The 55,800-nt window shown below is 53.8% G+C and carries 56 protein-coding genes, 1 tRNA gene and 1 pseudogene (2 of these 58 cut by a window edge); 32 read left to right on the top strand and 26 right to left on the bottom strand.

From position 1 onward, the window contains the following. The 3 genes from ACOI6Z_RS07910 to qseB form a co-directional block, all read right to left on the bottom strand. Positions 1–186 carry the start of an NAD(P)H-dependent oxidoreductase gene (locus ACOI6Z_RS07910; RefSeq protein ID WP_023291028.1) on the bottom strand. Its footprint begins 396 nt before the window's first position, so 186 of the gene's 582 nt are visible here — the first part of the coding sequence; the start codon lies at positions 184–186; its stop codon lies beyond the left edge, outside the window. A 106-nt stretch (positions 187–292) separates the two neighbouring features. After that, on the bottom strand, positions 293–1,642 hold the full coding sequence (qseC, locus tag ACOI6Z_RS07905; RefSeq protein ID WP_023291027.1) for a quorum sensing histidine kinase QseC: 1,350 nt from the start codon (positions 1,640–1,642) through the stop codon (positions 293–295). After that, a complete protein-coding gene (qseB, locus tag ACOI6Z_RS07900; protein ID WP_032454072.1) occupies positions 1,639–2,298 on the bottom strand; it encodes a quorum sensing response regulator transcription factor QseB in 660 nt (219 codons plus the stop codon). The genes qseC and qseB overlap by 4 nt, the downstream gene beginning before the upstream one ends. A 149-nt stretch (positions 2,299–2,447) precedes the next feature. Here qseB and ACOI6Z_RS07895 point away from each other — a divergent pair, with 149 nt between their 5' ends. The 6 genes and pseudogenes from ACOI6Z_RS07895 to ACOI6Z_RS07870 form a co-directional block, all read left to right on the top strand. Then, positions 2,448–2,855, top strand: coding sequence for a YgiW/YdeI family stress tolerance OB fold protein (locus tag ACOI6Z_RS07895; RefSeq protein WP_032454071.1), 408 nt, complete (start codon positions 2,448–2,450; stop codon positions 2,853–2,855). A gap of 77 nt (positions 2,856–2,932) precedes the next feature. After that, complete coding sequence (locus ACOI6Z_RS07890) at positions 2,933–3,802, top strand: AraC family transcriptional regulator (protein ID WP_065812816.1); 870 nt, start codon at positions 2,933–2,935, stop codon at positions 3,800–3,802. A gap of 120 nt (positions 3,803–3,922) precedes the next feature. Continuing rightward, a complete protein-coding gene (gene parC / locus ACOI6Z_RS07885) occupies positions 3,923–6,181 on the top strand; it encodes a DNA topoisomerase IV subunit A (protein ID WP_064157992.1) in 2,259 nt (752 codons plus the stop codon). Positions 6,182–6,372: 191 nt separating this feature from the next. Next, positions 6,373–7,110 carry a 1-acylglycerol-3-phosphate O-acyltransferase gene (gene plsC / locus ACOI6Z_RS07880; protein WP_004205223.1) on the top strand — a complete coding sequence of 246 codons (738 nt, stop codon included), beginning with the start codon at positions 6,373–6,375 and terminating at the stop codon, positions 7,108–7,110. 83 nt (positions 7,111–7,193) lie between these two features. Next, complete coding sequence (ftsP, locus tag ACOI6Z_RS07875) at positions 7,194–8,606, top strand: cell division protein FtsP (protein ID WP_023291023.1); 1,413 nt, start codon at positions 7,194–7,196, stop codon at positions 8,604–8,606. A gap of 33 nt (positions 8,607–8,639) precedes the next feature. Then, positions 8,640–10,879 (top strand): annotated as a pseudogene (locus tag ACOI6Z_RS07870) (YgiQ family radical SAM protein); the annotation flags it as partial. A 119-nt stretch (positions 10,880–10,998) separates the two neighbouring features. Here ACOI6Z_RS07870 and dkgA read toward each other — a convergent pair. After that, complete coding sequence (dkgA, locus tag ACOI6Z_RS07865) at positions 10,999–11,826, bottom strand: 2,5-didehydrogluconate reductase DkgA (RefSeq protein WP_032454068.1); 828 nt, start codon at positions 11,824–11,826, stop codon at positions 10,999–11,001. Positions 11,827–11,970: 144 nt separating this feature from the next. Then, on the bottom strand, positions 11,971–13,134 hold the full coding sequence (gene yqhD / locus ACOI6Z_RS07860) for an alcohol dehydrogenase (protein WP_065812818.1): 1,164 nt from the start codon (positions 13,132–13,134) through the stop codon (positions 11,971–11,973). A 196-nt stretch (positions 13,135–13,330) separates the two neighbouring features. Between yqhD and ACOI6Z_RS07855 the strand changes: the two genes are divergently transcribed. Next, positions 13,331–14,230 carry an AraC family transcriptional regulator gene (locus ACOI6Z_RS07855; protein WP_032454066.1) on the top strand — a complete coding sequence of 300 codons (900 nt, stop codon included), beginning with the start codon at positions 13,331–13,333 and terminating at the stop codon, positions 14,228–14,230. 49 nt (positions 14,231–14,279) lie between these two features. Here the strand turns inward: ACOI6Z_RS07855 and yghB are convergent, their stop codons facing one another. Then, entirely contained in the window at positions 14,280–14,939 is a 660-nt protein-coding gene (yghB, locus tag ACOI6Z_RS07850) for a DedA family general envelope maintenance protein YghB (RefSeq protein ID WP_004205217.1), read from the bottom strand. 131 nt (positions 14,940–15,070) lie between these two features. Continuing rightward, positions 15,071–16,258 (bottom strand): cystathionine beta-lyase, encoded by a 1,188-nt coding sequence (gene metC, locus ACOI6Z_RS07845; protein ID WP_065812819.1) that lies wholly within the window; start codon positions 16,256–16,258, stop codon positions 15,071–15,073. Positions 16,259–16,508: 250 nt separating this feature from the next. Here metC and exbB point away from each other — a divergent pair, with 250 nt between their 5' ends. From exbB to ACOI6Z_RS07820, 5 genes are all read left to right on the top strand, one after another. Further along, positions 16,509–17,240: a tol-pal system-associated acyl-CoA thioesterase gene (gene exbB, locus ACOI6Z_RS07840; RefSeq protein ID WP_004174395.1), complete on the top strand. Its 732-nt coding sequence runs from the start codon at positions 16,509–16,511 to the stop codon at positions 17,238–17,240. A gap of 6 nt (positions 17,241–17,246) precedes the next feature. Then, a complete protein-coding gene (gene exbD / locus ACOI6Z_RS07835; protein ID WP_065812820.1) occupies positions 17,247–17,672 on the top strand; it encodes a TonB system transport protein ExbD in 426 nt (141 codons plus the stop codon). Between the two features lie 140 nt (positions 17,673–17,812). Then, positions 17,813–18,307: a TIGR00645 family protein gene (locus tag ACOI6Z_RS07830; RefSeq protein ID WP_004105804.1), complete on the top strand. Its 495-nt coding sequence runs from the start codon at positions 17,813–17,815 to the stop codon at positions 18,305–18,307. Positions 18,308–18,427: 120 nt separating this feature from the next. Continuing rightward, positions 18,428–19,315: a YghX family hydrolase gene (gene yghX / locus ACOI6Z_RS07825; RefSeq protein WP_065812821.1), complete on the top strand. Its 888-nt coding sequence runs from the start codon at positions 18,428–18,430 to the stop codon at positions 19,313–19,315. Positions 19,316–19,393: 78 nt separating this feature from the next. Beyond that, positions 19,394–19,681: a DUF2623 domain-containing protein gene (locus ACOI6Z_RS07820; RefSeq protein ID WP_002916743.1), complete on the top strand. Its 288-nt coding sequence runs from the start codon at positions 19,394–19,396 to the stop codon at positions 19,679–19,681. Positions 19,682–19,753: 72 nt separating this feature from the next. On the opposite strand, the gene yghU is transcribed toward ACOI6Z_RS07820, so the two are convergent. Together yghU and ACOI6Z_RS07810 are read right to left on the bottom strand one after the other, a co-directional pair. Beyond that, entirely contained in the window at positions 19,754–20,620 is an 867-nt protein-coding gene (yghU, locus tag ACOI6Z_RS07815; protein ID WP_032454062.1) for a glutathione-dependent disulfide-bond oxidoreductase, read from the bottom strand. 47 nt (positions 20,621–20,667) lie between these two features. Continuing rightward, on the bottom strand, positions 20,668–21,228 hold the full coding sequence (locus tag ACOI6Z_RS07810; protein ID WP_004150918.1) for a DsbA family protein: 561 nt from the start codon (positions 21,226–21,228) through the stop codon (positions 20,668–20,670). Positions 21,229–21,248: 20 nt separating this feature from the next. Between ACOI6Z_RS07810 and ACOI6Z_RS07805 the strand changes: the two genes are divergently transcribed. From ACOI6Z_RS07805 to ACOI6Z_RS07795, 3 genes are all read left to right on the top strand, one after another. Next, complete coding sequence (locus tag ACOI6Z_RS07805; protein ID WP_032454061.1) at positions 21,249–21,371, top strand: hypothetical protein; 123 nt, start codon at positions 21,249–21,251, stop codon at positions 21,369–21,371. 76 nt (positions 21,372–21,447) lie between these two features. Next, on the top strand, positions 21,448–23,313 hold the full coding sequence (gss, locus tag ACOI6Z_RS07800; RefSeq protein WP_044524715.1) for a bifunctional glutathionylspermidine amidase/synthase: 1,866 nt from the start codon (positions 21,448–21,450) through the stop codon (positions 23,311–23,313). Between the two features lie 150 nt (positions 23,314–23,463). Next, a complete protein-coding gene (locus ACOI6Z_RS07795) occupies positions 23,464–24,645 on the top strand; it encodes a PLP-dependent aminotransferase family protein (protein WP_023291014.1) in 1,182 nt (393 codons plus the stop codon). Positions 24,646–24,840: 195 nt separating this feature from the next. On the opposite strand, the gene ACOI6Z_RS07790 is transcribed toward ACOI6Z_RS07795, so the two are convergent. The 3 genes from ACOI6Z_RS07790 to ACOI6Z_RS07780 all read right to left on the bottom strand — a co-directional run bounded on the left by ACOI6Z_RS07790 (position 24,841) and on the right by ACOI6Z_RS07780 (position 26,262). Then, positions 24,841–25,029, bottom strand: a complete 189-nt coding sequence (locus tag ACOI6Z_RS07790; RefSeq protein WP_064155323.1) for a hypothetical protein — start codon at positions 25,027–25,029, stop codon at positions 24,841–24,843. Between the two features lie 205 nt (positions 25,030–25,234). Continuing rightward, positions 25,235–25,573, bottom strand: coding sequence for a hypothetical protein (locus tag ACOI6Z_RS07785; RefSeq protein WP_023291012.1), 339 nt, complete (start codon positions 25,571–25,573; stop codon positions 25,235–25,237). Positions 25,574–25,659: 86 nt separating this feature from the next. After that, positions 25,660–26,262, bottom strand: coding sequence for a short chain dehydrogenase (locus tag ACOI6Z_RS07780; protein WP_064155322.1), 603 nt, complete (start codon positions 26,260–26,262; stop codon positions 25,660–25,662). A 97-nt stretch (positions 26,263–26,359) separates the two neighbouring features. On the opposite strand from ACOI6Z_RS07780, the gene ACOI6Z_RS07775 reads away from it, so the two are divergent. Beyond that, the gene (locus tag ACOI6Z_RS07775; RefSeq protein WP_064155321.1) at positions 26,360–27,271 is read left to right on the top strand and encodes a LysR family transcriptional regulator; all 912 of its coding nucleotides are present in this window, start codon (positions 26,360–26,362) and stop codon (positions 27,269–27,271) included. On the opposite strand, the gene ACOI6Z_RS07770 is transcribed toward ACOI6Z_RS07775, so the two are convergent. From ACOI6Z_RS07770 to ACOI6Z_RS07755, 4 genes are all read right to left on the bottom strand, one after another. Then, a complete protein-coding gene (locus tag ACOI6Z_RS07770; protein ID WP_064155320.1) occupies positions 27,272–28,420 on the bottom strand; it encodes a trans-sulfuration enzyme family protein in 1,149 nt (382 codons plus the stop codon). A 10-nt stretch (positions 28,421–28,430) separates the two neighbouring features. Continuing rightward, the gene (locus ACOI6Z_RS07765) at positions 28,431–29,807 is read right to left on the bottom strand and encodes a pyridoxal-phosphate dependent enzyme (RefSeq protein WP_072421878.1); all 1,377 of its coding nucleotides are present in this window, start codon (positions 29,805–29,807) and stop codon (positions 28,431–28,433) included. Between the two features lie 558 nt (positions 29,808–30,365). Beyond that, positions 30,366–30,441: transfer RNA gene (locus ACOI6Z_RS07760), tRNA-Phe, on the bottom strand. Positions 30,442–30,546: 105 nt separating this feature from the next. Then, entirely contained in the window at positions 30,547–31,260 is a 714-nt protein-coding gene (locus ACOI6Z_RS07755) for a DUF554 domain-containing protein (protein ID WP_064155583.1), read from the bottom strand. Positions 31,261–31,679: 419 nt separating this feature from the next. On the opposite strand from ACOI6Z_RS07755, the gene ACOI6Z_RS07750 reads away from it, so the two are divergent. Continuing rightward, the gene (locus ACOI6Z_RS07750) at positions 31,680–33,818 is read left to right on the top strand and encodes an ornithine decarboxylase (RefSeq protein ID WP_065812822.1); all 2,139 of its coding nucleotides are present in this window, start codon (positions 31,680–31,682) and stop codon (positions 33,816–33,818) included. Between the two features lie 43 nt (positions 33,819–33,861). Here the strand turns inward: ACOI6Z_RS07750 and ACOI6Z_RS07745 are convergent, their stop codons facing one another. The 4 genes from ACOI6Z_RS07745 to mutY form a co-directional block, all read right to left on the bottom strand. Next, a complete protein-coding gene (locus ACOI6Z_RS07745; protein ID WP_023291005.1) occupies positions 33,862–35,115 on the bottom strand; it encodes a nucleoside permease in 1,254 nt (417 codons plus the stop codon). Between the two features lie 190 nt (positions 35,116–35,305). Continuing rightward, entirely contained in the window at positions 35,306–36,388 is a 1,083-nt protein-coding gene (mltC, locus tag ACOI6Z_RS07740) for a membrane-bound lytic murein transglycosylase MltC (protein ID WP_002916629.1), read from the bottom strand. A 48-nt stretch (positions 36,389–36,436) separates the two neighbouring features. Beyond that, entirely contained in the window at positions 36,437–36,712 is a 276-nt protein-coding gene (locus ACOI6Z_RS07735; RefSeq protein WP_004105744.1) for an oxidative damage protection protein, read from the bottom strand. A gap of 27 nt (positions 36,713–36,739) precedes the next feature. Then, positions 36,740–37,798, bottom strand: a complete 1,059-nt coding sequence (gene mutY / locus ACOI6Z_RS07730) for an A/G-specific adenine glycosylase (protein ID WP_023291004.1) — start codon at positions 37,796–37,798, stop codon at positions 36,740–36,742. A 136-nt stretch (positions 37,799–37,934) separates the two neighbouring features. On the opposite strand from mutY, the gene trmB reads away from it, so the two are divergent. The 4 genes from trmB (at position 37,935) to ACOI6Z_RS07710 (ending at position 40,868) form a co-directional block, all read left to right on the top strand. Continuing rightward, a complete protein-coding gene (trmB, locus tag ACOI6Z_RS07725) occupies positions 37,935–38,654 on the top strand; it encodes a tRNA (guanosine(46)-N7)-methyltransferase TrmB (protein WP_004205192.1) in 720 nt (239 codons plus the stop codon). Next, positions 38,654–38,980: a YggL family protein gene (locus ACOI6Z_RS07720; RefSeq protein ID WP_023291003.1), complete on the top strand. Its 327-nt coding sequence runs from the start codon at positions 38,654–38,656 to the stop codon at positions 38,978–38,980. Before trmB ends, ACOI6Z_RS07720 begins: the two co-directional genes overlap by 1 nt. Positions 38,981–39,030: 50 nt before the next feature. Next, on the top strand, positions 39,031–39,750 hold the full coding sequence (locus tag ACOI6Z_RS07715) for a DUF2884 domain-containing protein (protein ID WP_032428990.1): 720 nt from the start codon (positions 39,031–39,033) through the stop codon (positions 39,748–39,750). Between the two features lie 110 nt (positions 39,751–39,860). Next, positions 39,861–40,868 (top strand): DUF1202 family protein, encoded by a 1,008-nt coding sequence (locus tag ACOI6Z_RS07710; RefSeq protein ID WP_060590322.1) that lies wholly within the window; start codon positions 39,861–39,863, stop codon positions 40,866–40,868. 188 nt (positions 40,869–41,056) lie between these two features. Here ACOI6Z_RS07710 and ACOI6Z_RS07705 read toward each other — a convergent pair whose 3' ends face one another. The 6 genes from ACOI6Z_RS07705 to ACOI6Z_RS07680 all read right to left on the bottom strand — a co-directional run bounded on the left by ACOI6Z_RS07705 (position 41,057) and on the right by ACOI6Z_RS07680 (position 45,703). Beyond that, entirely contained in the window at positions 41,057–42,088 is a 1,032-nt protein-coding gene (locus ACOI6Z_RS07705) for a TRAP transporter substrate-binding protein (RefSeq protein WP_420687163.1), read from the bottom strand. A gap of 304 nt (positions 42,089–42,392) precedes the next feature. Beyond that, a complete protein-coding gene (gene hemW / locus ACOI6Z_RS07700; protein ID WP_023319135.1) occupies positions 42,393–43,529 on the bottom strand; it encodes a radical SAM family heme chaperone HemW in 1,137 nt (378 codons plus the stop codon). After that, positions 43,522–44,115 carry an XTP/dITP diphosphatase gene (locus ACOI6Z_RS07695; RefSeq protein ID WP_023290995.1) on the bottom strand — a complete coding sequence of 198 codons (594 nt, stop codon included), beginning with the start codon at positions 44,113–44,115 and terminating at the stop codon, positions 43,522–43,524. Before ACOI6Z_RS07695 ends, hemW begins: the two co-directional genes overlap by 8 nt. 12 nt (positions 44,116–44,127) lie before the next feature. Then, complete coding sequence (gene yggU / locus ACOI6Z_RS07690; protein ID WP_004205183.1) at positions 44,128–44,418, bottom strand: DUF167 family protein YggU; 291 nt, start codon at positions 44,416–44,418, stop codon at positions 44,128–44,130. Continuing rightward, on the bottom strand, positions 44,415–44,981 hold the full coding sequence (locus ACOI6Z_RS07685; protein WP_002916613.1) for a YggT family protein: 567 nt from the start codon (positions 44,979–44,981) through the stop codon (positions 44,415–44,417). Before ACOI6Z_RS07685 ends, yggU begins: the two co-directional genes overlap by 4 nt. 20 nt (positions 44,982–45,001) lie before the next feature. Next, positions 45,002–45,703, bottom strand: coding sequence for a YggS family pyridoxal phosphate-dependent enzyme (locus ACOI6Z_RS07680; protein ID WP_004205181.1), 702 nt, complete (start codon positions 45,701–45,703; stop codon positions 45,002–45,004). Between the two features lie 89 nt (positions 45,704–45,792). On the opposite strand from ACOI6Z_RS07680, the gene ACOI6Z_RS07675 reads away from it, so the two are divergent. The 11 genes from ACOI6Z_RS07675 to ACOI6Z_RS07625 form a co-directional block, all read left to right on the top strand. Then, the gene (locus ACOI6Z_RS07675; RefSeq protein ID WP_420687161.1) at positions 45,793–47,598 is read left to right on the top strand and encodes a recombinase family protein; all 1,806 of its coding nucleotides are present in this window, start codon (positions 45,793–45,795) and stop codon (positions 47,596–47,598) included. Between the two features lie 65 nt (positions 47,599–47,663). Then, entirely contained in the window at positions 47,664–47,852 is a 189-nt protein-coding gene (locus ACOI6Z_RS07670; RefSeq protein ID WP_065762096.1) for a hypothetical protein, read from the top strand. A gap of 489 nt (positions 47,853–48,341) precedes the next feature. Then, on the top strand, positions 48,342–49,274 hold the full coding sequence (locus ACOI6Z_RS07665) for a hypothetical protein (protein ID WP_100663140.1): 933 nt from the start codon (positions 48,342–48,344) through the stop codon (positions 49,272–49,274). Between the two features lie 28 nt (positions 49,275–49,302). Next, on the top strand, positions 49,303–49,551 hold the full coding sequence (locus ACOI6Z_RS07660; RefSeq protein ID WP_065762098.1) for a hypothetical protein: 249 nt from the start codon (positions 49,303–49,305) through the stop codon (positions 49,549–49,551). Between the two features lie 107 nt (positions 49,552–49,658). After that, the gene (locus ACOI6Z_RS07655; RefSeq protein ID WP_065762099.1) at positions 49,659–51,548 is read left to right on the top strand and encodes a hypothetical protein; all 1,890 of its coding nucleotides are present in this window, start codon (positions 49,659–49,661) and stop codon (positions 51,546–51,548) included. A gap of 54 nt (positions 51,549–51,602) precedes the next feature. Then, positions 51,603–51,977, top strand: a complete 375-nt coding sequence (locus ACOI6Z_RS07650) for a hypothetical protein (RefSeq protein WP_065762100.1) — start codon at positions 51,603–51,605, stop codon at positions 51,975–51,977. A gap of 13 nt (positions 51,978–51,990) precedes the next feature. After that, positions 51,991–54,612: a DNA-directed RNA polymerase gene (locus tag ACOI6Z_RS07645; protein WP_074424935.1), complete on the top strand. Its 2,622-nt coding sequence runs from the start codon at positions 51,991–51,993 to the stop codon at positions 54,610–54,612. An 85-nt stretch (positions 54,613–54,697) separates the two neighbouring features. After that, positions 54,698–55,021, top strand: coding sequence for a hypothetical protein (locus ACOI6Z_RS07640; protein ID WP_065762101.1), 324 nt, complete (start codon positions 54,698–54,700; stop codon positions 55,019–55,021). A gap of 4 nt (positions 55,022–55,025) precedes the next feature. Continuing rightward, a complete protein-coding gene (locus ACOI6Z_RS07635) occupies positions 55,026–55,244 on the top strand; it encodes a hypothetical protein (RefSeq protein ID WP_139102935.1) in 219 nt (72 codons plus the stop codon). Positions 55,245–55,335: 91 nt separating this feature from the next. Further along, a complete protein-coding gene (locus tag ACOI6Z_RS07630) occupies positions 55,336–55,638 on the top strand; it encodes a hypothetical protein (protein ID WP_065762102.1) in 303 nt (100 codons plus the stop codon). Then, on the top strand, positions 55,638–55,800 hold the start of the coding sequence (locus ACOI6Z_RS07625) for a hypothetical protein (protein WP_074424936.1). Its footprint extends 191 nt past the window's final position; 163 of the gene's 354 nt are visible here — the first part of the coding sequence; the start codon lies at positions 55,638–55,640; its stop codon lies beyond the right edge, outside the window. Before ACOI6Z_RS07630 ends, ACOI6Z_RS07625 begins: the two co-directional genes overlap by 1 nt.

Here is a 55,800-nt window from a genome sequence, read left to right as displayed (position 1 = left end):
CACATCGGCCCAGAGGAAATTCTGCACTTCGGCTTTTACGTCGTACTCGCTGTCGGCGCGAACGCTTTTAACATCGTGTCCGGCGTCGCGCAGATAACTCTCCGCGACCTCGGTCAGGGTGTCGTTCAGCTGGCCATTCGAGTGCGCGAATTTTTTTGCGCCATTGATAATCAGGATGTTGCTCATCATTTGTCCTCAATCTTGAAAATTTGCCGACGATCTTACCCCGCGAAGCGGGGCAGTAAAATGAGCAAAATGTGCAAAGTCTTTTGCTAAATGAGCAATAATATCGCTACCAGTCAACGCGGGCTTCGAAGCCGCCGTCGCGGGCATTGGCAAACTCGACGCGCATGCCGTGCAGCGAGGCGATGCGCCGGACGATCGACAAGCCCAGGCCGCTGCCCGTAGCATCCTGACCCGGCGGGCGGTAGAAACGCTCGCCGATGCGCGCCAGCGCCTGCGGGCTGATGCCGGGGCCGTTATCGCGTACCCGAAACTCGCGGGCGTTGAGGGTGATATCGACCTGGCTGCCGCGCGGGCTGTAGCGCACCGCGTTATCCAGCAGATTGCGCACCAGCAGGCTGAGGAGCAGCGGCTGGCCGGTGCGGGAGATGCCAGAGACATTAAGATGCAGGCGCAGCTCAATCCCGGCCTGCTGCGCCGGGTGGTACATCTCCATTACCGCCGACTGCAGCAGATCGTCGATGGCGACCGGCTGCACGTCGTCCAGCTGGGCGAGCGAGTCCAGCCGCGACAGCGTCAGCAGCTGATCCACCAGACGGGTGGCGCGATCGATCCCCTGATGGAGCTGAGCCAGGGCTTTCTCACGCCCTTGTGGATCGTCCAGAGAGAGCTGGGCGACTTCAGTCTGCACCTTCAGCGCCGCCAGCGGGCTGCGCAGCTCGTGGGCGGCATCAGAGGTAAACCGACGCTCGCGCAGCATGACGTCGTGGGTGCGCTGGAACAGCTGATTCAGCGCCTCGACCAGCGGGCGGACTTCAGTGGGGATCTTCTCCACGCTGAGCGATTCCGCCGAGTCCGGCGCGCGCAGGCGCAGCGTGCGCGCCAGATGTTTCAACGGCGCCAGTTCGCGGCTTAACAGCACGATGAGCAGCACGAACATCAGCGGCAGGGCGATCATCCACGGCGTTAGCTGCGAGGTAACAATGTCCATCGCCATTTCGCGGCGATAATCCCACTCCTGGCCGACGGCGATACGGTGGCGGCCATCGGCGGTGGTTAACCACAGGAAGCGCCACTCGTCATCATCGCCGCGCAGGTAGCCATCGCTGAAGCCCTCGCGCTGCGAGTGCCATTGAATATCCTCCCCGTTTTCGCCGTCGTTAAGCACCATTTTGCCGTCGCGGGTGAAGATGGCGAACGCCAGCGCATCGTCGTCGATATGCCCGTGGCGCACCTTTTTCTTTTCCCCGAGCGATGTCGGCGGGGCGCGGAGCTCTTCGAAATTCATGACGCTCAGGCGTCGGGCGAACAGCAGCTGCTGGGTATCAAACAGCTTATCCAGCTTTTTACTGGTCTGCTGCCAGGCGATCACGCTGGCCACCCCCCAGGCGGCGGCGGTCAGCACGGCAAACAGCAGCGTCAGACGCAGGCGCAGGCTCAGGCGGGCAAGTCGTTTCATGCGTCACCCAGGGTATAGCCGATGCCGTGGACGGTGCGGATAAATTCACTGCCGAGTTTGCGGCGCAGATGATGGACGTGAACTTCCACGGCGTTGCTGGAGACCTCGTCGTCCCAGGTGTAGAGCTTTTCTTCAATAAGCTTACGCGGCAGTACGCGCCCGGCGTTACGCAGCAGCAGTTCCAGCAGGGCGAACTCCTTCGGCTTCAGCGTCAGGCTTTCGCCGTCGAGGCTGGCGGTTAAGCGGTTCGGGTCAAGGCTCACCTTGCCGTGGCGCAGCTCACTGCTGCTCTGGCCGTGGGCGCGGCGGATCAATGCTTCGAGGCGGGCCGCTACCTCAATCAGGGCGAAAGGTTTGCACAGATAATCATCGGCGCCCAGGCGCAGCCCCTCCACCCGCTGGCTGAGCGCATCGCGGGCGGTGAGGATCAGCACCGGCTCATGGCGGCCTTTGTCGCGCCACTCGCGCAGAATATCGAGGCCATCGATGCCGGGAAGGGTGAGATCAAGAATTGCCGCGTCGTAGGGGGCGCTGTATAAGGCGTTTTTGCCCTCCAGCCCGGCGGTAAACCAGTCGATGCTGAAGCCCATTTTGCTCAGCCCGGCCTTGACGCCATCGCCGATTAACTTGTCATCTTCCACCAATAATATGCGCATTTTCCCTCCTGCCAACCCGGCTGCTCTGCGCAGTAAACCGCGTTGCGACCGGGGTTGTACAGCATTAAAATTTCTTTTTTCCCCTTAAGAAGTCGTTAAGTTTTGTCGGGCGTAATAGGAGCCATATCAACACGAAGGGAGAACACATCATGAAGAAAATTGCTGCGATGACCGCGATCGTTGCCCTGGTTTCCATGCCGGTGCTGGCTGCCGGACAGGGCGGGTATACCGGTCCTTCTGCGACCTCGCCGGCAAGTTCGACCACCCAGGGCGGCGGATTTACCGGCCCGAGCGGCGCGGTCACCACCGTCACCAATGTCAAATCGCTGCGGGACGATACCTGGGTGACCCTGCGGGGCAAAATTACCGAGCGCGTGTCCGACGATCTGTATAAGTTCCAGGATGCTACCGGGGTGATCAATGTCGATATCGACCACAAACGCTGGAACGGCGTCACCGTCGGCCCGCAGGACACGGTAGAAATTCAGGGGGAAGTCGATAAGGACTGGAACTCAGTGGAGATCGACGTTAAACAGATCCGTAAAATCACGCCATAAGTCTCCGGCGGATAAGCGCAAGATCGGTCAGGAATCGCTATCCTCGCTCTGTCAGAGTATGTCGCGAGGAGGAGACGATGAACGATATTAAGGCCAGCCCGGCGTATGTCGGGCGCTTCCAGCGCGTCTGTAGATACATTGCGCGTCATCTTGATGAGCCGCTGTCGCTGGAAGCGCTGAGCGCGATAGCGCACAGTTCGCCTTACCATTTTCACCGGCAATTTAGCGCGTATACCGGCATTCCCTTGTACCGGTATATTCAGTGGTTACGTCTGCGACGCGCCTGTTGGCGCCTGGCGTTCAACCCCCGCGATAAAATCATCGACATTGCCCTTGATGCCGGATTTCAGAATGCGGAGTCGTTCAGCCGTGCCTTCCGTACCGCGTTTGACCAAAGCCCGACCCAGTTCCGTCAGCAACCGGACTGGGCCGAGTGGCATCGACGCGTACCGAAACATACGCTACAGGAGCAAACGTCGATGGACGTCAATATCATTTCGTTCCCCACCACCCGGGTAGCCGTCCTGCAACATCGTGGCAGCCCGGACCTTGTCAACGCCACCGCCGCGCGTTTTATCACCTGGCGTAAGACGAGCGGATTATCGCCCGTTGCCACCAGCGAAACCTGGGGGATCGCCTGGGACGATCCGCAGACTACCCCGCAGGAGGCATTTCGTTTTGATCTCTGCGGTACGGTCGAACGGCCGGTTGGTGAAAACGCCTTTGGCGTGATTAACGGCGAAATCCCCGGCGGACGCTGCGCCGTCGTGCGCCATCACGGCTCGCTGGACACCCTGGCGAACAGCGTTTGGTATCTCTATCGCGACTGGTTACCCGCTTCAGGCGAGACGTTACGGGATTTTCCGGTCTACTTCCGTTACCACAATTTTGTCCACCAGGTGGCTGAGCATGAGCTGCAAACCGATATTTATCTGCCGCTGGCCTGATTAAGGTGACGGAATCCTCAACCGATCTCACGGCCTGTGACTCAGGGCGTGAGATCGGGTATTATCGCGGGTAGTTTTGCCGTCCGAACGGTCGGTACCCAGATTGAGGATCCACGATTAATGAGCGATATGGCAGAGCGCCTTGCGCTGCATGAATTTACGGAAAATGCTTACCTGAACTACTCCATGTACGTGATCATGGACAGGGCATTACCGTTTATTGGCGATGGCTTAAAACCGGTCCAGCGTCGCATCGTCTATGCGATGTCCGAACTGGGGCTGAACGCCAGCGCCAAATTCAAAAAGTCCGCCCGCACCGTCGGCGACGTGCTGGGTAAATATCACCCACACGGCGACAGCGCCTGCTATGAAGCGATGGTGCTGATGGCGCAACCCTTCTCCTATCGCTATCCGCTGGTGGATGGCCAGGGGAACTGGGGGGCGCCGGACGATCCGAAATCCTTCGCCGCCATGCGTTACACCGAATCCCGCCTGTCGAAGTATGCCGAGCTGCTGCTCAGCGAGCTGGGGCAGGGGACGGTCGACTGGGTGCCAAACTTTGACGGCACGCTGCAGGAGCCGAAAATGCTGCCGGCGCGCCTGCCAAACATCCTGCTCAACGGCACCACCGGCATCGCGGTGGGCATGGCGACCGATATTCCGCCTCACAACCTGCGTGAAGTGGCGAAAGCGGCGATTACGCTGATTGAGCAGCCGAAAACGACCCTCGACGAACTGCTGGATATCGTGCAGGGACCGGATTTCCCGACCGAGGCGGAGATCATCACTTCGCGGGCGGAAATTCGCAAAATCTACCAGAACGGACGCGGCTCGGTGCGCATGCGCGCGGTATGGAGCAAAGAGGACGGCGCGGTAGTGATCAGCGCGCTGCCGCACCAGGTCTCCGGCGCCAAAGTACTGGAGCAGATTGCCGCGCAGATGCGCAATAAAAAGCTGCCGATGGTGGACGACCTGCGCGACGAATCGGACCACGAAAATCCGACCCGCCTGGTGATCGTCCCGCGCTCCAACCGGGTGGATATGGAGCAGGTGATGAACCACCTGTTCGCCACCACCGATCTGGAGAAGAGCTACCGCATCAACCTCAATATGATCGGTCTCGACGGCCGCCCGGCGGTAAAAAACCTGCTGGAGATCCTCAGCGAATGGCTGGTGTTCCGTCGCGATACCGTACGTCGCCGTCTGAACCACCGGTTAGAGAAGGTCCTTAAGCGCCTGCATATCCTTGAAGGTTTGCTGGTGGCGTTCCTCAATATTGATGAAGTCATCGAGATCATCCGCACGGAAGATGAGCCGAAGCCAGCCCTGATGTCGCGCTTTGCCATCAGCGAAACCCAGGCGGAAGCGATTCTGGAACTGAAACTGCGCCATCTCGCCAAACTGGAAGAGATGAAGATCCGCGGCGAACAGAACGAGCTGGAAAAAGAGCGCGATCAGCTGCAGGCGATTCTGGCCTCTGAACGTAAGATGAACAACCTGCTGAAGAAAGAGCTGCAGGCTGATGCCGATGCTTTCGGCGACGATCGCCGCTCGCCGCTTCACGAGCGTGAAGAAGCGAAAGCGATGAGCGAGCATGATATGCTGCCGTCTGAGCCGGTCACCATCGTTCTGTCGCAGATGGGCTGGGTGCGCAGCGCCAAAGGGCACGACATCGACGCCCAGGGGCTGAGCTATAAAGCGGGCGACAGCTGGAAAGCCTCGGCGAAGGGCAAGAGCAACCAGCCGGTGGTGTTTATCGATACCACCGGGCGCAGCTATGCCATCGATCCGATTACCCTGCCCTCGGCGCGTGGCCAGGGTGAGCCGCTGACCGGCAAGCTGACGCTGCCGCCGGGCGCGACCGTGGAACATATGCTGATGGAAGGCGACGATCAGAAACTGCTGATGGCCTCCGACGCCGGCTACGGTTTTGTCTGCACCTTCAACGATCTGGTGGCGCGCAACCGCGCCGGCAAAGCGTTGATCACCCTGCCTGACAACGCGCATGTGATGCCGCCGCTGGTCATTGAGGACGAGTCCGATATGCTGCTGGCCATCACCACCGCCGGGCGAATGCTGATGTTCCCGGTCAGCGATCTGCCGCAGCTGTCGAAAGGCAAGGGCAACAAAATCATCAACATTCCTGCGGCGGAAGCCGCCGCCGGCCAGGACGGTCTCGCACATCTGTTTGTCCTGCCGCCGCAGAGTACGCTGACCATTCATGTCGGCAAACGGAAGATCAAACTGCGTCCGGAAGAGCTGCAAAAAGTCACCGGCGAGCGCGGCCGCCGCGGTTCGCTGATGCGCGGTCTGCAGAAGATTGACCGTGTTGAAATTGACTCGCCGCGCCGCGCCGCGGCAGGCGATAGCGAAGAGTAAGCGCTTCTCCTCCCGTCTTTGACGGGAGGAGGCGAAAAAAAGCCGCAAAATCGTTGTTTATTCAGGCGTTGCGATTAACAATGTCCATCATCAGGGGCCCAGGAAGAACGGTCCCGGCCTGCGCAGAACTTGTGAGCCTGCCTTCTGCCAGCAGCGAATAATTCTAAGCGGTTTGGGTTTTAGAGGTAGCTATGCTATTCATTTTTCGAGTAATTTTTGTGGTCATTTATTGCATCGTAGTGTGCATACTTGGCTGTCTGTACTGCTTGTTCAGCCCGCGTAATCCAAAACACGTTGCCACTTTCGGCCATCTGTTTGGCCGCTTATCCCCGGTGTTTGGTCTGAAGGTGGAGCTGCGCAAACCTGCCGATGCGGAAAGCTATGGCAACGCGATCTACATCGCTAACCACCAAAACAACTATGATATGGTGACGGCATCTAACATCGTGCAGGCCCCGACGGTCACCGTGGGGAAAAAGAGCCTGTTGTGGATCCCGTTCTTTGGCCAGCTGTACTGGCTGACCGGTAATCTGCTGATTGACCGCAATAACCGAACCAAAGCGCACGGCACCATTGCCGAGGTCGTCAACGCCTTTAAAAAGCGTAAAATTTCGTTCTGGATGTTCCCGGAAGGGACCCGCAGCCGCGGTCGCGGTCTGCTGCCGTTTAAAACCGGCGCCTTCCACGCGGCTATTGCCGCCGGCGTGCCGATTATTCCGGTGTGTGTCTCGAATACATCGAATAAAATAAAGCTCAATCGATGGAACAACGGTCTGGTGATAGTGGAAATGCTGCCGCCGGTGGATACCAGCCAGTTCGGTAAAGACAACGTGCGCGCGCTGGCGACGCATTGCCGCGAGCTGATGGCCGCCAAAATCGCTGAGCTGGACAACGAAGTGGCCGAGCGCGAAGCGGCCGGTAAGCAATAAGACAGGAAACGCCGCCAACGCGCGCGTATTGCTGGCGGGAAACGAATTCCCTTTTTCATTTGTCAGTATGTCATGGAGTTAATATGTCACTCAGTCGGCGTCAGTTTATTAAGGCTTCCGGCGTAGCGCTGTGCGCTGGCGCCGCGCCGCTGAAGGCCCATGCCGCCGGCCAGCAGCCTGCGCTGCCGGTTCCGCCGCTGCTGGAGTCCCGTCGCGGTCAGCCGCTGTTTCTGACGCTGCAGCGTTCACACTGGTCGTTTACGCCAGGCACCCGCGCCCCCGTCTGGGGGATCAATGGCCGCTATATGGGGCCGACGATCCGCGTCTGGAGCGGGGACGACGTCAAGCTTATCTACAGCAACCGTCTGACGGAGAACGTCGCGATGACCATCCGCGGCCTGCAGGTGCCTGGCCCGCTGATCGGCGGCGCGGCGCGCATGATGTCGCCGAACGCTGACTGGGCGCCGGTGCTGCCGATCCGTCAGAGTGCGGCGACGCTGTGGTACCAGGCCAATACGCCGAACCGGATGGCGAAGCAGGTCTATAACGGTCTGGCCGGCATGTGGCTGGTGGAGGATGAGGTGAGCAAGAACCTGCCGATCCCTAACCACTATGGCGTCGATGACTTCCCGGTGATAATTCAGGACAAACGGCTGGATAACTTCGGCACGCCGGAATATAGCGAACCGGGCAGCGGTGGCTTCGTCGGCGATACGCTGCTGGTCAATGGCGTGCAGAGCCCCTATGTCGAAGTGTCCCGCGGCTGGGTGCGTCTGCGCCTGCTGAACGCTTCCAACTCCCGGCGCTATCAGCTACAGATGAGCGATGGCCGACTGCTGCATGTCATTTCCGGCGACCAGGGGTTCCTGCCGGCGCCGGTTTCGCTCAAGCAGCTGTCGCTGGCGCCGGGGGAACGGCGTGAAATTCTGGTCGATATGACCAACGGCGATGAAGTGTCCATTACCTGCGGCGAAGCGGCGAGCATCGTCGACCGTATCCGCGGCTTTTTTGAACCGTCCAGCATTCTGGTCTCCACGCTGGTGCTGACCCTGCGCCCGACCGGGCTGCTGCCGCTGGTCACCGACAGCCTGCCGGCGCGTCTGCTGCCGACGGAGCTGCTCTCCGGCACGCCGATCCGCAGCCGGGATATCACGCTCGGCGACGATCCGGGGATTAACGGCCAGCTGTGGGATCCGCAGCGTATCGATATCACGGCGCAGCAGGGGACCTGGGAGCGCTGGACGGTGCGCGCCGACCGCCCGCAGTCGTTCCATATTGAAGGGGTAATGTTCCAGATCCGTAACGTCAACGGCTCGACCCCTTTCCCGGAAGACCGCGGCTGGAAGGACACCGTGTGGGTCGACGGGCAGGTCGAACTGCTGGTCTACTACGCCCAGCCGTCGTGGCCGCACTTCCCGTTCCAGTATCTGAGCCAGACGCTGGAGCTGGCCGACCGCGGTTCGATTGGCCAGATGCTGGTGAATCCCGCACCGTAAACTCTTCGACCCTGGCCGGCATACGGTCAGGGTTTGAGAAAATCCTCCTTCATTTCCACTATCATTCCGGCTTATAATCCACGCCCTTTTGGTTATTTTTTTATCATTTCCCCGGAAGCAATATGAGCGCAATATCCCTGATCCAACCGGATCGTGACCTTTTTTCCTGGCCGCAATACTGGGCTGCCTGTTTTGGCCCTGCGCCATTTTTACCGATGTCGCGTGAAGAGATGGATCAACTTGGCTGGGATAGCTGCGACATTATTCTGGTAACCGGCGACGCCTACGTCGACCACCCGAGCTTCGGGATGGCTATCTGCGGCCGCATGCTGGAAGCGCAGGGGTTCCGCGTGGGGATCATCTCCCAACCGGACTGGAACACCAAAGACGACTTCATGCGTCTGGGCAAACCGAACCTGTTCTTCGGGGTCACCGCCGGCAACATGGACTCGATGATCAACCGCTACACCGCCGACCGTAAGCTGCGCCATGACGACGCTTACACCGCCGGCAACGTGGCGGGCAAGCGCCCGGACCGCGCCACCCTGGTGTATACCCAGCGCTGTAAAGAGGCGTGGAAAGATGTGCCCGTGATCCTCGGCGGCATCGAAGCCAGCCTGCGCCGTACCGCGCATTATGATTATTGGTCCGATACCGTGCGCCGCTCGGTGCTGGTGGACTCCAAGGCCGATATGCTGATGTTCGGCAACGGCGAGCGTCCGCTGGTGGAAGTGGCTCATCGCCTGGCGATGGGCGAAACCATCGACCAGATCCGCGATGTGCGTAATACCGCCATCATGGTGAAAGAGGCTCTCCCGGGCTGGAGCGGCGTAGACTCCACCCGTCTGGATACCCCGGGCAAAATCGACCCCATCCCGCACCCGTATGGTGAAGATCTGCCGTGCGCCGATAACAAACCGGTCGCGCAGAAGAAACAGGAAGCGAAAAGCATCACTGTGCAGCCGCCGCGGCCAAAACCGTGGGAAAAAACCTATGTGCTGCTGCCTTCTTTCGAGAAGGTGAAAGGCGATAAGGTCCTGTACGCTCACGCCTCGCGCATTCTGCACCATGAAACCAACCCCGGCTGCGCCCGGGCGCTGATGCAAAAGCACGGCGAGCGCTACATCTGGATCAACCCGCCGGCAATCCCGCTCTCCACTGAAGAGATGGACAGCGTCTTCGCCCTGCCTTACAAGCGCGTGCCGCATCCTTCCTATGGCGATGCGCGCATCCCGGCGTATGAGATGATCCGTTTCTCGATCAACATCATGCGCGGCTGCTTCGGCGGGTGTTCGTTCTGCTCGATCACCGAGCACGAAGGACGCATTATCCAGAGCCGTTCAGAGGATTCGATCATCAATGAGATCGAAGCCATTCGCGACACGGTGCCGGGCTTTACCGGCGTGATCTCCGATCTCGGCGGACCCACCGCCAACATGTATATGCTGCGCTGCAAATCGCCACGCGCCGAGCAGACCTGCCGCCGACTCTCCTGCGTCTACCCGGATATCTGCCCGCACATGGATACCAACCATGAGCCGACGATCAACCTTTACCGTCGCGCCCGCGAGCTGAAGGGCATCAAGAAGATCCTTATCGCTTCCGGGGTACGCTATGACATCGCGGTCGAAGATCCGCGCTATATCAAAGAGTTGGCGACCCACCACGTCGGCGGCTATCTGAAGATCGCGCCGGAGCATACCGAAGAGGGCCCGCTGTCGAAGATGATGAAGCCGGGAATGGGCAGCTACGACCGCTTTAAAGAGCTGTTCGACACCTATTCGAAGCAGGCGGGTAAAGAGCAGTATTTGATCCCGTACTTTATCTCCGCCCACCCGGGGACCCGTGATGAAGACATGGTGAACCTGGCGCTGTGGCTGAAGAAGCACCGCTTCCGTCTCGACCAGGTGCAGAACTTCTATCCGTCGCCGCTGGCGAACTCGACCACCATGTATTACACCGGCAAAAACCCGCTGGGCAAGATCGGCTATAAGAGTGAAGAGGTGGTGGTGCCGAAGGGCGATAAACAGCGCCGTCTGCACAAAGCGCTGCTGCGCTATCACGATCCGGCCAACTGGCCGTTGATCCGTCAGGCGCTGGAGGCGATGGGCAAGAAACACCTGATTGGCTCACGTCGCGACTGCCTGGTGCCGGCGCCGACTCTGGATGAGATGCGCGAAGCGCGTCGCCAGAACCGTCATACCCGCCCGGCGCTGACCAAGCACACGCCGATTGTGCATCAGCGTTCTAACGGTGGCGCAACGGCGAAAAAGCCCGTTAAACGGGGTAAAGTCGCCGGGCGTTAAGCCTGACTTTGCGCCCGGCAGCGTTTCGCTGGCCGGGCGGTTTCTCAAGCCGGACACGCGTCAGCGCTGCCCGGCTTTTTTACCTGTTATCCGCCGAACTGATCCGGGTCGGGCCCCAGACGCTTGCCCTGATCCAGCCTGGCAATCTCCCCCAATTCTTCTTTATCCAGGCGGAAATCCCAGACGTTAAAGTTTTCGGCGATGCGCGACGGCGTGACGGATTTGGGGATCACTACCAGACCGCTGTCGAGATGCCAGCGGATGACAATCTGCGCCGGCGTTTTGCCATATTTATCAGCCAGCTGATGGATAACTTTCTGATCGAAGACGCCCTTACCGCCCTGGGCCAGCGGGCTCCAGGATTCGGTCTGGATCTTGTGGGTGGCGTTCCAGGCGTGCAGCTGCCGCTGCTGCAGCAGCGGATGCAGCTCTATCTGGTTGATCACCGGCGCGACGCCGGTTTCATCAATCAGCTTCTGCAGATGCGGCACCTGGAAATTACACACGCCGATGCTCTTCGCCAGCCCCTGCTGCTGCAGCTCAATCAGCGCCTGCCAGGCCTCGACGTAATGGCCGATAGCCGGCACCGGCCAGTGGATTAAATAGAGATCCACATAGTCCAGCTTCAGCTTGCTGAGACTCTCTTTCAGCGCCTCGTGCGGCCGTTTTTGATCGTCGTTCCACAGCTTGGTGGTGATGAATAGCTCATCGCGATTGACGCCAGCGCTTTGCAGGGCGTTGCCGACGCCAGCCTCATTTTGGTACGCGGCGGCGGTGTCAAAAGAGCGATAACCGACTTCCAGCGCCTTATGAATGGCGGAGACGACTTCCTCGTTGCCAGCTTTCCACACGCCGAGACCCAGCTGCGGCATCAGGTTGCCGTCGTGTAGTTTTATAACGGTTGGATGTGTCATGCCTTCCTCCTGTTAATGAACTCGGCGAAGCAGGATCCGCCGAGGGGTAGCATTAAGTCTGGACGAAATAGCTAAAAACGGTAGTAAAAACACCTCTCCCCGACGTTTGTTTAACGTAAGGGGAGGTGAATCAGGCGGGGTAACTTAGCGGGCAGCCTCGTAGATACGACGGCTGACGTCCAGGGTGATATCCTGGCGCTCGCCCAGCTTGGTCATGCCGTGCTCTTCCAGTTTCGCCAGCAGCGCCGGGATGGAGCTACCGTCGAGACCGTAATCGGAGAGGCGGGTCGGCACGCCCATCTGCTCGAAGAACTGGCGCGTCGCGGCGATGGCGGCATCGATGCGCTGGTCGTCTGAGCCCTCGGTGATATGCCACACGCGCTCCGCATATTGCAGCAGCTTCTCGCGCTTGGTATCACGCTTCTCATTCCACAGCGCCGGCAGAACGATAGCCAGCGTCTGGGCGTGATCGAGACCATGCATCGCCGTCAGTTCGTGACCAAGCATATGCGTTGCCCAGTCCTGCGGCACGCCAGCGCCGATCAGGCCGTTCAGCGCCTGGGTCGCGGCCCACATAATGTTGGCGCGCACGTTATAGTTTTCCGGCTCCTGCAGCGCTTTCGGGCCATCCTCGATCAGGGTCAGCAGAATGCCTTCGGCGAAGCGGTCCTGAATTTTGCCGTCAACCGGGTAGGTGACGTACTGTTCGACGGTATGGACGAAGGCGTCAACCACGCCGTTGGCGACCTGGCGCGGCGGCAGGGTATAGGTGTAGACCGGATCGAGGATCGCGAACTGCGGCTGAACGTGGGAAGACATAAACGCGCGTTTGTCGCCGGTGGTTTTCCGCGAAATCACCGCCCCTTTGTTTGATTCAGAACCGGTCGCCGGCAGGGTGAGAACCGAGCCCATTGGAATGGCGCTGGCGATCTTACTGCCATAGGTTTCCAGAATTTCCCACGGATCGATGTTGGCGTCATAGTGGGCTGCTGCCGCGATAAATTTGGTGCCATCCAGCACCGAACCGCCGCCGACCGCCATCAGGAAGGTGACCTTCTCTTCGCGGGCGAGCTTCACCGCGTTCATCAGGGTTTCGTAAGACGGGTTCGGCTCGATGCCGCCAAATTCAAGGACGTCCAGGCCATTCAGGGCGGTCAGTACCTGATCCAGGACGCCCGTTTTTTTCACGCTGCCGCCGCCGTAGGTGATCAGTACGCGAGCTTCCGCCGGGATCTGTTCACGCAGTTTTTCAATCGCGCCTTTGCCAAACAGAATGCGGGTTGGGGTATGCAGGTCAAAATTATTCATTGCTTGAGTCCTCAAAAGAGTAAAACCGCCGACAGGGACGATACCGCTGCCCGATGACGGTTATTGTGGTCCTGGCGCCGTTGCCCCTCAATGCACATTTCTGCCTATGTCTTGCCTATTTCTCCATATGGCTGGAGAATTCGCGGCGGCCTGCGCACAATGTACGGGTGAAGAAACATCGGGAGAGACGGTGGTAATGCAACACGCAGAGATATGTCAGACACTGACAGAGAAGGTTAACCAGCTGAAAGATAAGCACGAAATGTTAAGTTCGCTGCTACCCGACGTCCGCCTGCTGTACGGGACGCAGCCGGGACCGCGGATGCCGGTGATGTACCAGCCGGGGATCGTTTTTCTCTTTTCTGGCCATAAAATTGGTTATATCAATGAGCGGACGTTTCGCTACGATACAAACGAATATCTGCTGCTGACCGTACCGCTGCCTTTCGAATGCGAAACCTTTGCCACCCCGGAGGTGCCCCTGGCCGGCATGCGCCTGAACGTCGATATCCTGCAGCTGCAGGAGCTGCTGATGGATATTGGCGAGGATCCGCTGTTTCAGCCCGCCGTCGCCTCCAGCGGGATAAACTCCGCAGTGCTCTCGGAGGATATCTTGTGCGCTGCTGAACGGCTGCTCGACGTGATGGAGCGGCCGCTGGACGCGCGGATCCTTGGCAAGCAGATCGTCCGCGAAATTCTCTACTATGTGCTGACGGGACCCTGCGGCGGCGCGCTGCTGGCGCTGGTCAGCCGGCAGACCCACTTCAGCCTGATTAGCCGCGTACTCAAGCATATCGAGAGTCAATACACCGAAAACCTCAGCGTCGATCGGCTGGCGGCGGAAGCGAATATGAGCGTGTCGGCGTTTCACCATAATTTTAAATCGGTGACCAGTACTTCGCCGCTGCAGTATCTGAAAACCTACCGTCTGCACAAGGCGCGCATGCTGATGATCCATGACGGGATGAAGGCCAGCGCGGCGGCGATACAGGTGGGCTATGAAAGCCCTTCCCAGTTCAGTCGCGAGTTTAAGCGCTACTTCGGGATGACGCCCGGGGAAGACGCCGCGCGTATTCGTACGATGCAGGGAATGTAATACCGGGGAGGAAGCAGGCCGGGCGGGCGCAGCCCCCCGGCAGTCGACATCAGGCGCTGCAGTATTTCTTTTTGATCACCACGAACAGCGTGCCGAGCAGGCCAGCCAGCAGCAGGGCAATCGGCAGGATCATCAGGCAGGTCATCACCTGATCTTCATGACGCTTCACGAATGGGATCATGCTCAGCGCATAGCCGAGGCCCGTGACCACGCCGACCCACAGCAGGGCGCTCAGCCAGTTGAAGAACTGGAAGCGGCGGTTCGGCAGACCGGAAATCCCCGCCATGGTTGGCAGCAGGGTACGGACAAATGCCAGAAAGCGGCCCGCGAGCAGCGCCAGCAGACCGTGGCGGTCAAACATGCAGGTGGCGCGCTGATGGTACTTATGCGGCAGGTGCGCCAGCCAGCCTTTCACCGTTTGCGTATTGCCCAGCCAGCGCCCCTGTACATAGCTCAACCAGCAGCCGAGGCTGGCGGCGGCGGTCAGAATGGCGATAGTGGGCACAAAGTCCATGACGCCTTTAGCAATCAGCGCGCCGGCGAGCAGCAGCAGGCTGTCTCCAGGTAAAAAGGAGGCAGGCAGCAGCCCGTTTTCCAGAAACAGGGTCGCGAACATAACCAGATATACAACGCCCACAACATGAGGGTTCGCCAGTGCGGCAAAATCATGTTGCCACAGCGCGGCGACAATCTCTTGAATGACAACCATGGACTTTCCTAAGTGGTACCGTATTGTTGACTAGTGTACTCCTGAAGAGACCCGAGCACCTTGATCCCGGGCGCAACAAAAGCGGCCGCTCCGATAAAAAGCGTCCGCTATTGTTGCCACTGACTGTCACTTTACACGATACGCGCGAAGCCCGCTGCTAAATCCGCCTGCAGATCGTCAACATTTTCGAGTCCAATGTGCAAACGGATCAGCGTACCGCTGAAGTCGACTTCCGCATCCGGTCGGATGTGAGCGATTTGCTCCGGCTGATTGGCCAGAATCAGCGATTCAAAGCCGCCCCACGAGTAGGCCATGCTGAACAGGCTGAAGTTGTCGAGATACGCTGCCAGCTCAGCGTCGTTGAGACGCTTGTTGAGCACAAAAGAGAACAGCCCGCTGCTGCCGGTAAAATCGCGCTTCCAGAACTCATGGCCTTTACTGCCGGGCAGAGCGGGGTGGTTGACCCGCGCCACCTGCGGATGCTGCGCCAGCCACTCGGCGATGCGCAGGCTGCTTTCATGATGCTGACGCAGGCGGACGCCCAGCGTGCGCAGGCCGCGGCTGGTCATATAGGCGGTATCGGCGTCCAGCATTTGCCCCATCAGATAGGCATTCTCACGCAGCTGCGGCCAGCAGCGCACGTTCGCCACCGCGGTGCCGACCATGGCGTCGGAGTGGCCGATCAGGTATTTGGTGCCTGCCTGAATAGAAATATCAATGCCAAAATCCAGCGCTTTGAACAGGATCCCCGCCGCCCAGGTGTTATCAATCATGATAATCGCTTCCGGGGCGACCTGACGCACGGCGGCGACAATCGCCGGCACATCGTGTACTTCCATGGTGATGGAGCCGGGCGATTCCAGGAACACCACGCGGGTCTCAGGGCGAACCAGACGGGCAATATCGGCGCCGATTAAGGGATCGAACCAGCTGGTGGTCACGCCGAGTTTGGCGAGAATTTTGGTACAAAAATCCTGGCTTGGCTCATAGGCGGTATTGGTCATCAGCACATGGTCGCCCTGCTCGACAAACGCCAGGATAGTGTTGGCCACCGCGGCGGCGCCGCAGGGGAAGAGGGCGCAGCCGGCGCCGCCCTCCAGCTCGCACATCGCTTCCTGCAGCGAGAAGTGGGTCAGGGTGCCGCGACGCCCGTAGAACAGCTCGCCGTTGGCCCGATTGCGGGTGGCGTGCTTTTTGGCCTCTACGGTGTCGAACACCAGCGATGACGCGCGCTGGATCACGCTGTTCACTGAGCCCTGGGTATATTTTTTGCTCCGCCCGGCGTTGACCAGCGCGGTATCAAGATGTTTATCAGCCATGTTGATGAACCTGTTTTTATACGTCTGGACGTCTAAACTAGCATGAATCTTCTTTTCTGTACCAGCGCGCTGCCGATACAGGCGAAAATTTTACCAGGCCCGCGGTTAGCCACTTTTTTACTGCGTAAGCGCAAGGAAAATAAACGTGATTTGCTGCACAGTGTAAATACTAATGAGAACCACTATCAATTCGATGTCGTTTTGATATTATTGTGGGCAGATTTTGTGATTATCGTCGTGGAGATAGAGCGTGGGTAATAATTTGATGCAGGCGGATCTCTCCGTTTGGGGTATGTATCATCATGCCGATATTGTCGTTAAGGTGGTGATGATTGGCCTGATTCTGGCGTCGGTCGTCACCTGGGCCATCTTCTTCGGTAAAGGGGCGGAAATCCTCGCCAGCAAGCGTCGCCTCAAACGTGAACAGCAGCAGCTGGCGGAAGCCCGCTCTCTCGATCAGGCCAGCGATATCGCCAGCGCCTTTGAGGCGAAAAGCCTCACCACCCAGCTTATCAATGAAGCGCAGAACGAACTCGAACTCTCCGCCGGTGCCGAAGACAATGAAGGCATCAAGGAACGAACCGGTTTCCGCCTTGAGCGCCGCGTCGCGGCCGTCGGTCGCCATATGGGGCGCGGCAACGGCTATCTGGCCACCATCGGCGCCATTTCGCCGTTCGTGGGCCTGTTCGGCACCGTCTGGGGCATCATGAACAGCTTTATCGGCATCGCCCAGACCCAGACCACCAACCTTGCGGTGGTGGCGCCGGGCATCGCGGAAGCGCTGCTGGCGACAGCTATCGGTCTGTTCGCCGCCATCCCGGCGGTGGTCATCTATAACATCTTCGCCCGCATGATCGGCAGCTATAAGGCCTCGCTCGGCGACGTCGCCGCTCAGGTCCTCCTGCTGCAAAGCCGCGACCTGGACCTCAGCGCCAGCGGCGTGAAGCCGGTGCGCAGCGCGCAGAAATTACGGGTAGGTTGATCGGCTATGGCGATGCGTCTTAATGAAAATCTGGACGATAACGGCGAAATGCATGAGATCAACGTGACGCCGTTTATCGACGTCATGCTGGTTCTGCTGATTATCTTCATGGTAGCCGCGCCGCTGGCGACGGTCGACGTGAAGGTCAATCTGCCGGCCTCCTCCAGCCAGCCGCAACCGCGACCGGAAAAACCTGTCTACCTGTCGGTGAAGGCGGATAAGAGCATGTTCCTCGGCAACGACCCGGTGACCGAAGCGAATATGATTAACGCCCTGGATAGCCTGACCGCCGGCAAAAAAGATACCACCGTCTTCTTCCGCGCGGATAAAACCGTCGATTACGAGACGATGATGAAAGTGATGGATACCCTGCATCAGGCGGGCTATCTCAAGATCGGGCTGGTGGGCGAAGAGACCGTCAAAGCCAAATAACCCGATGCTTTTCCTGAAAAGGCTGGCCGCGCGCCGGCCTTTTTTATTGTCCTCTGCCAGCGAAGTGTTGGCCTGGCGTTGCCATCACGTTATCTGTCTGAGATATAATGTCGCTTCTTTTTGTTAACTGACAGGATCTTATGGAACGCTTTCTGGAAAATGCTATGTACGCCTCGCGCTGGCTGCTGGCGCCGGTTTATTTTGGCCTCTCGCTCGGTCTGATTGCGCTGACCATCAAATTTTTTCAGGAGATCTTCCACATACTGCCGCATATTTTTAGCGTCAGTGAGTCGGATATGATTCTGACCCTGCTGTCGCTGGTGGATATGACCCTGGTGGGCGGTTTGCTGGTGATGGTGATGTTCTCCGGGTATGAAAATTTTGTCTCGCAGCTGGATATTAACGAGGGTAAAGAAAAACTCAGCTGGCTGGGCAAAATGGACGCGACGTCGCTGAAAAATAAGGTTGCCGCCTCCATCGTGGCGATCTCCTCTATTCACCTGCTGCGGGTGTTTATGGATGCGAAAAACGTCCCGGACAATAAGCTGATGTGGTATGTCATCATCCATCTGACCTTTGTGCTGTCGGCCTTTGTGATGGGCTACCTCGATCGTCTGACCAAAGTGAAACACTGAGCCTTTCTCTCCCGGCGGCGTTAGCCGCTGGGCTGTTTCTCCCCGTTTCTGCTGTTCTGCGCTGGCGTATGTCCGGGCTTCTGCTTTGCTTAAAGGGCGCTTAACAACGGAGGCAGGGTGATGACGCGATTAACGGCCAAAGATTTCCCGCAGCAGCTGCTCGAGTATTATGACTACTATGCCCACGGCAAAATCAGCAAACGCGAGTTTCTCCAGCTGGCGGGGAAATATACCGTCGGCGGGATGACCGCGCTGGCGCTGTTTAATCTGCTGAAGCCCGACTATGCCCTGGCAGAGCAGGTACCGTTCACCGACCCGGATATCCGCCCGGAGTATATTCATTATCCCTCTCCTGACGGCCACGGCGAAGTGCGGGCTTACATGGTGACGCCGACGAAAATAGCCGACAAAGCGCCCGCCGTGGTGGTGGTGCATGAGAACCGCGGCCTGAATCCCTATATTGAAGACGTCGCCCGGCGGGTAGCGAAAGCGGGGTATATCGCGCTGGCGCCGGATGGCCTGAGCTCCGTCGGCGGCTATCCGGGGAATGATGATGAAGGCCGCGCGCTGCAGCAGAAAGTCGATCCCGTGAAGCTGATGAATGACTTTTTTGCCGCGGTCGCGTTTATGGCGAAGCATCCGCAGGCGACGGGGAAGGTTGGTATCACCGGTTTTTGTTACGGCGGTGGCGTCAGCAACGCGGCGGCGGTCGCCATTCCGGAGCTGGCCTGCGCGGTGCCGTTTTACGGCCGCCAGCCGCCGCTGAAGGAGGTCGATAAAATTAAAGCGCCGCTGCTGCTGCACTATGCCGGCCTCGATAGCGGCATTAATGAAGGCTGGCCCGCCTATGAACAGGCGTTGAAGGAACATCATAAAATCTATGAGGCCTATCTCTATCAGGGCGTGAATCACGGCTTTCATAATGATTCCACGCCGCGCTACGATCGGGCTGCGGCGGACCTGGCCTGGCAACGCACGCTGGCATGGTTTGAGAAGTATTTACGCTAGCGCAACCGTCATAAATAGCGCTACCGCTCGCTCAAAAAAACGCTATATAATTTATTACATAACGATTGGGAGGGCGCGATGGAAAATCATTTTGGCAAAGGCTTAATGGCGGGGCTACAGGCATCCTATGCTGACACCGCCGCGCATGCGGCGAATTTTTGCGCCGACTATAAACGCGGGTTTGTGCTCGGCTACTCGCACCGCATGTTTGAAAAAACCGGCGACCGCCAGCTCAGCGCCTGGGAAGCGGGGATCCTCACTCGTCGCTATGGCCTGGACAGGGATATGGTGATGGATTTCTTCAAAGAAGGTGGGTCGGGTATGGCGATGCGCTATTTTCTGGCGGGCTATCGGCTGGAAAGCTAAACAGGACGGCTTCGCAGGCGGAACCGTCCTGTGGTGGGAACCCTTTCCCGTCAACGGGAAAGGGTGAAGACCTTACGCCTGGCGCTTATCTTCCGTTTGGGTGTCAAAGTCGCGGGCGTCGTGGCGCTCATGCAGCTGCTCATTGAGCGGGCCGTTGGTGCGGTTAACGATGCGTCCGCGCTTGACGGCGGGGCGGTTGCCGACATCCTGCGCCCAGCGCAGCACGTTGGTGTAGCTCCCGGCGTCGAGGAACTCCGCCGCGTTATAGACATTGCCCAGCACCACGTTGCCATACCATGGCCAGACCGCCATATCGGCGATGGTATACTCCTCGCCGGCCACATAGCGACCGCGGGCGAGCTGTTTGTCCAGCACGTCGAGCTGGCGTTTGGCTTCCATGGTAAAGCGATCGATCGCGTACTCGATCTTCACCGGCGCATAGTTATAGAAGTGGCCGAAGCCGCCGCCGAGGAAGGGCGCGGCGCCCTGCAGCCAGAACAGCCAGTTAAGGGTTTCAGTGCGGCCGGCGGGATCCTTCGGCAGGAAGAAGCCAAATTTTTCCGCCAGATAGAGAAGAATGTTGCCGGATTCGAATACTCGGGTGGGCGGCGTGGTGGAGTGATCGCTCAGCGCCGGGATCTTCGAGTTCGGGTTGATGTCGACAAAGCCGCTGGAAAACTGATCGCCTTCGCCAATGCGTATCAGCCAGGCGTCGTACTCCGCGCCGCTGACGCCCAGCGCCAGCAGCTCCTCCAGCATGATCGTCACCTTCTGGCCGTTGGGCGTGCCAAGTGAGTATAGCTGGAGCGGATGGGTTCCCACCGGCAGGACGCGTTCATGAGTCGCGCCGGAAACGGGACGGTTGATGTTGGCGAACGCGCCGCCGCTGTTTTGCTTCCATTCCCACACTTTTGGTGGCTGGTAGTTTTGCTCTGACATGCTGGTTTGCCTTTTTCGTGGATGTACAAAAAGTGTAGCAGGTGACCTCAGGCCATAATCCGCGCGGCCCACACGCTGACATCATCGCCGCTGCCCAGATCCGGCTGCACCAGACCATTGACCATAAAGGTCGGCGAGACATGGATGCCGTTCTGGCGGGCATATTTGCTGTGCCACTTGATCACGTCCTGCAGCTCCGGGCGGGCAAAGGCGGCTCCCAGCAGGACGTGACTGTAGCGCTCAATGCGTTCAATGATTTGCTGCGGCGTGGCGTTCATGTTCGGCCCGCTGCAGTGATCGGTAAATTCAAACTCTTCCCGATGGTCTGCCACGGCCTGCATCACCTTATGCGCCTGCTCTCTGCCATGCGGCAGGGTGGACGCGGCGAGGATGCAGCGGACAATCACCCCGGAGAACAGATGCCACGGCTGCGACTGCAGCCGTATCTTGATGGTTACGTTATCGGCGCCGACCTCATCGAGCAGATCGTCGAGTTTATTAAACGCGCGGACAGAGTAGGGGCAGGTGGGCTCAAGGAACACCTCAAACGTCCGCGGGCCGTGTCCCCAGACCAGCGGTTGGGCATTCAGATGCGAGGGTGTGCTCATTGTCGACTCCTGATGTTGCGTTGTTTTTTTGTTATATCACCGATAACGATATCACTTCTGCTTTCGGCTGCAGGGTTATTTTCCTTAACGGCACGATTAGCGAAACGAATGAGTGGTATCATCGTTACACCTCTGTCTGGTAAGTGCCTGCGGCAGGATAAGAAGAGGGAGTTTTGTTTCGCCAACTGCCCGGGCTGCATTTATTTGAGGTCAGGCTAAATGAGCAAAGGATCGACAAGCAGTGACGCCCCGTTTGGGACATTGTTAGGCTACGCGCCCGGCGGCGTGGCAATTTATTCATCGAATTACAGTAGCTTAAATCCGCAGGACTATCCGGATGACGCGACGTTTCGCAGCTACATCGGCAATGAGTATATGGGGCATAAATGGCAGTGCGTTGAATTTGCGCGCCGCTTTCTGTTCCTGACCTACGGGTTTGTCTTTACCGATGTGGGGATGGCCTATGAAATCTTCTCCCTGCGCTTTCTGCGCGAAGTGGTCAATGACAATATTCTCCCGCTGCAGGCCTTCGCCAACGGCGCCCGTCGTCCGCCGATCGCCGGTTCGCTGCTGATCTGGCAGAAGGGCGGCGAGTTTAAGCACACCGGCCACGTCGCGGTGATCACCCAGCTTGTCGGCAATAAGGTGCGTATCGCCGAGCAGAACGTCATTCACTCGCCGCTGCCGCAGGGCCAGCAGTGGACCCGCGAGCTGACCCTCGAGGTCAACGCCGGCCGGTACACCATCAAAGATACCTTTGCCGATACCGAAATTTTAGGCTGGATGATCCAGACCGACGATACCGAACACAGCCTGCCGCAGCCGGTGCTGCCGGGCGAGGCGATGGCGATCAAGGGCGCGCGGCTGCCGAACAACGGCCAGTTCCGCGGCAAATGGCTGAACGAGAAAGATCCGCTGCAGAAAGCCTACGTGGCGGCCAACGGCCATTTTATCAATCAGGATCCCTATCAGTATTTCACCATCAGCGAAAGCGCCGAACAGGAGCTGATTAAAGCCACCAACGAGCTGCACCTGATGTATCTGCACGCCACCGATAAGGTAATGAAGGATGATAACCTGCTGGCGCTGTTTGATATCCCGAAAATCCTCTGGCCGCGTCTGCGTCTCTCGTGGCAGCGCCGGCGTCATCATATGATCACCGGGCGCATGGATTTTTGCATGGACGAGCGCGGGCTGAAGGTGTACGAGTACAATGCCGACTCCGCCTCCTGCCATACCGAAGGCGGGCTGATCCTCGAGCAGTGGCTGAAGCAGGGCTACTACGGCACGGGTCACAATCCGGCTGAAGGTCTGCTCGATGAGCTGGCGGGGGCGTGGAAACACAGCCGGGCGCGGCCTTTCGTGCACATCATGCAGGACAAGGATCTGGAAGAGAATTACCACGCGAAGTTTATCCAGCGTTCGCTGACCCAGGCCGGTTTCGAGAGCAAAATTCTCTTTGGCCTCGATGAACTGCGCTGGGATGCCGCCGGCCAGCTGATCGACGCCGACGGGCGGCTGGTGAACTGCGTCTGGAAAACCTGGGCATGGGAAACCGCCATTGAGCAGGTGCGCGAAGTCAGCGCCGATGAGTACGCGGCGGTGCCGATTCGTACCGGACATCCGCAGAATGAGGTGCGACTGATTGACGTCCTGCTGCGTCCTGAAGTATTGGTATTCGAACCCCTGTGGACGGTGATCCCGGGCAACAAAGCGATCCTGCCGGTGCTGTGGTCGCTGTTCCCGCATCATCGCTATCTGCTGGATACCGATTTTGTGGTTAACGACGAGCTGGCGAAAACCGGTTATGCCGTGAAGCCCATTTCCGGACGCTGCGGGAACAATATCGACCTGATCGGGCCGCAGGATGAGGTTCTGGATCAGACCAGCGGCCAGTTTGTCGATCGTAAGAATATCTACCAGCAGCTGTGGTGCCTGCCGAAAGTGGATGGCAAGTATATCCAGGTGTGCACCTTTACCGTCGGCGGTAACTACGGCGGTACCTGCCTGCGCGGCGATTCGTCGCTGGTGGTGAAAAAAGAGAGCGACATAGAGCCGCTGATCGTATTGAAAGATAAAGCGTGATGTGCTGACCCCGGATAGCGGCTCGCGCCCTGTCCGGGGAGAGCGCAGAGACACGAGCCAGGATAGCCCGGTCCGGTAAGCGCCGCCGGGGAACACCTGCAATAAAGCCAAGATAATTAACACAACAACAAGACAGAAAAGGAAAATAGTATGCACGATCGGCGTCTCGCCGCCCGCGCGGGTGAACTCAAGCCCTCCGCCGTCCGCGAACTTCTCAAGCACAGTAAACTGCCGGGCGTGATCTCGCTTGGTGGCGGCATTCCGGCCCCGGAACTGTTTGATACCGAAGGCCTGGAGCTGGCGGTGCAGAAGGTGATGAGCGAGCGTTTTCATGACGCATTTCAGTACGGTCTGACCGAGGGCTACCCGCCGCTGCGTCAGGCGGTGAGTGAAATCTGCCACGCCCGTGGCGTGACCTGTTCAGCCGCTCAGGTCTATATCACCTCCGGCTCCCAGCAATCGCTGGATATCGTTGCCCGCACGCTGCTCGATCCAGGCGATACTATCGTCGTTGAGCGACCCACCTATCTGGCGGCGCTGCAGGTGTTTCAGCTGGCGCAGGCCAATATCCTCAGCGTCGATACCGATGATGACGGGATGCTGGTGGAGCAACTGGCCGACCTGCTGGAGACCACCCGCGTCAAAGCCGTCTACCTGGTGCCGACGTTCGGCAACCCCGGCGGTAAAACGCTGAGCGAGGCGCGTCGTCGCCGGCTGGTCGAGCTGGCGAAAAAATATGACTTCGTCATTCTGGAAGACGATCCCTACGGTGAAATTAGCTTTACTGACGCCGTGCGACGTCCGCTCTATCAGCACGCCGTTGAGCTGGGCTGTGAAGATCAGGTGGTTTACACCTCGACGTTTTCAAAGATCCTCGCGCCGGGGATGCGTATCGGCTGGATCGTCATGCCGGACTGGCTGGCGCAGCAGACGGTGATCGTTAAGCAGGCGGCGGATCTGCATACCAATATGCTGTCGCAGGTGATCACCGCGGAATACCTCAGCCTGAACCGGCTGCAAAATCAGATTGCGTTGATTCGCGAAGACTATCGCAAGAAGTGCGTGGCGCTGGCCGACGCGCTGGAGAGTCGCCTTGGCGAGCATCTGGAATTCAGCCGCCCACAGGGTGGGATGTTCCTGTGGGCGCGTTTCCGCTATCCGTTCGATACCATGGCATGGATGAAGAAAACGCTGGAAAACGGCGTTGTGTACGTCCCGGGGGAAGCGTTCTATCACGATAATCCGGATACCCGTACCCTGCGCCTTTCCTACTCCACGGTGTCGGAAGCGGGGCTGCTGACCGCCGTTGAGCGGCTGGCGGCCTCCCTGTAACGACCCTGCTGTGCGCCGCTAAGCGGCGGCGCACCCTCTTCGCCTCAGTAGCGAGAGGGGGTGACGCTAGCGTTCAGCGCTGGGGTCAATCCGTATCGGCGATGCGATCATCCAGCCAGACCAACATCAGCGCTGCGAGAAAAGCCACCGCAAAGGTACCAATAAACAACCACATAGATGTCCCTCACGGGTTAATTATTTTGCTGATTTTACCGGAGAGCGATCGTTTCGGTCAGAGATGGAGATTTTTGTCCCAGCCGCATGGCTGGCGAGAGAGAAAAAGTCATCGGCATCAATATCGAAGTTAAGAATAATTTCCCTGTATTCCCCACCGTTAATTAACGCTTTGGCTTCTTTAACACTACTGGCAATAATGACAGGCATCAGTTTTATCTCATTTTGAAAACTGAGAAGCAAAATAAGAGTTAGTTCGTACCAGATCAACTACTTTTTATCGTATGCGACCGCAGAAAAAAACGTCATCCCGTGGCCCGGCGATAGAGGAGGATTTTGTGACAGCGATCGGCTCATCAACAGCGGGATCTTATCGGACGCTGGGACGGGCTGCTGTTTCGCCAGCCCGCCGGGATTATTCACCCTGCTGTTTTGCCCGTAATATCTCGCCGCAGCGCTGCCGGTCCTGACGCAGCGTCTGCTGTTCCTGCGGGCTGAGCTGATGCCAGGTGTCCAGCATCCGCTGCCCCAGCGCCGGCAGGTAATGCGCTTTATGCAGCGCGTAGTCAGAATTCCCCCCCTCGACGATGTTTTGCATATCGTCGAGGAACTGGCGGCTGTCGTCATGATCGATCACGCAAAATACCGCCCGGTAGTAAGCTTCGTCTTCCTCGGTGTAATGCGGGGTGAACCACCAGACCAGCAGCGCGGTAAGCGCCAGCAGCGGGATAATAAAGGGTAATTTTTTCAACATCAGTTTTTCGGCCGGAGACAATCAGCCGTCAGTGTACCTGCAACGATGTCAGGATGTAAGCGCCGGCCCCGGCGGGCCGGCGCAGGCTAGTAGCCGACCGGGTAAATGCGGCCGGTCTGCACCCCTTCAATGCTGCGGCGATAGGCCTGCGCCACGGCGGCGGCGGGGACGCTGGCAAAGCCCGGGAAAAAGTCGCCGTAGGCCGCCAGCGACTCGCTGAGCACGGTGGGGCTGATGAGATTAATGCGGAGCCCGCGCGGTAGTTCGCAGGCGGCGGCGCGCACAAAGCCTTCCAGACCGGCGTTAACCGTCGTGGCATTGACGCCCTGAGCAATCGGCTCCTGCGCGACAATGCCGCTGACCAGAGTAATCGACCCGCCGTCGCGCAGGAAATGCTGGCCGATCAGCGCCAGGCGAATTTGCCCCAGCAGCTTGTCCTGCAGACCGAGGTTGAACTGGCTATCGGTCATGGTGCTTAACGGCCCAAAGTGCAGATTGCCGGTGGTGGAGACGATGGCGTCTACTTCGCCGGTCTGCGCAAACAGCGTCTCGACGCTCCCCTGGGAGGTAATATCCACCTGATAATCCCCCCGGGTGCGGCCGACGCGGATAACGTCATGTCTCTGGCCCAGTTCTTCGCTGACCGCGCGACCAATGGTGCCGCTGGCACCGATAACGATAATTTTCATGGCTGACTCCTCGTGAGGTGAAAGGCTATTCTTTAATAAAACGGATATCGGATAAACTGGCTAAAAGTTAGAACATTACTAACCAGAGGTTAGCAATATGGATAAGCTGCGAGGGATGGAGACGTTTATTGCCGTGGTGGAGTGCGGCAGCTTTACCGGGGCGGCGTCGCGCCTGGGGCTGTCGGCGGTAATGGTCGGGAAATACATCGCCCATCTGGAAACCCAGCTGGCGACGCGTCTGCTGGAGCGTAACACCCGACGCCAGAGCCTCACCGACGCAGGGCGGGTCTATTTTGACGAAGCGAAACGGGTGATGGAGCAGGTCTCCATCGCCGAAAGCGCCGTTGAGCGGCTGCGGCTGGCGCCCGCCGGCACCCTGCGGGTGAGCGCGCCCACCTCGTTCGGCGCCAGCGTGATCGCGCCTCTGACCGCCACCTTTCTGCAGGCCTGGCCAGCGGTCCGGGTGGAACTGGATCTGACCAACCGGATGGTCGATCTGGTGGATGAAGGTTTCGATCTGGCGATCCGCATTGGCGAGATCCATCAGGAGGATCTGGTGGCCCGCTATCTGGCGCCCTATCGGATGGTGATCTGCGCCGCGCCGGCTTATCTGGCGCGTTACGGAACGCCAGGGACGCCGGAAGATCTCGCCGATCATCTCTGCCTGTCCCATACGGTCTGGACCGCGCGCAACGAGTGGCGGCTGCCGGGCATGGAGGGGGAAGTGCGCTGGAAGCGTGATGCGGTTTTGCGCTGCAACGATGGCTATGCGCTGCGCCATGCGGCGATCGCCGGGGCCGGGCTGCTGATGCAGCCGGAGGTGCTGCTGGCCGATGCGCTGGCCAGCGGCAGCCTGATGCGGGTGCTGGAGGCGTGGACCCCACAGCCGAGGCCTGTACATCTGCTCTGGCGTCAGGATCGCCGGCCCCTGCCGAAGCTGACGCAGTTTATCGCCCACCTTCAGCAGGGAATGGCCGACGCGCTGGCGACGACCCGCGCGTCGGAATAATCACTCCTCCCGTAGCGCCTGCTGCCAGTCGGCAATCAGATCGTGAGGATCTTCGATCCCGACCGACAGGCGAATCAGCTGCGGCGTGATGCCGTTCGCCAGGCGCTTCTCCAGCGGGATCGAGGCATGGGTCATGCTGAAGGGCTGGCTCACCAGGCTCTCCACGCCGCCCAGACTCTCCGCAAGGGTGAACCAGCGCAACTTGCTGATGATGCGTTCGGCGTAACCGTCATCGCCCTTCACCACGACGGAAATCATGCCGCCGGGCAGGGCCATTTGCTGGCGCGCCAGCTGATGGTGCGGGTGCGAGGCCAGCCAGGGGAACCAGACTCGCTCCACCTCCGGCTGCTGTTCCAGCCATTTGGCGAGCTGCAGCGCGTTCGCGCTGTGTCGCTCCATCCGCAGCGCCAGGGTGCGGATGCCGCGTAGCGTCAGGAAGCTGCTGAACGGGTCGAGTACACCGCCTACCGCATTCTGCAGGTAGCCAAGCTTTTCCGCGAGCTCAGCGTTATCGCCAACCACCGCCAGGCCGGCGACGACATCGGAATGGCCGTTGAGGTACTTGGTCGCGGAGTGGACCACAATATCAAACCCATGCTCCAGCGGGCGATGGATCGCCGGCGAGGCGAAAGTGTTATCGGCGACGCTGATCAGGTTATGGCGGCGCGCGATGGCGGCGATGGCGCTGAGATCCGCCAGCTTCAGCAGCGGGTTGGTGGGCGTCTCCACCCAGATCATGCGCGTATCGGGGCGGATCGCCGCTTCAATCCCCGCCAGGTCGTCGGGTTTCACCCAGCTCACCTGCAGACCAGCGCTACGGCGGCGAACGTTTTCCAGCAGGCGGTAAGTGCCGCCATACACATCATCGACCGCCACCAGGTGGCTGTCCTTATCCAGCAGCTCCAGCACGGTGGAGATGGCGGCCAGCCCGGAGGCGAACGCGTAGCCGCGCGTGCCGTTTTCCAGGTCGGCGATCGCCGTCTCCAGCGCGTGGCGGGTAGGGTTCCCGCTACGGGAATATTCATAGCCGGTATGCTGCCCCGGCGCCGGCTGAGCAAAAGTGGAGGTGGCGTAAATCGGCGGCATCACTGCGCCGTGGCTGTCGGTGAAGGTTCCGCTATGTACGCTCAGGGTGTGGATGGATGACATAAAAAATTCCTTATTGTGCGACTCGGTTACGCCAGGCGGTCAGTACATCGCTGCGGGTGACCAGGCCAAGAAAACGCGCGTTGTCAGCGATCACCGCCACCAGACCGCGATCGAGAATGGCCTGCAGTTCGCTCTCTGGCGCACGCTTATCGAGAGTTTCAACATGGCGGCTCATCGCTTCGCTAACCGGCAGAGAGAAGCGTTGGCGATCGCCCTTTACGTGGCGGATCAAATCCCACTCATCGACGATGCCGACCACGCGGCCATCCTCCAGCACCGGCAGCTGGGAGATGTCATACAGCCGCATGCGGGTAAATACTGCGGCCAGGGTGTCGTCCGGCGCGGCCGTGACGGTGGCGCCTTCGTCATGGCGCAGGGCGATAAAATCACTGAGATCGCCCTGTTCGGGGCGGGCGATCAGCCCCTGCTGGCGCATCCAGTCGTCGTTGAACATTTTTGACAGGTATTTATTGCCGCTGTCGCAGGCGAAGGTCACCACCCGCTTCGGACGGCTTTGCGCCCGGCAGTAGCGCAGCGCGGCGCTGAGCAGGGTGCCGGTGGAGGAGCCGGCCAGTACCCCCTCGACCTGCAGCAGCTGGCGCGCGGTGTGGAACGCTTCGCGGTCGCTGACGCGATAGGCGGTATGCACCCCTTCCAGCCTGGCCAGCGGCGGGATGAAATCTTCTCCAATCCCTTCGACCAGCCAGGATCCCGTTTCGCCGTAGCGTCCGGTATCAACCTGATCGGCAAGGATCGAGCCCGCCGGATCGGCGAGGATAAATTCCGTTTTCGGCGAATGTTCTGCAAACCAGGCCTGAAGCCCGCCCAGCGTGCCGCCGGAGCCAACGCCGACGACGATGGCGTCTATGTCGCCCTCCAGTTGCTGGAAAAGTTCCGGCGCGGTGGAGGTAGCGTGCGCCAGCGGATTAGCGTCGTTGTTAAACTGGTCGATGTAAAAAGCCCCCGGCGTTTCATCGGCAAGGCGGCGGGCATAATCCTGGTAGTAGGCCGGGTGGCCTTTATTGACGTCGGAGCGGGTGAGCAGCACCGTCGCGCCCAGCGCCCGCAGGTGAAAAATTTTCTCGCGGCTCATTTTGTCCGGCACCACCAGGATCAGGCGGTAATTTTTCTGCGCCGCAATCAGCGCCAGGCCGAGGCCGGTATTGCCGGCGGTGGCTTCGATAATTGTCCCGCCGGGCGCCAGTTTTCCCTGGCGCTCGGCTTCGTTAATCATCGACAGCGCAACCCGATCTTTAATTGAGCCGCCCGGATTCTGATTTTCCAGTTTTAAAAACAGACTGCAGGGGCCGGTATCCAGTTTGTGCAACTGGAGCAGGGGAGTATGACCGATCAGGTCGCTCACGGAATGAAACAGTGACATAACCATTTACCCACTCGTTTAAGATATTTTTGCATGGTAGGTCTGTGAAATCGGTTATTTAAAGAATATTTCTCTGTCATTTAGCGCAAAATGGAATATAAGATGCTATTCAGCCATCCGGAGGGAAAGCAGGGTAGCCGCCTGGGCGGATCGATTGCCAGAAAAGGGCGTTTTTAGCCGCTTTTGGCGACAAAAAGGCGATTTTAATCAGCGTGTTATATGATATCTGGCAATGTATTTGCGAAAAGATTCTATGGGGAACAGGCCTGCGCTTGCCGTTAAGTGGCAGCGGGCTGGCCAGGAGAAAAACGCAGCAGGGAAATCACGGCTTAACGGAGTTCGATGGAGAGTCCGGCTACAGAAAAGCAAAAACCCAGCCATAGGCTGGGTTCTTTAAATAGTGGTGCCCGGACTCGGACTAACGCCGCAGGCGTTGAACAGCGCGCGTGTCGCGCTGGCCCCGAAGGGGTGAGCCGCTGTGCGGCGAATAATCGAACGCAGTTCGATGGAGAGTCCGGCTACAGAAACGCAAAAACCCGCCTTGTGGGCGGGTTCTTTAAATAGTGGTGCCCGGACTCGGAATCGAACCAAGGACACGGGGATTTTCAATCCCCTGCTCTACCGACTGAGCTATCCGGGCAACGGGGCGCATTAAACCGTAATCGCCGCGCCTCGTCAACGAAATTTATCTGTTTTGCAGCAGACTGAACAATCTATCACCACATTGCGCTAAAAGCACGCGTCTTCAGGCAAAAAACAGCGTCCAGGCCGCTGAAATCGGCATCGCCAGCACCAGCGCAGGCAGCATATTCACCACGGCAAACATTTTTATTCCGCAGATGCGCAGCCCTGTGGCCACCAGCAGCATACCGCCGACGGCGCTGAAATCCGCCAGCATCATCGGCGTGGTGAGCGGCATAATGATCGCCGCGCAGGCCGCGAGGGTCAGCTGGATAAGCAGCATCGGCACGCTGATGGCGGCGACGGCAATGCCCAGGGTGCAGGCGAAAATGGTGGCGGTGAAAAAATCAAGAAACGCTTTGGCAATCAGAATGCTGGCGTCGCCGGTCATCCCTTCGCGCATGGCGCCGAAGACGCCGGTGCCGCTGGCGCAGAACAGGACGATAATCGCCACATAGCTCTGAATATAGGAGTCATGCGCCGAGGCCTTTTTCTTACCCTTCGATGACAGCAACTGCTGAAGCTGACTGACCAGCGTATTTATGCCTTTTTCCATATTGCATATTTCGCCGAGCAGCGTTCCCACCAGGGTCGACAGCACCATCACCGGCAGATTGGCGCATTTAACCACCAGTAAAATACCGATGCCTAATGACGCCAGGCCAAAAATTGAGGTCATGGATGTGCGGATCCGTTCCGGCAACCGCTGGCTGAGTAAGGCGCCTAACACGCCGCCGACCAGCACCGCGCTGGCATTAATAAAAGGTCCTGTAACCACGCTGACTCCTGTTAAATATCCCTGATAACCGATTGATTATGACGTTAACCCGCCGTGAAAGCTTGTGTATCCGTGATATAAGTGCATACGGTTTTCATCTTGCGCCTGTCAGGGAAAGGTGCCATGATTGCGCGAATTTTCTCCTCCCTGATATGAGGCCGCCGATGACGACACTGCCATTACCTCGCCAGCGACGCCGCGCACAGATGCGTGGGCTGCCTCATCTTGCTACGCTTACCCCTTCGTTCACCATGCGGTGAAGGACACGTATGCTCACTGTAGGGCAACAGTAAGATCGGACGCGTCTGCTTTTACTGATGTCCGGCGGTCGGAGCTGAATCCGTCAGACCCGGACACATCGTTGGGCAAGGTTTTCCTTGTCTGAGATTTTTACACTCCCGATACGGGCATTTGCGCTTATGAAATCCATGCACATTGCCGCCAGCTGCGAGCTGGTCACCCGCTTGTCCACCCACCGCCGCGTTGTGGCGCTGGACAGTACCGATTTTACCGATGTGGCGGCAGTCGTCATCACCGCGGCGGACAGTCGCAGCGGTATCCTTGCCCTCCTCAGGCGTAGCGGATTTAACCTGCCGGTCTACCTGCTGAGCGAGACGGCGGTCGATAAGCCGGAGGGGGTACAGGCGGTGATCGCCGGTAAAGATCAGGAGTGGCTCGAGCTGGAAGCGGCGGCCTGCGATTATGAAGCGCGTCTGCTGCCGCCGTTTTTCAATACGCTGACCCAGTACGTCGAAATGGATAACAGCACTTTTGCCTGTCCGGGACACCAGCACGGGGCCTTTTTCAAAAAGCATCCCGCAGGCCGTCAGTTCTATGACTTTTTTGGCGAAAACGTCTTTCGCGCCGATATGTGTAACGCCGATGTAAAATTAGGCGATCTGCTGATCCACGAAGGGTCGGCCAAGCATGCGCAGAAGTTCGCCGCGAAGGTCTTTAATGCGGATAAAACCTACTTCGTCCTTAACGGCACCTCGGCGGCCAACAAAGTTGTGACCAACGCGCTGTTGACCCGCGGCGATCTGGTGCTGTTCGATCGCAATAACCACAAGTCAAACCATCACGGGGCGCTGATTCAGGCGGGGGCGACGCCTGTCTATCTTGAAGCCGCGCGCAATCCGTTCGGCTTTATCGGCGGCATTGACGAGCGTTGCTTTGATGAGCGCTACCTGCGGGATCTCATCCGCGAAGCGGCGCCAGAGAAAGCCACGGCCGCTCGCCCGTTTCGCCTGGCGGTGATCCAGCTCGGGACCTATGACGGCACGGTCTATAACGCCCGCCAGGTGGTCGATAAAATCGGCCACCTCTGCGATTACATCCTGTTCGACTCGGCGTGGGTGGGCTATGAGCAGTTTATCCCGATGATGGCCGACTGTTCGCCGCTGCTGCTGGAGCTGACGCCGGACGATCCGGGCATTTTTGTCACCCAGTCCGTACACAAGCAGCAGGCCGGTTTCTCGCAGACGTCGCAGATCCATAAAAAGGATAACCATCTGCGCGGCCAGGCGCGCTTCTGTCCGCACAAGCGGCTGAATAACGCCTTTATGCTGCATGCCTCCACCAGCCCGTTTTATCCGCTGTTCGCCGCGCTGGACGTCAACGCCAAAATTCACGAAGGCGAGAGCGGCCGCCGCCTGTGGGCCGAATGCGTGGCGCTGGGCATCGAGGCGCGCAAAGCGATCATCGCCAACTGTAAGATGATTCAGCCCTTTATTCCGCCGATGTTGGCGGGGCGCCCGTGGCAGGATCACCCGACCGAAGCGATCGCCCGGGAGCGTCGTTTCTTCAGCTTCGAACCGGGCGCGCGCTGGCATGGTTTCGAGGGCTATGCCGACGACCAGTATTTTGTCGACCCGTGCAAGCTGTTGTTGACCACCCCTGGCATCGACGCGGAGAGCGGGGAGTACAGTGAGTTCGGCATCCCGGCGACCATTCTGGCGCATTACCTGCGGGAAAACGGCATCGTGCCGGAGAAGTGCGATCTCAACTCGATTCTGTTCCTGCTGACGCCGGCGGAAAGCGCCGATAAAATGGCGCAGCTGGTGGCGATGCTGGGGCAGTTTGAACAGCATATTGAAGCGGATACGCCGCTGGCCGATGTGTTGCCGACCATCTACAACAAATATCCGGTGCGCTATCGCGACTATACCCTGCGCGAGTTGTGCCAGGAGATGCACGATCTGTACGTCAGCTTTGACGTGAAGAGCCTGCAAAAAGAGATGTTCCGTAAACGGAGCTTCCCGCGGGTGGTGATGAATCCCCAGGATGCCAACCGCGAATTTATCCGCGGCGACGTGGAGCTGGTGCGTCTGAGCGAGGCGGAGGGCCGCGTCGCGGCGGAAGGGGCGCTGCCGTATCCGCCGGGGGTATTATGCGTGGTGCCCGGTGAGGTCTGGGGGGGCGCAGTGCTGCGCTATTTCCTCGCGCTGGAGGAGGGGGTCAATATGCTGCCGGGCTTCTCGCCGGAGCTGCAGGGAGTCTATAGCGAGACGGATCCGGACGGCATTAAGCGGCTGTATGGCTACGTGTTGAAGGGATAAAAAAACGCCCCGCCGAACAGGCGGGGCGTTTTACTTTTGCCGATCACGCGCTCTGCTGCGCGGCGGTCGGCTGTCTGACGTGTTTGTATTTGAACAGCGCCACGAAGGCAAAAGCCAGCGCCAGCGAATAGCCGGCGAAAATCAGCCACACGCTCTGCCAGTTAGTGATCCCTTCGACGGTAAAGTGCTCCACCACTTTGCCGCTCACCATGCCACCGAGAATACAGCCGAAGCCGTTGGTCATCATCAGGAACATCCCCTGGGCGCTGGCGCGGATTTCCGGGCGCACCTCTTTCTCAACGAACACTGAACCGGAGATGTTGAAGAAGTCGAAGGCGCAACCGTAGACGATCATCGACAGTACCAGCAGCACGGTGCCAAACGGCGTCGGGTCGCCAAAGGCGAACAGGCCGAAGCGCAGCATCCACGCCACGATACTCATCAGCATGACGTTCTTAATGCCGTAGCGGCTGAGGAAGAACGGGATGGTCAGGATAAACAGGGTCTCGGAGATCTGCGAGATCGACATCAGCACCGAGGCGTGTTCGACGATAAAGCTGCCGGCAAACAGCGGATCTTTATCGAAGCTGTGCAGGAAGGTATTACCGAACATGTTGGTGATTTGCAGCTCGGCGCCGAGCATCATCGAAAAGATAAAGAAGATGGCCATGCGCTTGTTTTTAAACAGCGCGAAAGCGTTAAGCCCCAGCATCTCCGTCCAGCTTTGATTACGCTGGGCGTTAGCCACCGGGATCGTCGGCAGCGTCAGGGTGAACAGCGCCAGCAATACCGACAACGTCGCACCGATGTACAACTGCATATGGCTCAGCTCAAAGCCGGAGAAGCTGACGCCCCACATGGCGAAGATAAAGCCGATAGTGCCCCAGATACGGATCGGCGGAAAATCGGTAACGATATCCAGCCCCGCCGACTGCAGGCGATAGTAAGAGATGGTGTTAATCAGCCCCAGCGTCGGCATATAGGCCAGCGAGTTGAGGAGGATCACGAGGAACATTTCGCCCGGCGTGGTGACCTGCGCCGCCAGATACAGCGTCAGCGCACCCACCAGGTGACAAACGGCATACACCCATTTGGCGCTAATCCACTTATCGGCGACGATGCCGAGCAGCGTCGGCATCAGCACCGCGGCGATACCGAGCGAGCTATAAACCGCGCCGATTGCTGCGCCGTCAAACTTCAGGGTGACAAACATGTATGAGCCAAGCGTGGTAAGCCAGCTCCCCCAAAGACAGAACTGCAGGAACGACAGTATTTTGAGCTGCAGCTTAAGATTCATGTAGTTATCCTCACGAATGTGGGCTTGTTATGTTTTTAAAATAACATTAAACCCGTTATTTTGATGCGATTCTATCATTCGCCAACCGAAGGCTTCTGTTAACTGCCGCAGAAAACCGAAAGATATTGCACCGTATGGCGCAGAAAAACGCGGCCTCAGCGCGGGGCTGAGGCCGGTGTCAGGAGGGGGGTTATTTACGGCGGTAGCTTTTCTGCGCCGTGTTAACTTTATACAGATAGCGGCGCGATTCCGCCGAAGGATGGCGGGTGGTCAGGGTCTGGTAGACGTCCCCTGGCGCCATGCTGTTGATGATATTGGCCGCCTGGACTTTATCGCTGGAGAAGACCCGCAGTACGCTGCCGGCGCCGCCGTTATAGGCGGTGATCACCGCGTAGCGACGCGAGGTGGGGTTATCGATGCCGGCGAGGTAGACATTGTTCAGCATCGCCAGGTAGGCGGTACCGGTGTCAATGTTATTCGCCGGGTCGAACAGATAGCTGCGGCTTGGCAGGCCCGATTTACCCTGGGAACGGAAGACGTCTCTGCCGGCGCTGTGCTGGACCACCTGCATCAGCCCCATGGCGTCGGCATGGCTGACCGCATAAGGGTTAAAGGAGGATTCGGTCTGCATAATCGCGAGGATCAGCGACTCATCAACCCCATACTTACGCGAAGCCTGACGCACCATGCCGAGGTATTTATGCGCACGTTTGTCGAGGTGGTTCGGCACCAGGTTGATGGTGATGCTGTAGACCACGCGCAGGCCGTTGTTGCGGCTCTTCAGGCGGGTTTGCAGCAGATAGTCGGCAAAGCGCGCGGCGCGCCACTCCCAGCGAATCGATGCCCCGGTGTTATCCACCACCTGGCCATAGAGGAACGGCTCTTTGGAGATCTGAATGTCATCGACATCGGAATAGAGGTCGATGGAGTTGGGGTCATCGCCCATCAGCAGGGTTTTGACGATCGCCTGGCGCAGTCGTCCGCGCGGATCGGTGCCGGCGATGGTCTCGACGGTGATCGTCCCTTCATCGAAGTTGATGTGGCTGCGGGTTTGATACTGGTCGGTGTATTTGACGTAGTCCTTCGGCCCGGCGAGCAGGACTTCGTTGTACCCCCAAATGTTCTCGATGTTGTGGGCAAACTGGCCCATCAGGATATCAAAACCGTTGGTATCCTTGACCCAGGCCTCGTTGTATTCGGCGCCTTTTTTATTGGAGCTGGAACACGAAACGAGCAACGGCGCAATCAGCGCGAGCGCTAAGTATTTTTTCATCATTCCGGGCGTGCGTGTTGTGTTTGTTTTTAAAAGGCCGCAGGGCCCTTACTGTTTTTCCGGCGGCGTATAGCCTTCGATGTGCACGTCTTTCCCTTCAAACAGGAACTGCACCATCTCCTGCTCCAGCAGCTTGCGGTGCTCCGGGTTCATCATGCTGAGCTTTTTCTCGTTGATCAGCATGGTCTGCTTGTGCTGCCACTGCGCCCAGGCTTCTTTGGAGATTTCGTTGTAAATGCGCTTCCCGAGTTCGCCCGGATACAGCTGAAAATCCTGGCCGTCCGCTTCACGCTGCAGGAAGGTACAAAAAATGGTTCTGCTCATAATCAATCCTCTTTGATAGCCGAAAATTTATACCGGCGTTCCGGCTTTTAACTGTTGCAACAAACGCTCCACGGGGGCCGCCAGACCGACCGACGGCGGCTGCGCTAAGTTATACCAGAGTGCGTTGCCTTCATCCATGCATGCGCCAGATGAGTGCACTGTAAGCCACATCGGCACAATATCCAGATGGAAATGGCTGAAAGTGTGGCGAAAAGCGGTGAGCTGCGTCAGATTATCGGCCTTAATCTGGCGCTGTGCCAGCCACTCGCGCAGGCCCGCTTCGTCGGCAAACTGCGGAAAACAGAACAATCCGCCCCACAGGCCCACCGGCGGACGCTGGGCGAGAAACACCTCGTCGCCGTGCTGCATCAGCAGGAAATAGCCGGTGCGTTCCGGAATGGTCTGCTTCGGTTTTTTGCCCGGATATTCTGCCCATGAATGATTGGCGTAGGCCACGCAGCCGTTGCTCAGCGGGCACAGTTCGCACTTCGGCTTCGAGCGGGTGCAGACCATCGCCCCGAGGTCCATCATCGCCTGGTTAAAGCGCTCCACGCCCTTCGCCGGCGTGACCGCTTCGCTGATCTCCCACAGCCGTTTTTCCACCTCTTTTTTCCCCGGCCAGCCGCTGACAGCATAGCAGCGGGCGAGCACGCGCTTCACGTTGCCGTCGAGAATCGGATAATGCTGACCGAGCGAAAGGGATAAAATGGCCCCCGCCGTTGAGCGCCCGACGCCGGGAAGCGCTGCCACTTCGTCAAAAGTTTGCGGGAATTCGCCGCCGTGCTGCGCCGCCACCTGCTGCGCCGCTTTGTGTAAGTTGCGCGCCCGCGCGTAGTAACCCAGTCCGGTCCACAGATGCAGCACCTCATCCAGCGGCGCGTTGGCGAGATCGACCACCGTGGGGAAACGCGCCATAAAGCGTTCAAAATACGGGATAACCGTGGTCACCTGGGTTTGTTGCAACATCACTTCGGAGAGCCATACTTTGTAGGGCGTCTTGGCGATTTGCCAGGGCAGGGTTTTACGCCCGTATTTGTCGTACCAGTCCAGGACCTGGGCTGAAAATTGCGTGGCGAGAAAAGTCAAAGCTACGGCTCCGGGATCGCGATTACAGGGTGGCAGATTGCAGCACAAGGCCGAGTGGCTGTAAACCCTTGCATCCGCCGGGTAACTTTGGATAATGCCCGTTTTCCGAACACTTTCACTAGCAGACCTAACTTTTATGAAAAACGACGTCATCTCTCCGGAATTTGATGAAAACGGCCGTCCGCTGCGCCGTATTCGTAGCTTCGTCCGTCGCCAGGGCCGCCTGACGAAAGGGCAGCAGCATGCGCTGGATAACATTTGGCCGGTGATGGGCGTTGAATTCAACGATGCGCCGCTCGATTTCGCCGCCCTGTTTGGCCGCGAAGCGCCGGTCACCCTCGAAATTGGCTTCGGGATGGGCGCCTCGCTGGTGGCGATGGCAAAAGCCAAACCGGAACAGAATTTCCTCGGCATCGAAGTACACTCCCCGGGCGTCGGCGCCTGTCTGGCCTCGGCCGAAGAAGAAGGTGTGCAAAACCTGCGCGTGATGTGTCACGATGCGGTGGAAGTGCTGCACACTATGATTCCGGATAACTCGCTGAATATGGTGCAGCTGTTTTTCCCTGACCCGTGGCACAAAGCGCGCCATAATAAACGTCGTATCGTGCAGCCGCCTTTCGCCGAGCTGGTGAAAAGTAAACTGAAGCTCGGCGGCGTCTTCCATATGGCGACCGACTGGGAAGCCTATGCCGTCCATATGCTGGAAGTGATGTCCTCGCTGGAAGGGTACCGTAACCAGTCGGCAAGCAACGATTACGTACCGCGCCCGGAATCGCGCCCGGTAACCAAATTTGAACAGCGTGGCCATCGTCTCGGCCACGGCGTATGGGACTTAATGTTCGAGAGGGTGAAATAATGGCCAAGAATCGTAGCCGTCGTCTGCGGAAAAAAATGCATATCGACGAGTTTCAGGAGTTAGGCTTCTCCGTCGCCTGGCGTTTCCCGGAAGGGACCAGCGAAGAACAGATCGACCAGACGGTCAACGATCTGATCGAAGAGGTGATTGAGCCGAACAAGCTGGCCTTTGACGGCAGCGGCTATCTCTCCTGGGAGGGGCTGATCTGCATGCAGGAGATCGGTAAATGTACCGAAGAGCATCAGGCTATCGTGCGCCAATGGCTGGAAGCGCGTAAGTTAGAGGATGTGCGCACCAGCGAACTTTTTGACGTCTGGTGGGACTAAGTTTGACAAGGGTCGGCAACTGCCGGCCCGTTTTGTCTTAAGGGAGTTTTATGATGCGTAAAACGCTGCTGGCGGTGGCGCTCTCCGTCACCGCTTTGTCTGCCCATGCAGACTACCAGTGTAGCGTCACGCCGCGTGACGATGTGATCCTCACCCCGCAGCAGGTCCAGGTGAAAGGGGAAAATGGCAATCTGGTGATCAAACCGGACGGTAACCTGACCTTTAACGGCAAGGCCTATGCCCTCAGCGCCGCCCAGCGCGAGCAGGCCCAGGATTATCAGGCCGGTCTGCGCAGCAGCCTGCCGTGGATTGACGAAGGCGCGCGTTCGCGAGTCGAAAAAGGCCGCAAGGCGCTGGATAAAATCATTACCGAACAGGTCGGCGCCGACAGCAGTATGCACGGTCGTCTGACTAAGCTGGACGCGCAGCTGAAAGAACAGATGAACCGCATTATTGAGCGCCGCAGCGATGGCCTGACCTTCCACTATAAAGCCATCGACCAGGTGCGCGCCGACGGCCAGCAGCTGGTGAATCAGGCGATGGGCGGCATTCTGCAGGACAGCATTAACGAGATGGGGGCGAAAGCGGTGCTCAAAGGCGGCGGCAACCCGCTGCAGGGCATTCTCGGCAGCCTCGGCGGTCTGCAAACCGCGATTCAGGACGAGTGGAAAAACCAGGAGGCCGATTTCCAGCAGTTTGGTAAAGACGTCTGCAGCCGAGTGGTCTCCCTTGAGGACAGCCGCAAAGCGCTGGTGGGCTCGTTAAAGTAAGTTACATCCCGCTACCTGCGTCCGCAGGTAGCAAAATCAGATTTCATTTATCCTGCCTGCGGTGGCGAACGCCTTATGATGCCTGCTGTATTCATAAAAGGAATTTGCTGATGAAAGAGGCATGGAAAACGCTCACCGTCCTGATGATCGCTTCCCCTTGTTACGTGCTGGCGGATGCCAACACGCCAACAGACGACGTGGTGAAAAAGCAGTTTGCTGAACAGACTGGCGGGATTATGCGCTTGCAAAGTGTGACGCTAAAGCAGCTCGACGCCCGGGGAAATCAGGCGACCTATATGCTGGAAGGCGATATGGCCGCCGCGGAAGATCTCTATATTTGCGTCGGCGTCGCGGGAGATTACTTTTTTTATGAGCGAGTCTGGACCAGGGGGCGGCCGGTAAAGTTCTCCGCCATGATGACCGCGGTAGGGACCAAAGACTCCGGCTGGCAGACCGAATTCTTTTCGCTGCAAATGGCGGCGAAGAGGGGCGGGAGAACCTTGAAGGAAATCGGAGGGGATGAAAGTAAAAACCTGATCGTTAATGACCACAAATTTATGGCGCAATTTGCCAAAATTAACGCCAGCTTTGCCGCCAGCAAAGCCACGATGAAGACGTTGCAAGGGCAACAGGATGCGCTGAAAACCGAGATCGCCGCGTTAGAGGAGCAGATTAACCGTTCATGGGGTACGGATGCGAACGGCAAGACGCTCGATCGCAGCGACGTGCAGCAGGCGATGCTGGAAAAAATGTATGAAGTAGATCGGCAAAACGATCCGCTGAAATTCGAGAATCATTACTACAAAACTATCTATGAACCCGCCCTGGCCGCCTGTCAGAAAAAAGCGGTTTGCGATGCTGCGCCGCTGCGCGCCGAGCGCGATGCCGTGCTGAATGAGCAGAAGCGTAACTATTATCGCCAGCATAAAGAGATGAGTGAAAATATCAAAGCGGAGATGGCCGCGCGCGATAAAAAGATAGCGCCGCTGCAGAAGCAAAAAGGCGAACTGAGCGCGCAACTGATGGCGCTGGAGATACGCTATCGGGATTTGGCTCGCGACGAAAAATACTGGCAGGAGGGGCTGGAGAAGATGCGCCGCGACGGGGTCCTTAAGTAGCCGAATCAGGTTCGGAATGGCCCGGCTGCGCCTGGCGGGTATAGGCTTGTCGGATGACACAATGTTCTGATATTGAAGATTTTTTCCTGACGGGCAGGGCGCTAAGCGCCGCCCGGGCAGAAGCGTTAGCACGGGGGCTAACGCTCGTTTTTCCTCAGGGAGGAGAGCCCCTTCTCCTGGGCAAAACCCTACATCAGCCCCAGCAGCTGTGGAATAAACAGCGAGATCGGCGGGATATAAACAATCATCATCAGCGCGATCAGCAGGGCGGCCTGGCTGGGATCTTTTTTAAAGTCATCGTATAGCGGCTGCACGGCGGCGCGGAACGGCGCTTTATCTACTTTGACTATTTCTCCGCCCAGGGCTTTGGCCTGCGCGCGGGTATCGGCATCGATCTTCCGCCACAGCTGTTGCTGATAAATCTCTGAGGCTTTCGCCGCTTTGATCAGAATGTGCTGCTGATCCGGCGTCAGCTTGTCCCAGGTTTTGCTGGAGATAACGAGGAAGTCAGGGATGGAGGCGTGCTCATCTTCAGAGAAAACTTTCGCGATTTCGATATGGCGCGTCTGCACCCAGGAGGGAACGTTATTTTCCGCGCCGTCCACCACCCCCTGCTGCATGGCGGTATAAACTTCACCAAAGGAGATGGGGGTCGGGGAACCGCCCATTAATTCGACCATTTTTAACGTTGTCGGACTGGCCTGGACGCGGATCTTCAGTCCTTTTAAATCTTCCGGTTTAGTAATGGGCTTTTTGGCATAAAAGCTTCGCGTCCCGGCGACATAAGCGGAAAGGGCAAAGAATCCTTTCTCTTTCGTCGAGTTCATTATTTCCTTGCCCACCTCGCCGAAGACGACTTTATTGAAGTGATTCTGGTCGTTAAACAGGAAGGGTAAATTATAGATGGCGTAAATATTATCGAAGGACTCCAGATCGCTGGCGGAACCTTTGGTCATATCCAGCGCGCCGTTTTGTAATAACTCCATGGTCTCGCGCGCGCTGCCCATCTGACTACTGGGGTAAATACGAATCTTCATCTTACCGTCAGAAAGCTGGTTTACCTCTCTGGACATCTCCTCCAGCGCCTGATGCACCACATGGCTGCGCTCAAGGTTATGAGCCAGTTTTAACGTGACTTTTTCAGCCGCGACGGCCCCTGCGGAGAGTAGGGCCAGTAAAGCTATACCTACCAGAGAACGAGAAAAAGGATATTTTTTCATGAGTTGGCTCCATGCACTTGGGATAATTGGTCAATATCTTTAGCATCATGCTTTATTTCTGTATGACATATTATCTTTGTTGTCGTACACCTTTAAGCTACCTGACTCACACTTTCTGGCAATGAGGTAAGGAAATAACCGATCTTATTGCTGGATTGATATTTGGCTTGTATTAATTAATGCAAATTAATTTAAGGGTGGAATATTTAATAAGAATGAGTCGGATATAATAGGGTATATATGGCGGAGGAATCGAGTTATTCCCATTCCCGCACTCTGCCTGGCGGGAATGGGATAACGATATTTATTCGCTAAGGAATAGTTCGAGAAGAGAATTTAAAAACAGCTTTCCATGCTCGGTGATCTGCCAGTTCTGCTCGTCTTCCTGCAGATAGCCCTGAGCTATCGCCGCGTCCAGCTGCGGACGGATCGCCGCTTCATCAAGACCGGTATAACGGCGGAATTCCGCGCGCGGCGCGGCCTCCAGCAGGCGAAAACGGTTCATAAAGAACTCAAACGGTTTATCCGCCTCTTCCACATCATGCTGACGTTCGAGGTAGCGGCCTTCCATATAGCCGCGCGGGTGGCGGGTTTTGGCAGTACGCAGAATGCGCCCGTCCGGGAAGGTTATCTTGCCGTGCGCGCCGCAGCCGATGCCAAGGTAGTCGCCAAAGCGCCAGTAATTGAGATTATGCTGACACTGATAGCCCGGTTTGGCGTAAGCGGAAGTCTCGTACTGCTGGTAGCCGGCGGCGCTCAGCAGCTGATGCCCCTGCTCGAAAATATCCCATAGCGCGTCGTCATCCGGCAGCACCGGCGGCCGGGAGCCGAACAAGGTGTTCGGCTCAATGGTCAGCTGGTACCACGAGAGATGCGGCGGGTTGAGAGCAATGGCCTGACGCAGATCGTCCAGCGCCTCCTCCAGAGACTGGTCCGGCAAACCGTGCATCAGGTCGAGATTGAAACTGCGCAGGCCCAGGCCGCTGGCGAGGCGTGCCGCGCGTTTGGCCTCTTCCGGGCCGTGGATCCGCCCCAGCCGCTGCAGCTTCGGTTCGCTAAAGCTTTGTACGCCGATGGAGATGCGATTCACCCCGGCGCGCTGGTAATCAACGAAGCGATCGGCCTCCACGGTGCCCGGGTTGGCTTCCATGGTGATTTCCGCCCCGGCGGCCAGCGGCAGGCAGGCGCGGACGCCATCGAGCAGGGTTTGCATGGCCGGGCCGGACAGCAGGCTCGGCGTACCGCCGCCGATAAAAATGGTGCCTATTTCCCGTCCCTGGGCATACTGCGCATCGGCCCGCAGATCGTTCAGCAGATGCTGGACGTAGTCATCGTGCGGCACTTCGCCTTTCAGCGCATGCGAATTAAAGTCGCAGTACGGGCACTTCTGCACGCACCAGGGAATATGGATATAGAGACTCAGCGGCGGCAAATTAGCCATTACGTAATGCTTCCAGTAACAGTTTCAGCGCCTGCCCGCGATGGGAAATGGCGCTCTTTTCTTCACGGCTCAGTTCGGCCGCGGTTTTTCCTTCTGACGGGACGAAGAAGATCGGGTCGTAGCCGAAACCGCCCTGACCCGCGGCTTTCCGGGCGATCACCCCAGGCCAGCTGCCGTGGCACACCAGCGGCGTGGGATCCTCGGCATGGCGCAGATAGACCAGTACGCAGTGGAATTGCGCCTGGCGCTGGTCGTCCGGCACGTCCTGCAGGGCGTCGAGCAGTTTCTCAAGGTTCTGCTGGTCGCTGGCGTCGACGCCGGCATAGCGGGCGGAGTAGATGCCCGGCGCGCCGCCCAGGGCATCGACGGCCAGACCGGAATCGTCGGCGATAGCCGGCAGGCCGGTGATCTGCGCCGCATGACGCGCCTTCAGAATCGCGTTTTCAATAAAGGTCAGGCCGGTCTCTTCCGCAGACTCGACGCCCAGCTCGGTCTGAGCGACGATATCGAGACCAAAATCTTCCAGCAGCGAGGCCAGTTCGCGCACTTTACCGGCGTTGCCGGTAGCGAGGACGACTTTTTGCATGATGAATCCTGTTTATTCAGTTAGCGCCGCGACCGCAGTCGGGATCTGTTGTGGGGCGATGATTTTAACTTGCTTATGGCGGCCCAGCTCGCCTTTTTCAATCAGTACCTGGCTTTTGGCGACGCGGAACTGTTTGGCGAGAAATTTAACCAGATGGGCATTGGCCTGGCCATCAACGGGCGGGGCGGTAATGGCGACTTTGAGCTCGTCGCCATGCACGCCCACGATGCTGTCGCGGCTGGCCTTCGGCTGAATATACAGCCTCAGCACCAGCCCGTCAGCGCAGCTTTCAACGGCACTCATAGCGCCATCCACAGCCCCGGCAGCAGTACGTTACCGGTGGCCTGCAGCACCTCGGCGATACCCATATTGATCACGTACAGCAGCAGCACCAGCACCATCGGCGAGAAATCGATACCGCCCATCGACGGCAGCAGGTTGCGGATAGGGCGCAGCAGCGGGTCCGCCAGCTGCATCAGCACATACTCCACCGGGCTGCGTCCCTGGCTGACCCAGCTCATGATCGCCATCAGCAGGAGCACCCAGAAGATCAGCGAGCCGATGGTTTTCAGCAGAATAAGCAGGGCGGAGATCCAGATGATCGGCTGGAAGGTGATCACCATAAACAGTACGATCGCTTTGATGACGCAGAGGATGAATGCCACCAGCAGCGAGGCGCTGTCAATCGGCCCCATTGCCGGGATGATCCGGCGCAGCGGCCCGACAATCGGCTGCGTGGCCTTTACCACAAACTGCGAAAACGGGTTGTAAAAGTCGCAGCGCGCCCACTGCATCCAGACGCGTAACAACACGACCATTGTATAAAGCTCAATGACCGTTGAAAGCAGGAAAGTCAACGTCTTCATGGCGTTCCTCAGATTCCTTATTATTTGCTGTAGTCGCGCGCACCAAAAATGGCCGTGCCGATGCGCACCATTGTGCTTCCCGCCGCGATAGCGGCTTCCATATCGTCCGACATTCCCAGAGACAACGTATCGACCGTGGGGTACCGCGTTTTTAACCGCGCAAATGCTACCGCCATTTGCTGGGCGACGGCAAACTGCCTTACATATTCTGACTCAGGCGCGGGGATCGCCATCAGGCCGCGCAGCTCCAGATGAGGTAACTCAGCGATCTCCGCCGCCAAGGCATCGAGCGCTTCCAGCGGGATGCCGGATTTACTCTGCTCATCGCTAATGTTGATTTGAATCAGTACCTTCAGCGGCGGTAAATGCGCCGGGCGCTGCTCGTTCAGGCGGGTGGCGATTTTCAACCGATCGACGGTGTGGCACCAGTCAAAATGTTCGGCCACCAGCCGGCTTTTGTTGGACTGCAGGGGGCCAATAAAGTGCCACTGCAGACCGCTGACGCCTGCCTGCTGGAAATGGTTGATCTTCTCCACGCCCTCCTGGACGTAGTTTTCACCAAATGCCCGCTGGCCTGCCGCGATGGCTTCTTCGATCGCGCTCGCAGGTTTCGTTTTACTTACTGCAAGCAATGTCACTTCTTCTGGCGCACGCCCGCAACGGGCGGCGGCACCAGAGATTTTGTCCCGGACCTGTGCCAGGTTATGCGCAATATCGTTCATATTCCGAGGATGAGTTATGAAGCTGGAAGAAATCGTAGCCCTTAGTGTAAAGCATAATGTCTGCTATTGTATGACTATCTACACTAAGAATGAGTCCACCAAAGATGAGCAAAATCATACCACACCTCTACTGTAGGGTCTCAACGAGTCATCAACTTCAAGGTTCTGGAATGGATGATCAAAGTCGTGTTGTGACTGAGTATGTGAAGTCAAAGCCAGAAGTCTTTGATGTATCTAAGATGACATTATTGAAGGATGAAGGACTTAGTGCATATAAGGGGGAACACTTACAAGGTGATGGTGCACTGAGGGGATTTGTTGATGATGTAGAGTCTGGTGTAATACCTAGTGGTTCTGCGTTAATTGTCTATTCTTTAGACCGTCTCTCTAGATTAAACCCTTGGGTTGGTTCTCATTTGATATCAACACTTATAAGTAAAGGAATAGAGATACATTCTGTTTCTGAGAATAGTGTATTGAAGTCTGATGATCCGATCGGTTCAATCATTAGTGGTATCTATTTGTTAAGAGCGAATAATGAATCTGTATTGAAATCAGAACGAGCTAAGGATGGATACAAGGCAAGGTTACAGAAGTCAATACTTAACAAGACTATACTAACTAAGCAAATGCCTCGATGGTTGTTTGATGACAATGGTAGTTATGGTGTTAAGAAAGATATGAAAGATGCGATAGATTATATCTTCGAATCTTACATTGATGGACTATCATCTGGGCATATAGCGAAAGAGTTAAACACGAAAGGATTAAAGAATAACAATACTAGTTGGACTGGTTCTTATGTAGCGAAGTTGATTAGGGATAGAAGATTGATAGGTGAGCATATACGTTTGAGTGCACAAATTAAGGGAGTGAAGCGAGAAATCATTGAAAAAATTCCTGAGTTTTATCCGGTGGTAGTAGATAAGGATCGATTCAACTTAGCTAATAACATGTTGGATAATGTCGCTAAAAACATAAGGGGAAGGACTAGATTAACTTATGGTGATACATCTGTATTAAAGAATTTATTCAGTGGAGTAATCAAATGCGGTTTATGTAATGGAATGACTACAGTAGTTAAAAACTCTAAGCCTGTTAAATTGCCTGATGGTTCCAGGAAGTATGTAGCTGGAACTACCTTTATACGATGCAGGACAAAGTATGAGTATAAGAGTTGTAAACAAGGTGACGTTAAGTATCAGACTATAGAGAAAGCTATACTAGAACATCTAATGGGTTTAGATATACCTGCGTTGTTGGCTAAACCAGTAGATAATAAACTGGACATATGGAAGAGTGAATTAAACCTTTGTATAAGCGACAGGAACGATTACAAGCGACTCATAGATGAACGTAAGGCATTGGGTAAGAGAGCTAGTGTAGAGTCACTAGAGGCTTTACAGGAGGTTACAGACCGTATAGAAGAGTTGACTTCATTAATTGAATCACACGTTGACGAGGACTTTGTTCCTGTTTTTGATGCGATAGACCTTGAACAGATAACTGACGTTACGAATGTAGAAGAGAGGGCTTTGATAAAGAAATCTATAAATAGTTTAGTAGAGAAGATAACTTATAAGACTGTATCTGGTTTTGTGATGTTGGAGTTTACTTATCTATATCGAAGCATAAAACACGTTGTAATTATAAATAAAACTGAAAGTAAAGTAGTAGTAAACTTTTCAGTTGAGAGTAGAGATGATGTAGTTGAATTCGTTTGCAACCAATTTATGATGAGATACTATAAATACAATAACGAGTTTGATGTGATGGGTAGTAGTTTGATTGATTACTCTCACATGGTAAACTTTGTAGATTACTTAGAAGATGATGTAAGTAGATTAGCAAAAGAGTTTCTTGTAAAAAACATGGATAGAATGGTTTTATTATGAGGCTGTTTTGAGATTAATTTATAAATACAATTGTAGAAAAGAATACTTCACGGAGGAAGTTAAAGATGGAATGGCGTATTGAAGCGATAGTGTTAGCGATAGGTTTTGTTGTAATGATTAATGGATGGATTATCCCTTATGTTCTTGGGGGGTTGTTGGTCATGTGGTTCGTTGCACCAATAATCTTATGGGTTATGAAAAATAATTCAAAAAAATGTGAGAAACTTGGGACAAACGAAAAAAATGTGATATAATATAGTCATGAACATGAAATTATCTTAGTAAACCCCACCTTTCAATTGGCAGTTTTCCCCAAGATTTAAATCATTTCATAGCTTCTTTCTAAAGAAGTTATAAATAGAATAACAATATATTTAAAAATTCCTTATGCAAAACAAACGTGTCACTCATCTTTCCCAAAGACGTTAGAGTGACACGTTTTATTACGAATCTTTTTTTTCGCAAAATGCTGGGATTTTAGACAACAAGTATAAATAGTTTTATAGGAGAATATAACTATGAACAAGGAAAGAAAGACTGAGAAGTATACAGTCGCACTAACACCATCACAGGTTGAATACTTGGAGGTATTAAAGAATGAGGGATCACATATCAGCATAACTAAAGTGATATATGAGCTTATTAATAAAGATATGATTCTCTCTAACAAAAGTAAATAAGACAACAATAGAAACAAAGTGAAGCAAGGATAGCTTTACTATAATACATAAGGAATATGTAAAATGAGTAACAATACTAACAAAGTAAGAAGAGTAAAAGCAACTAACCTACCATTCTGGGGGTGTGGTGCGGTTAATGATATGAAGGGTCAAATCAAATCTACTGACCATGTATATTCTACATGGAGTGCTAACGTCAAACGTTGCTTCTCTATGATATGGATTGTAGAGAATAGACCGTCTTACATTCTTGCTGATATGTCTGAAGATATGAAGGTGTTCAGTAACTACTATCAATTCCATCAACAAAACTATATAGATGGATATGTGTTGGACAAGGATATACTACTAGATGATAACAAATACTATAGTTTTCAAACGTGCGTCTTTGTTCCTGAGTATGTAAACATTGCTTTTGTTTCATCGTTTAAATCAAGTGGTTTACCTATTGGTGTTAAAGCTGGGAAGAATAATACATTCACTTCTACTATAACCATTGATGGTGTTACAACTACTCAAACAGGATTTAATACAGCAGATAAAGCACATGCTGATTGGCAACTTAAGAAGACTCAATATCTACTAGATATCGCTAATCGTTATGAGAATGAAACAAAGGCTAATGGTTCATTCAATCAAGGAATACTAGATAAGATTAATGAGAAGGCATCGGACATAGCCAATGATATTGTTAGCGGATGGCATACAATTGAAGCAAGTGTTGAGGGTGTTCGTAAGAAACTAGGGACTAATGAATACGAAGCTTACATTACTATGCAAGGTGCTGTTCATGTAATTGATACATACGATACACCAGAAGCAGCACACAAGGTTTGGCAACAAGGGATTATCTATCAACTACAAGATAAGTTAGCTTGGTGGAAATCAGTAGCCCCAACTGACACTATCGTTGAGGATTACATTAACAAAGTAATTAACAGACTTACTAATGATATGAATAACGATATTATTAGTATTGACTACTATAAAGTTTAACAAACAAAATAACATGAGGAATAAAAATATGAATAAAAATTTCGAAGACCAATTTGCTATGTGGTTTGGATATGTAGTATCGGGGGTATTATCATTATTTGGTAGTATCCTTCAGGGACTAATGTTCATGGCAATTCCTGTATTGATTATACAATTCTTCGTATACGGGTCAGGACTAACATTAGGAGCCTACTTTTCTACACTAGCTGTAGTTGGTGGTAGTATTGGAATCATCTTTTGGATAATCGCTGTGGTAATGATGATTAAAAACTCGTAATTTGAGAAAGAAATTACTAAATAAAACGAAGGGTAAGATATATCAAAAGGGAAAGAGAATATCTTATCTAGACAATTAAAACTAAACGAACAGATAAGGAAATCTGAATGAAAGAATATATTAAAGAATGGAATCTAAGCAGTAACGAATACATCACAGAAGAAATGGTAGCTGAGATGGAACTAGATTCAGGAATCAACTTGATTATAAGTGATGTAAACACAGGTAAAAGTTTCTATTTTGCTAAACAACCAAATACTTACTTCGTTGCACCACTAGTGAGTATTGTAAAGAGTATTGAAGGTGAAGATGTTTCTACATGGAATGCTAAAGTTAAGGCAGTAGTTGAAGCGGAAGACAGAAGTGTATTCAAGGATATTACACTAGTGGTTGATGAATGTCATGGATTACTAATCGATGATTATAAAGCACCATTGATTTGTAAATTGATTCAGTGTTTTAAATACTTCAAGAGTGTTGTGTTGTTATCAGGAACTGTAGATGCAAGTTATTTTTCATCATTTGAAATCGACAGAGTATATCGTGTAACTAAGAAACAACAGTCTAAGAAAACTATTAATACCTACATCACTAAGAATACTAAAGCAGCGATTGAAGAGATGATTGTAAATTGCGATGAAAAGGCAATTGCATTAATCAATGATATCAACCTATGTAATACTATCAAAGCGTCATATGAAAAGACGACTGGGAAGAAATGTTTAGTAGTTAACAGTGATGTTAAGAATGCTAAAGAAGTTGTAGATTTCTATGAAGCTAAAAGAATGGGTCAATACGATTTGATCATCGGAACTGATTCAATTCGTGAAGGACTTTCCATTGAGGATGATTTAGAGACTGCATCTGTATTCATACTTGATCACCGTGATCCAGATGAGATTGAACAGTTCGTCAACCGTTTCCGTAAAGTAAGAACAGAAAGAACAATCTCATATGTAATCAAGAATGTTGATTATCAGAAATGTAACTATGAAGATGTAACCTCAACTGATTTGATCAATGATGCATATCTAACTGCTGACTCATTAAATAATGCATACAATAAATTCTCAACGAATGTTCAACGTGAAAACTTACGTAAGCAATTCAGTGCTGAGATTAATGCAGCTAACGTATTCTTTAGTGTAAAAAATGATTGCTTTAAAATTAACAAGTATGGAATTGACTTTCAAAGAGCAAAGCTACGTTCATATCAATCAATGATGGATATCGTTACATTCAAATCAAGAATGCAAGATTATGATTATGAAGTTAATATTATTGCCTCTCATGAAACTTCAAAAGAAGCAGCAGCAAGATTAGCTAAAGAATTAAAAGCAATGAGTGAAACACGTAAAGCGGAACGCGTTACTTTATTATCTAAAGTTAAAGATTACTTTGTTAGCGGAGAAGTTGTAGTTAATCCAAGCTCATCAGAATACATGGCATTGATTGAATCCATTAAGTCTCTACGTAGAATTGGACTAAGTGATGAACAGATTCCAATGGTAGTAGATGGAGCAATAGCAGATACAGACTTTATCAGTAAAGTTTGGAAGGATTATCATCATGTTAATACAGGTGAAACTATCCGTGAAGTTATTGTGGATTACTTAACTACATATGAATTACAAGACAAACGGTACATTCACGAAGATCTATATGGTCGCGGTGACATCATGGCAATAGCTATGGTAGTAATTAACAAAGTATGTGAAGAAGCATTTGGTAATAATAAGAAACTAATGGCTCGTAATGAAGAGTGGAAACACTTGATGGAAGTTGATAAGAGAACTGGCTTTATAAAAATCAAAAAGAATAAACACGCTGAGATTTTGAACAAGTATATTAAAGTTGGTAAATCAATTCAACGTAAGAACGAAACTGGATTTAAGCATCGCTATTACAAAATCAATGAGATTACACTATCTGGTATTTTCATTGAACAGAATGATATTCAGGCATTGCGTAAGCAGTTAAACATTAATTTAAAATAAGAGGTTTTAAAAGGGGCTATGTCCTCTAGCCCCAACATTAAGGAAAAACGAGATATGGAAGTTTCAATACAGGAAGTAATAAATGCAATTCGTATAAATAGAATAGCAACATTGAAAGGACATCTTCAATCAACTGGTAATATTAATCAATCAATTTACTTTGAAGAATCTAAAAACATTAGATTTATATTGGATGTTGAGGATGGGGAATTAATAATATACTACATTCCCCAAACAATAATCATACCTTGTGAAAATGACATAAAAAATTTTGACATAAAAACATTAAAAATAGAGTCTATTTCAGAGGGTATTTTAAAAGAAACTATAAATAGTATTGTAAGTTTAAAAGAGTATCAAAAGGAATTGATAATCTTGGCAGCAAAACTTGCAATTAACCGAAAAGGTAAATTAATTTTAATTAAGTAAAGGAATACGAGAAATGCAGATTAACAGAAAGCAATTTGATAACACAGACTTCACCGAATACTATCAAGGAATGATGGAATTGTTTGGTGAAGACTTAGCAACTGAGGAATTAAAATTAGAATTAGAATCTCATAATATGGGTTCAGAACGCTACATGAAACGCTTGGAATCTAGTATTAAACGTGAAGAAGTTACTATGGATTCTTCAGTAAAACCAATTGTTCAAACTTTGATTCCTATTGTTTCTAAGAAGATTGAGAACTGGTTAGAAACACAAGAGAATAAGAGCGGTAGAAAGTCATCAGTTTATCCAGTGTTCAAACATTTAAATCCAGACGTTGTATCATTCATTGGTATTAAGATTGCTCTAACTAAACTCATTAAGAATGAAATGGTAACTGTTCAAAACATCGGAACATTAATTGGTCGAGCATTAGAAGAAGAAATAAGATTTAGTCGTTTACGTAAATCAGAAGAAGATTTCTTATCACGCGTTGCAGGTGGTGCAAAACGTCGATTAGGTAGTAACTACAAAAGACTATATCTAACCAGCACAGAGCAACACATCATAAGTGAAGGTAAAGTTGAAGCTTGGGATCGTTGGTCTAACTCACAAGCTGCATCAGTTGGTATCATGGTAATAGACTTTATCATTACTTCTACTGGATTACTTGAACGAGAAATCATTAAGAAGCAAGGTAAATCACACTCTGAGATTAAGATTTCTAAACCTTTTAAAGACAAGATTGTTAATCGTGCTTTTGCTTTAAGTTCAATCAGTCCTATGTATCAACCAATGGTAGTTCCTCCTAAACCGTGGACTGATATTCACAATGGTGGTTACTATACTAAGTCACGTGCTCCACTATCATTCATTCGTATTAATAATCGAGAAGCTCTAAAACGTTATGATGATGTAGATTTAACAAGAATCTTTGATGCAATTAACACAGCACAAGATACGGCGTGGAAGATTAACACTAAAGTATTGGATGTAGTTAAAGAGATGTATCAATGGGAATATCCACTAGCTGGAATTCCGGGATCTAATGAGATTGAGTTACCGGGTCGTTATGCTGGAATGGATGAAGACACGGATGAAGCAAGAAGACTACTTAAGAAATGGAAAAAAGAATGTATTCCAGTTTACAGAAAAGAAAAGGCGAGAGTATCGAAACGTTTAGCGACTGAGTTTATTGTTGGTCAAGCAGATAAATTTAGTGAATATAAAGCAATATACTTTCCACACAATCTTGATTTCCGTGGTCGCATTTATGCAGTTCCTCTATTCAATCCACAAGGTAACGACTTAACTAAATCACTACTAACATTTGCCAATGGTAAAGCAATTGGCGAGACAGGATTCTACTTTCTAAAGATTCACGGTGCTAACTGTGCAGGTGTTGATAAAGTAGATTTTGAATCTCGTGTTAAGTGGGTTCTTGATAACGAAGAGATGATTATAGCTTGTGCTACTGATCCACTAGTTAATCGTAAGTGGGCAGATATGGATTCTCCATTGATGTTCTTAGCATTCTGTTTTGAATATCATCAAGTTAAAGTTAACGGATTAGAATATGTTTCAACACTACCAATTTCATTCGATGGTAGCAACTCAGGAGCACAACATTTTTCTGCAATGCTTCGTGATGAAGTTGGAGCAGTAGCGGTAAACTTAACTCAAAGTGATAAACCACAAGACATATATCAAATAGTAGCAGACGCAGTAATTGTTAAGTTACAAGGTGATTTACTAAATGGAACGGGAAACAAAAGTGAAACCATTACTGATTCAGATGGTTCAATATATGAGAAGACAGTTTATGGAACAAAAGAATTAGCAAATCAGTGGTTAAAGTTTGGCGTAACACGTAAGGTAACAAAGCGTTGTGTAATGACTGTAGTATACAGTGCAACAAAATTTGGTTTTAGTGATCAGATCATGGAAGATACAGTAAGACCAGCAATCGATGATGGTAAAGGATACATGTTCATTGAACCACGTCAAAACTGTCAATATATGGCTTCGTTAATTTGGGATGTATGCCACGAAGTAATCTCTTCAGCAATGAATGCAATGGAGTGGTTAAAAACAGCAGCTAAACTACTTTCTAAAGAAGTTAAAGTTAATGGTGTTGTAGTTAAAGAAACTCTTCCAGTGTTTTGGGTTACTCCTGATAACTTCCCTGTTTGGCAATGTTATTATAAACAAAACAAAGTTAGTATCTCAACGTTCATTCACGGTGTTGAAGCAAGAGCTAAGATTAGTGAAGATGATACTTCAACTATCAATACAACAAAACAATCATCAGGTGTTGCACCTAATTTCGTACATAGTATGGACGCATCACATTTAAGAATGACTGTCAATCATGCTAAAGATGTATATGGTATTACATCATTTAGTCTAATTCATGATTCATTTGGAACAATAGCAGCAGATGCTGAGAATCTTTTCAAAAGTGTTCGTGAAGCATTCGTTGATATGTATAAGAACAACGATGTAATTCAAGAGTTTTACTATCAGTTTGAATCACAACTACATGAATCACAACTTGAAAGTATGCCATTCATACCAGCACGTGGAAACTTTGATATTAATGAAGTGTTAAACAGTTTATATTGCTTCGCTTAATTAAAAAAAACTATAAATACAACGTAATGAAAACAAAAGTGACTCTAAAGGTAGGAGTACATAAAACTTTAAGGAATCTAATAAAATGAAAACAATTACGCTAAAAACTAAAATGAAAGCATCAAATACCACTATGGAAATCGTAGTGGCTTTAGATAAAGAAATGGACTTATATGAAGTCAGTCGTAATCTTGTAACACCAAAAGAAACACGGTATCTAGATGATGACTGTATTGAAATGTGCGGTTTTGATAATATTGAATATCGTAACCTATTAGAAGAAATACTACCAAACGTAGAAGTATTGCTTCGGACTGATGGTGATATTGATGAATTCAATGAAGAATTAATTGAGACGCTAACAAATAACAAACTACCAAACGATTATATTAAGATGTTTAAGGAATAATAAGATGAATGATGAAGTAAAATATGGAACCTCACAATTTGAAGCTGATGATGGAAGTATTAAAGTATGGTTGCAACGTCGAGATGGAGTATATTTTGTACGTTGGAATAATGGTGATGAAGTAGAGGTGACTGATACATACATAGCTTCTATTACTAAAGTTGAGTTATTTTATATTAGTCAATTGACACTGTTGATTGATGATTTAGACACACAAGAATAAAAAAAACAATCCTCCAAAAGATTAAAAGCCCGGCTCATGTAGCTGGGCTTTTTTGTTTCCTATTAGAGAAACACAACATGGAGGTATCACAATGGATACTAAAACTTATATCATAACTACTACATCTACTGAATATCAAGTTGAAGCAGATAGTTTTGAAACAGCATACTTGAATGCTATTGACTCAATTCCAAATGGTGATGAGATCTCTGGTATTGAGCAACGTGATATTACTATTAATACTAAGAAATATATTGTCACCATCGAAGATGATTATGGTCGCAAGCAATATACAGTAAGGGCATTAGATTATAACGAAGCATATGAATGTGCAGTTAATAACTTAATGCCACGACAAGTATTGATTTCAGTAAAACTTAGTAAGATTCAGTAATGGCTAATAAGTATAGATCTGGTTTCGAACAGAAAGTAGCTTCTAAACTTAATCCATCTGATTTCACTTATGAGACTAGCCACTACAAGTATGTGGTGGTTAAAACCTATACACCTGATTTTGTCTTGAGTAATGGAATACTCGTTGAGACTAAAGGTAGGT

The sequence above is a fragment of the Klebsiella sp. C239 genome (assembly GCF_048822715.1).
Taxonomy (GTDB): Bacteria; Pseudomonadota; Gammaproteobacteria; order Enterobacterales; family Enterobacteriaceae; genus Klebsiella; species Klebsiella quasipneumoniae.
Note: the sequence above shows the minus strand (reverse complement) of the source record. Positions and strands in the feature narration are given on the sequence as shown.

Excerpts from the sequence above, each read along its gene's own strand:
- qseC (WP_023291027.1), bottom strand. The coding sequence starts at position 1,642 with ATGAAACGACTTGCCCGCCTGAGCCTGCGCCTGCGTCTGACGCTGCTG.
- qseB (WP_032454072.1), bottom strand. The coding sequence starts at position 2,298 with ATGCGCATATTATTGGTGGAAGATGACAAGTTAATCGGCGATGGCGTC.
- ACOI6Z_RS07895 (WP_032454071.1), top strand. The coding sequence starts at position 2,448 with ATGAAGAAAATTGCTGCGATGACCGCGATCGTTGCCCTGGTTTCCATG.
- ACOI6Z_RS07890 (WP_065812816.1), top strand. The coding sequence starts at position 2,933 with ATGAACGATATTAAGGCCAGCCCGGCGTATGTCGGGCGCTTCCAGCGC.
- parC (WP_064157992.1), top strand. The coding sequence starts at position 3,923 with ATGAGCGATATGGCAGAGCGCCTTGCGCTGCATGAATTTACGGAAAAT.
- plsC (WP_004205223.1), top strand. The coding sequence starts at position 6,373 with ATGCTATTCATTTTTCGAGTAATTTTTGTGGTCATTTATTGCATCGTA.
- ftsP (WP_023291023.1), top strand. The coding sequence starts at position 7,194 with ATGTCACTCAGTCGGCGTCAGTTTATTAAGGCTTCCGGCGTAGCGCTG.
- dkgA (WP_032454068.1), bottom strand. The coding sequence starts at position 11,826 with ATGACACATCCAACCGTTATAAAACTACACGACGGCAACCTGATGCCG.
- yqhD (WP_065812818.1), bottom strand. The coding sequence starts at position 13,134 with ATGAATAATTTTGACCTGCATACCCCAACCCGCATTCTGTTTGGCAAA.
- ACOI6Z_RS07855 (WP_032454066.1), top strand. The coding sequence starts at position 13,331 with ATGCAACACGCAGAGATATGTCAGACACTGACAGAGAAGGTTAACCAG.
- yghB (WP_004205217.1), bottom strand. The coding sequence starts at position 14,939 with ATGGTTGTCATTCAAGAGATTGTCGCCGCGCTGTGGCAACATGATTTT.
- metC (WP_065812819.1), bottom strand. The coding sequence starts at position 16,258 with ATGGCTGATAAACATCTTGATACCGCGCTGGTCAACGCCGGGCGGAGC.
- exbD (WP_065812820.1), top strand. The coding sequence starts at position 17,247 with ATGGCGATGCGTCTTAATGAAAATCTGGACGATAACGGCGAAATGCAT.
- ACOI6Z_RS07830 (WP_004105804.1), top strand. The coding sequence starts at position 17,813 with ATGGAACGCTTTCTGGAAAATGCTATGTACGCCTCGCGCTGGCTGCTG.
- yghX (WP_065812821.1), top strand. The coding sequence starts at position 18,428 with ATGACGCGATTAACGGCCAAAGATTTCCCGCAGCAGCTGCTCGAGTAT.
- ACOI6Z_RS07820 (WP_002916743.1), top strand. The coding sequence starts at position 19,394 with ATGGAAAATCATTTTGGCAAAGGCTTAATGGCGGGGCTACAGGCATCC.
- yghU (WP_032454062.1), bottom strand. The coding sequence starts at position 20,620 with ATGTCAGAGCAAAACTACCAGCCACCAAAAGTGTGGGAATGGAAGCAA.
- ACOI6Z_RS07810 (WP_004150918.1), bottom strand. The coding sequence starts at position 21,228 with ATGAGCACACCCTCGCATCTGAATGCCCAACCGCTGGTCTGGGGACAC.
- gss (WP_044524715.1), top strand. The coding sequence starts at position 21,448 with ATGAGCAAAGGATCGACAAGCAGTGACGCCCCGTTTGGGACATTGTTA.
- ACOI6Z_RS07795 (WP_023291014.1), top strand. The coding sequence starts at position 23,464 with ATGCACGATCGGCGTCTCGCCGCCCGCGCGGGTGAACTCAAGCCCTCC.
- ACOI6Z_RS07790 (WP_064155323.1), bottom strand. The coding sequence starts at position 25,029 with ATGCCTGTCATTATTGCCAGTAGTGTTAAAGAAGCCAAAGCGTTAATT.
- ACOI6Z_RS07785 (WP_023291012.1), bottom strand. The coding sequence starts at position 25,573 with ATGTTGAAAAAATTACCCTTTATTATCCCGCTGCTGGCGCTTACCGCG.
- ACOI6Z_RS07780 (WP_064155322.1), bottom strand. The coding sequence starts at position 26,262 with ATGAAAATTATCGTTATCGGTGCCAGCGGCACCATTGGTCGCGCGGTC.
- ACOI6Z_RS07775 (WP_064155321.1), top strand. The coding sequence starts at position 26,360 with ATGGATAAGCTGCGAGGGATGGAGACGTTTATTGCCGTGGTGGAGTGC.
- ACOI6Z_RS07770 (WP_064155320.1), bottom strand. The coding sequence starts at position 28,420 with ATGTCATCCATCCACACCCTGAGCGTACATAGCGGAACCTTCACCGAC.
- ACOI6Z_RS07765 (WP_072421878.1), bottom strand. The coding sequence starts at position 29,807 with ATGGTTATGTCACTGTTTCATTCCGTGAGCGACCTGATCGGTCATACT.
- ACOI6Z_RS07750 (WP_065812822.1), top strand. The coding sequence starts at position 31,680 with ATGAAATCCATGCACATTGCCGCCAGCTGCGAGCTGGTCACCCGCTTG.
- ACOI6Z_RS07745 (WP_023291005.1), bottom strand. The coding sequence starts at position 35,115 with ATGAATCTTAAGCTGCAGCTCAAAATACTGTCGTTCCTGCAGTTCTGT.
- mltC (WP_002916629.1), bottom strand. The coding sequence starts at position 36,388 with ATGAAAAAATACTTAGCGCTCGCGCTGATTGCGCCGTTGCTCGTTTCG.
- ACOI6Z_RS07735 (WP_004105744.1), bottom strand. The coding sequence starts at position 36,712 with ATGAGCAGAACCATTTTTTGTACCTTCCTGCAGCGTGAAGCGGACGGC.
- trmB (WP_004205192.1), top strand. The coding sequence starts at position 37,935 with ATGAAAAACGACGTCATCTCTCCGGAATTTGATGAAAACGGCCGTCCG.
- ACOI6Z_RS07720 (WP_023291003.1), top strand. The coding sequence starts at position 38,654 with ATGGCCAAGAATCGTAGCCGTCGTCTGCGGAAAAAAATGCATATCGAC.
- ACOI6Z_RS07715 (WP_032428990.1), top strand. The coding sequence starts at position 39,031 with ATGATGCGTAAAACGCTGCTGGCGGTGGCGCTCTCCGTCACCGCTTTG.
- ACOI6Z_RS07710 (WP_060590322.1), top strand. The coding sequence starts at position 39,861 with ATGAAAGAGGCATGGAAAACGCTCACCGTCCTGATGATCGCTTCCCCT.
- ACOI6Z_RS07705 (WP_420687163.1), bottom strand. The coding sequence starts at position 42,088 with ATGAAAAAATATCCTTTTTCTCGTTCTCTGGTAGGTATAGCTTTACTG.
- hemW (WP_023319135.1), bottom strand. The coding sequence starts at position 43,529 with ATGGCTAATTTGCCGCCGCTGAGTCTCTATATCCATATTCCCTGGTGC.
- ACOI6Z_RS07695 (WP_023290995.1), bottom strand. The coding sequence starts at position 44,115 with ATGCAAAAAGTCGTCCTCGCTACCGGCAACGCCGGTAAAGTGCGCGAA.
- yggU (WP_004205183.1), bottom strand. The coding sequence starts at position 44,418 with ATGAGTGCCGTTGAAAGCTGCGCTGACGGGCTGGTGCTGAGGCTGTAT.
- ACOI6Z_RS07685 (WP_002916613.1), bottom strand. The coding sequence starts at position 44,981 with ATGAAGACGTTGACTTTCCTGCTTTCAACGGTCATTGAGCTTTATACA.
- ACOI6Z_RS07680 (WP_004205181.1), bottom strand. The coding sequence starts at position 45,703 with ATGAACGATATTGCGCATAACCTGGCACAGGTCCGGGACAAAATCTCT.
- ACOI6Z_RS07675 (WP_420687161.1), top strand. The coding sequence starts at position 45,793 with ATGAGTCCACCAAAGATGAGCAAAATCATACCACACCTCTACTGTAGG.
- ACOI6Z_RS07670 (WP_065762096.1), top strand. The coding sequence starts at position 47,664 with ATGGAATGGCGTATTGAAGCGATAGTGTTAGCGATAGGTTTTGTTGTA.
- ACOI6Z_RS07665 (WP_100663140.1), top strand. The coding sequence starts at position 48,342 with ATGAGTAACAATACTAACAAAGTAAGAAGAGTAAAAGCAACTAACCTA.
- ACOI6Z_RS07660 (WP_065762098.1), top strand. The coding sequence starts at position 49,303 with ATGAATAAAAATTTCGAAGACCAATTTGCTATGTGGTTTGGATATGTA.
- ACOI6Z_RS07655 (WP_065762099.1), top strand. The coding sequence starts at position 49,659 with ATGAAAGAATATATTAAAGAATGGAATCTAAGCAGTAACGAATACATC.
- ACOI6Z_RS07650 (WP_065762100.1), top strand. The coding sequence starts at position 51,603 with ATGGAAGTTTCAATACAGGAAGTAATAAATGCAATTCGTATAAATAGA.
- ACOI6Z_RS07645 (WP_074424935.1), top strand. The coding sequence starts at position 51,991 with ATGCAGATTAACAGAAAGCAATTTGATAACACAGACTTCACCGAATAC.
- ACOI6Z_RS07640 (WP_065762101.1), top strand. The coding sequence starts at position 54,698 with ATGAAAACAATTACGCTAAAAACTAAAATGAAAGCATCAAATACCACT.
- ACOI6Z_RS07635 (WP_139102935.1), top strand. The coding sequence starts at position 55,026 with ATGAATGATGAAGTAAAATATGGAACCTCACAATTTGAAGCTGATGAT.
- ACOI6Z_RS07630 (WP_065762102.1), top strand. The coding sequence starts at position 55,336 with ATGGATACTAAAACTTATATCATAACTACTACATCTACTGAATATCAA.